Source organism: Amycolatopsis sp. NPDC114504 (assembly GCF_055633595.1).
This window is the reverse complement of the sequence record NZ_JBVKDU010000001.1, coordinates 1,686,030-1,742,267: the sequence shown is the minus strand read 5'-3', so window position 1 is coordinate 1,742,267 and position 56,238 is coordinate 1,686,030. Positions and strand designations below refer to the sequence as shown.

Sequence of the window (56,238 nt, the reverse complement as noted above, 5' to 3'; positions counted from 1 at the left end):
TCGCTGTCGTCCCTGGTTTCGCTGCTCCTGCGTCCCGCGCCCGAACGCGACCAGCTCGTCGGCGAGATCCCCGAGCCGGAACTCATGCCCGCCGACATCACCGACAAGTTCGGCGACGACGTCTGGCGCCGGGCCGACGAGCTGCTCGACCTGCCCGAGGTGCCGCGGCGCCTGTCCGGCCTGCTCGACGAGGCCCGCCGCAGCCGCCAGCCCGGGCTCGCCGCCCTGGTCGCGCTGCGCGCGGTGCACGCCTACAGTCCCGGGGTCGGCGCGGCCCGGCGCCAGGGCGACCGGCAGGTCCTGCTGGCCGTCGACGACGGCACCCTGCTCGACGACCCGGACTTCGGCGGCGCCGACCTGCTCCTGTCCACCGCCGCCGTCGAGCGCGCCGACGAAGAAGAGAACGAGGAGGTCGCCTGACATGGCGCTGTCCCACAGCAGCGTGGACGCCGAAGCCGCGGCGCGGCTGGTCGCCTTCGGCATGCGGCCGAAGCAGCTTCCCGCGCGTGACGTCGTCTACGGCGACCTCGTGCGCCGCTACGGCGAGGACAACGCGTTCAAGGCGCTCACCCACGCCGTCGCGGCCGGGCTCGGCCTGATGGTCCTGGAGGTCAACCAGCAGGCCGGCGCGGTGCTGGCGGCCACCGACGAGTCCGTCTTCGAGATCAAGATGGACTCCTACGCCCGCCAGGCCAAGATCCGCGAGCGCCGCGAGACGGAGAAGGTGCTGCACGGCCTGATCCACCTCGCCACCGCCGCGCTCGGCTACCCGCGCCCGGACGACCTCGCCAACGACACCTACATCGGCCGCGTCAGCGTCGAGCAGGTCGACGCGATGGTCCGCGAAGCCGCCCGCATGCTCGACGAACGCGCCGCGGCGGCCGAGGCCAACAACGACCCGCTGGCCGACGCGCCCGAGCTCGAACAGGCCTGGCGCGCCTACACCCGCCGTCCCGCGGCCGCGGCCACCAAGGACGGCCGCCTCGCCGCCGACACCACCCGCGGCATGGTGTCGCGCGCCCTGCGGTTCCTGGCCGAGCAGGGCTTCCTGGTCCCGGTGAGCGACGAACAGGGCGGCACCTACCGGACCACCCCGCGCTACCAGATCCAGGTCCGCGAACTCGCCGCCGACGCCGCCTTCGACGACCTCCTGTCCCTGGACGTCGTGGCCGTCGCGAACGCCGGGGGCACGCTGCGCGCGGCGTCCTCCGACACGCTCTAGAGGGGAATCGATGTACGAGCTTTCGCGGGTCCGCCTGCACTCGGTGGGCCCGTCGGGTGCCCGCTACCAGGACGTCGTCCTCGACTTCAGCGGCGTCGGCGCCAAGATCACCGCGCCGCAGCAGGACGCGCTGTTCAGCGCCGGCATCCACGCGACCGGCCCGGCCGAGCTGCGCCGCCCCTCACCGGCCAGCGTGCTGTTCCTCGAGAACGGCGGCGGCAAGTCCGTCCTCATCAAGCTGATCTTCTCGGTCATGCTGCCCGGCCGCCGCCAGGTCGTCGGCACCACCAGCACCAAGGTGCTCGAGAAGTTCGTCGCCGCCAAGGACGTCTCGCACGTCGTGCTGGAGTGGCTGCACGTCGAGAGCGGTCACCGGATCATCACCGGCAAGGTCTCCGAATGGCGCGGGCACGTCGTGTCCGCCGACTCCGAGAACCTCGCCGACTCCTGGTACTGCTTCCGCCCGACCGCCGCGCTGGGGCTCGACTCCCTGCCGATGACCCAGGACGGCCGGCTGCTCACCATGTCCGGCTTCCACGACAAGCTCGCCGGCGCCCAGCTGGCCGAGCCCGAGCTGGAACTGTCCTGGACGCGCCGCCACCACGAGTGGACCGGCCGGCTCGACAGCCTCGGTCTCGACACCGAGCTGTTCCGCTACCAGCGCGCGATGAACGCCGGCGAAGGCGAAGCGGCGGACGCGTTCGCCTTCGGCACCGACGACGCGTTCGTCGACTTCCTGCTGCGCGCGGTGATCTCCGAGGACGAGCCGAAGGACCTCGCCGAGGTCGTCTCGACGTACTCGCACAACCTGGCGCAGCGCGGGGATCTGTTGTCGGAGCGCGATTTCGTCGCCGGTGCCCTGGACCTGCTGGGTCCGCTGGCCGCCGAAGAAGGCGTGGCCGCGGAGTCGCGGAAGATCGCCGAGTCCGCCAAGGCCGACATGGCGTCGCTCGCCGGCCGGGTGGTCGCGCGCAACGAACTCGAGAACGCGAGGCTGTCCGGGCTCGAGGAGCACGTCACCGAGGTCAAGTCCGCGGAGAAGCTCGCCGAGGGCGACCACCGGCGGCTCGCCGCGGGCGTCACGGAGCTGCGCCGGCTCGTCGCCGTGCTGCGCCTGGACGAGGCCCAGGAAGCCCGCAAGCGCGTCGACGCCGAACTCGCTTCGGCGAAAACCGAGGCGGAGGCCTGGCGTGAGACCGCGCGGGTCCTCGACCAGCTGAACTCGGCGCGCAAGGCGAAGGACCTGCGTGAGCTCGTCGGCAGCCGGGAAGAGAAGGCGCGTCCGGCCCTGCAGGCGCGCAACGACGCGGCGTCCGCACTGGCTCGCGGGTTGCACTCGCTGGCGCAGGACGCCCAGCGCCAGGCCGACAAGGCCGAGGCGCACGCGGGCGCGTTGCGCGCCGAGGCGGAGAAGGCCCAGACCGAACGCGACGAGGCCGCCAACCTCGCGGCCGGGCGGCGGGCCGAAGCGCGCGGGCTGACCACGCGGATCACCGAGCTGCGCGAAGAGGTCCAGAACGCCGTCCGCGCCGGGCTGCTGCCTTCGGGCGCCGACGTCGCCGAGGCCGCACGAGCCGCCCGGAGCGCCGCCGAATCGACGTCCGCCGAGCTGACCCGGCGCGAGCAGGAGCTGGATCGCGTCGCCGCGGACCTCCAAGCGGCGCAACGGGCCGTCAACGAGGCGCACCAGCTGGCGGGCACCACCCAGGACCGCTTCGAACGCGCCACCGAGGACCTCGACCGCGCCCACCGCCGCACCGACGCGCTCGCCGCCGAGGGCCGCCTGGTCGAGCTGCTCGGCGCCGACGACGTCGCGCTGGAGAGCGATCTGCCGGTGCTGCTGGAGCGGCTGCGCGAGGCGAGCGCGTCCGTCGAGAAGGAGCAGACCGCGCTGCGGATGGAGGAGTCCGCCGACGAGCGGGCCCTCGCCGCTCTCGGTTCCGGTGGCCTGCTGCCGCCGCCGGAGGACGTCCAGGCCGCCCTGGACGCGCTGGAAGAAGCCGGGATCACCGCGTGGTCCGGCTGGCGCTATCTGTCCAAACTGGACGCTGCCCGGCGGGCCGAAGTGCTGGAAAGCCTGCCGCAGCTGGTGTCCGGCGTGCTCCTCAACGACGCCGCGCACGCGGACCGGGCCCGGGAGGTCCTGACGACGCGGCGGCTGCTGCCGAGCGCGATCATCGCCGTCGGCACCACCGAAGCCCTGCTGGCCGAGGTGCCCGCCGCGCCCGGCGTAGAGTTCCTCGTGCCGCCGAACCCCGCGATGTACGACGAAGAAGCCGCCGACGCCGAGCGGGAAGCCGTGGCGCGGCGGCACACCGAGCGGCAACGGCGCCTGGAAGCCCTCTCCGCCAAGCTGTCCGCGGACGGCGCCTTGACGTGGAAGCTCACCACCTGGCGCGAGGACTACCCGCCCGGCGCCGTCGCGACCCTGGCCGAGCAGGCCCAGGCGGCCCGGACCGCCCGCGAGACCGCGCGCACCGCGCTGGAGCAGGCCGACGCGGAGTTCGCGCGGCTGAGCGAAAAAGCCGCGTCGCTGCGGGAGCGCGTCCCGGAGCTGCGGGCCGCCGCGGCCGAGGCCGAGGAGAAGGCACGACGGCTCGGGGAGCTGGGCACCCGGAGCGCGCGGATCGCCGAATGGACCGAAGACGTCGAGCGCGCCACCGAGGTCGCCGAGCGCGCCGACCTGCAGGCCGCCGACGCCGCGGGCAAGGCCGCGCGGCTGCGCGAGCAGGCGGGGGAGGAGCAGCGCACCGCCGACGGCCACCGCCGCACCGCGACGACCGCCCGCGCCGAGCTGGCCGAGGTCCCCGGCGCGGCCGAAGCGGCCCACGGCCCGGTGCCGGCCGAGCCGGTCGACGCCCTGCGCCGGACCTACCTGTCGGCGTCCGAGTCGTACGCGAAGGTCGAGGTCGGCAGCGACCTGCGGGCCGAGCTGGAGCAGGCCGAGTCGGCCGAAGCCGCCGCGGGGTCGGCCGTCGAGTCCCTCGACGAGGCCGTCCGCGTCCGCGCCGCCGAGCTACTGGAGACGCCGGACGGCTCCGACGCCTCGGCCCGCGCGGCCGCGCTGGCCCGTGCCCGCCGCGTCGTCGACGGGCTGGAGGACGAGCGGACCGAGGCCATCGGGCTCGTCTCGACGCGGCGAGCCGAGCTGGACGTGCTGCCGCTGCAGAACGGTGCCACCGGCGAGAAGCCGCGCGACATCGAGCACGGCCTGGAGCTGATCGACGCGGCCGGCCTGGAGGTGTCCGTGGCCGCGCGGAAGTGGGAAGAGCTGCAGGAACGCCGGGCGGCGGCCGAAGCGACGCTGGAGTCGGCCCGCAGTTCCGCGTCGGGCTTCTCCCTGCTCGCGGAGTCGATGGCCCACCTGGTCACCGACACGGACGCGGCGGCTTATGACGGCGACGTCGAGACCGCCCGTGCCCAGCACGGCCGCCTCAACGCCACCTTCGCCGAGGCCCAGGAAGCCGCCGACGTGGGGGACCGGCGCGTGCGCGCGGCCGCCGACCAGCTCGCGCAGTACGCGACGGAGAAGCGGTTCGAGAAGCTGAGCACGCCGGTGCGCCAGCAGGTCATCTCGGTCAAGCGCGACCAGTTGCCCGCGCACGCCGCCGAATGGGCGGAGGCGCTGCGGCCGCGGCTGCGGTCGCTCACCGACGACCTCGCGCAGATCGACCGGCACCGCGGCGGCATCATCACGCGCCTGCAGGGCATGGTCGACGGCGCGCTCCGGACGTTGCGCTCGGCCCAGCGCGTGTCGCGGCTGCCCGACGGCCTCGGCGACTGGTCCGGGCAGGAGTTCCTCCGCATCCGCTTCACCGAGCTGGAGGACAACGCGCTCGTCGAGAAGCTCGGCGAGGTCGTCGACGAGGCCGCCGTCGGCAAGACCGCCGACGGCCGCGACGTCAAGCGCGACGGGCTTTCCCTGGTGCTGCGCGGAGTCCGGGCCGCGGCGCCCAAGGGGTTCCGCGTCGACATGCTCAAGCCGGACTCGGTGCTGCGGACCGAACGCCAGCGCGTCTCGGAGATCCGGGACGTGTTCTCCGGCGGTCAGCAGCTGACCGCGGCGATCATCCTCTACTGCACCCTCGCGGCGTTGCGGGCCAACAACCGCGGCAAGGCCCGCAACCGGCACTCGGGCGTGCTGTTCCTGGACAACCCGATCGGCCGCGCGTCCGCCGGGTACCTGCTGGAGCTGCAGCGGGCGGTGGCCGAGGCGCTGGGCGTGCAGCTCATCTACACGACGGGCCTGTTCGACGCGGGCGCGCTGTCGGAGTTCCCGCTGATCGTGCGGCTGCGCAACGACGCCGACCTGCGGGCCGGCCGCAAGTACCTGTCGGTGGACTCGACGATCCGCAACTCCCTCGACGACCTGGGCGACCCGGACGGCGTCGCGCGGCTGTCGGCGACGCGGATGTTCAGCAAGCCGGCCGAGGACGATTCCGCTGAGGACGAACAAACGGCGTGACGGGAACAACTCCCGCGGTTCCGTGGTTGCCCGGCGCATGACGAACCTGGGGGCGCTGGGCGCCACGGTGGGCACGACCGGGCCGGAGACCGTCACGGTCGCCGCCGAGCTGGAGGAGCTGGGGTACGCCACGCTGTGGCTGCCGGGCGGGCAGGGCAGCAACCTGCCGCTGATCGCCGACGTGATCCACGGGACCGCGAAGATCCCGGTGGCGAGCGGCATCCTGCCGGTCGACCGGGTACCCGCCGCCGACGTCGCCCGTGCGTACGCGGACCTGCCGGCCGGGCGGTTCGTCGTCGGCCTCGGCGGCGCGCACGGCCCGCGTCCGCTGGCCACGCTGAACGACTACCTCGACGAGCTGGACGACACCGTCCCCGCGGCCGACCGCATCCTTTCGGCGCTGGGCCCGAAGATGCTGGAACTCTCGCGGGACCGCGCGTCCGGGGCGTACCCGTTCCTCGTGACGACGGACTACGTCGCTTCGGCACGCGAGATCCTCGGCGCCGGCAAGCAGCTCGTGGTGCTGCTGAGCGTCGTCCCGGGTACCGACGTCGCCGCGACCCGCGACCGCGCCCGCGAGGGTTCGCTGCGGTTCCTGGCCGGGATGCCGGGCTACGCGAACAACTTCCGCCGGATGGGCTTCACCGACGCCGACATCACGGAGCTCTCCGACCGGCTCGTCGACGGGCTCACCGTGCGCGGCGACCTCGACGCGGTCGTGGCCCGGCTGCGCGAGTACCGGGCGGCGGGCGCGGACCAGGTCGTCGTCCCGGCCGGTGACCTGCCCCGCGAGTGGTGGCCGGCGCTGGCGGAGGCCCTGCGGTGACCACGGCGCGGGCGCGCGGGCTCACGCACGGCGTCCCGGCGGAGGTGTCCCTGCAGGACGCCCTCGCCGCGGTCGCCGATCCCGTGCGCCGCAGCATCCTGCGTGAGCTCGCCGAGGTGCCGGAGTGGACGAAGGCGTGCGGCACGTTCGACCTGCCGGTGGCGAAGGCGACGCTCAGCCACCACTTCGGGGTGCTGCGCGCGGCGGGCCTGATCGAGCAGCGCGACGCGGGCCCGCGGCGGCTGAACCGCTTGCGGCGCCCGGAGTTCGACGCGGCCTTCCCGGGGTTGCTGGACCTGGTGTTCAGTCACCCCGGCCGGTGAAGGCCAGCGTGGTGCCGAGGCCGATCATGACCAGGCCGCCGGTACCGCCGACCATTTCGAGGCGCTTCGGCGAGCGGGCGAACCACGCCCGGGCGGTGCCCGCCACCAGCGCCCACGCGGTGTCGGTGGCCAGCGCGATCGCCGGCAGGCACAGGCCCAGCAGCAGCATCTGGACCGGCACGGACCCGGCTGCCGGGTCGACGAACTGGGGGAGCAGCGCGGCGAGGAACACGATCGACTTCGGGTTCGCGAAGCCGACGACGAACCCGTCGCGCAGCACGGTCAGGACGCGACCGGGCGTGGTCGGCACCTTCGCGGCCATGGCGTCGGACAGCTTCCGCCGGTGCCGGAACGCCTGGATGCCCAGGTACACGAGGTAGATCGCGCCGGCGATCTTGATCGCGGTGAACACCGCGGCCGACGTCGTCACGAGCGCGCCGAGGCCGAACGCGACCGCGACGACCTGCGTGTAGACGCCCACGGAGTTGCCCGCGACGGTGAGCAGCGCGTCGCGGCGGCCGACTGTGAGCGCGCGGCTGATGGTGAAGAGCACGCTCGGGCCGGGGACGACGACCATGAGGAACGTCAGAGCGGCGAAGGCCGCGAAGTGGGCACCGGAGACCATGCCGCGAGCGTAAACGGGCCCCGGCCTGGCGACCAGGCGTTTTTGTCGGTGCCCGGTGGTATCAAAGCCGGGTGCCTCTCGACATCAGCACCCAGCAGCGCCGGGCCCGCCTCGCGGTCCGGCACCACCTGGCCGCGCCCGCGGCCACGGTTTCCGACGTCGTGGCGGGGGTGGTCGCCCTGCACGCCACCGACCCGGCGACGGTCCACCTTTCGGCGTGCGCGCGGCTCGCGTCACCGGGGATCGCCGCCGTGGAACGGGCGTTGTACGAAGACCGCACCCTGCTACGGCTGCTCGGGATGCGCCGCACGGTATTCGTCACCGGACTGGACACCGCGGCGCTCGTGCAGGCCGGCTGTTCCGCGGACATCGAGGTCAAGCAGCGGAAGCTGCTGGAGCAGCACCTGGGGCGGCAGGGCCACCCGGAGAACGTGCCGGAGCCGGGGAAGTGGCTGGCGGACGTCGAAGCGTCGGTCGAGGCGGCGCTGCGGGCCCGCGGCTCGGCGACGGCGCAACAGCTCAGCGAGGACGAGCCGCGGTTGCGGCAGCAGCTGCTGATGGCGGCGGGGAAGCCGTACGAGGCGATCGGGAACGTCACCAGCCGGGTGTTGTTCCTGCTGGCGGCCGGCGGCCGGATCGCGCGCGGTCGGCCGCGGGGGAGCTGGATCAGCACCCAGTACGTCTGGCACCCCCTGGACGAGTGGGTGCCGGGGCTGCCGGTCTGGGACGCGGAGGCGGCGCGGGTGGAACTGGCGCGGCGCTGGCTGCGCGCGTACGGCCCGGCGCCGGTCACGGACCTGCGCTGGTGGACGGGCTGGACCGCGGGCCAGACGAAGAAGGCGCTGGCGGTCCTGGACCCGGTGGAGGTCGACCTCGACGGCGTCGCGGGCGTGGCGTTGCCGGACGACCTCGAGCCGGTGCCGGAGCCGCCGCCGTGGGTGGCGTTCCTGCCGGCGCTCGACCCGACCCCGATGGGCTGGCAGGACCGCGACTGGTTCCTCGGCCCGCACCGGCCGGCGCTGTTCGACCGCAGCGGCAACATCGGCCCGACGGTCTGGCTGGACGGTCGCGTCGTGGGCGGCTGGGCGCAGCGCGCGTCGGGCGAGATCGCGTTCCGGCTGCTGGAGGACGTGGGGAGCGAGGCTTCGGGCCTGGTCGAGGCGGCGGCGGACCGCTGCGCCGGGTGGTACGGCGAGGTCCGGGCGGTGCCGCGGTTCCGGACGCCGCTGGAGCGGGAGCTGACCGGGTGAAGCGGCGAGAGCTGGATCGGTCGAGTCATCGACCTCACGCCCGTCCCGGAGCCGGGCCGGGCCCGCTCCGGATTCGCCATTTCCCGTCTTTCGGCGAGTCGCCATCTGAACCGGTCAAGGCTCCTGTGGTCCATGCTCCGGCCCGAGTCCTCGCACCCCGTGCGGCCAGCCGGAACCGGTTCCACTCGCCGGACCGCCGACCCGGACTGGTCCGCCGTGGTCCGCCCCGGAAACCCCAGCTCGCCCACCCCGGCTTCTTAATCGATTCTTGACCCGTTCGCCAAGTGGTGGAAGTCTCGTCAGGGCAGTCAGGGACGCGCATGCCCGCACGCTAGGGTTGCCGCGAGCCCGCAAGTCACGGCCGGGACTCCCGGCCGATCCTCAGAGGAGTGGCAGCAGTGACCGTTCGCGTAGGTGTCAACGGCTTCGGCCGCATCGGCCGCAACTTCTTCCGCGCCGTGCAGGCCAGCGGCCACGACATCGAGGTCGTCGCCTTCAACGACCTCGGCGACGTCGCCACCATGGCCCACCTGCTGAAGTACGACTCCATCCTGGGCCGGTTCCCGGGTGAGGTCAGCGTCAGCGACGAGGGCATCGTCGTGGACGGCAAGACCATCAAGGCCCTCGCCGAGCGCGACCCGGCCAACCTGCCCTGGGGCGACCTGGGCGTGGACGTCGTCCTCGAGTCGACCGGCTTCTTCACCAACGCCGACGCCGCCAAGGCGCACATCGCCGGCGGGGCGAAGAAGGTCATCATCTCCGCGCCCGCCAAGGGCGAGGACCTGACCGTCGTCCTCGGCGTCAACGACGACAAGTACGACGGCTCGCAGGTCATCATCTCGAACGCCTCCTGCACCACCAACTGCCTCGGCCCGCTGGCCAAGGTCCTCCACGACGCCTTCGGCATCGAGCAGGGCCTGATGACCACGGTCCACGCCTACACGCAGGACCAGAACCTGCAGGACGCCCCGCACAAGGACCTGCGCCGCGCCCGGGCCGCCGCCGTGAACGTCGTCCCGACCTCGACCGGCGCCGCCAAGGCCATCGGCCTCGTCCTGCCGGAGCTGCAGGGCAAGCTGGACGGCTACGCGCTGCGGGTCCCGATCCCGACCGGCTCGGCCACCGACCTCACCGTGACGCTCTCCAAGGCCGCCACGGTCGAGGAGATCAACGCCGCCTACAAGGCCGCCGCCGACGGCCCGCTGGCCGGCATCCTGCGCTACAGCGACGACCCGATCGTCTCCTCGGACATCGTCACCGACCCGGCGTCCTGCATCTACGACGCGCCGCTGACCAAGGTCATCGGCAACCAGGTCAAGGTCGTCGGCTGGTACGACAACGAGTGGGGCTACTCCAACCGCCTCGCCGACCTGGCCAAGCTCATCGGTTCGAAGCTCTCCTGACCCGATGAGCGTCAAGAACCTCGACGACCTGCTGGGCGAGGGCGTTCAGGGCCGGTACGTACTCGTGCGTTCCGACCTGAACGTCCCGCTCGACGGGGACCGCATCACCGACGACGGCCGGGTCCGCGCCGCGCTGCCGACGATCAAGAAGCTCGCCGGCGCGGGCGCGAAGGTCGTCGTCACCGCGCACCTCGGCCGCCCCAAGGGCGAGCCGGACCCGAAGTACAGCCTCGCGCCCGTCGCCAAGCGGCTTTCCGAGCTGCTCGGCGCCGAGGTCGCGCTGGCCGGTGACCTGGTCGGCGAGTCCGCGAAGGCACTGACCGCCGGCCTCGCCGACGGCGGTGTCGTCCTGCTGGAGAACGTGCGTTTCGACGCGCGCGAGACCAGCAAGGACGCCGTGGACCGCTCCGAGCTGGCCGCCGAGCTGGGCGCGCTCGTCCCGGGCGGCGCGTTCGTCTCCGACGGCTTCGGCGTCGTCCACCGCAAGCAGGCCTCGGTCTACGAAGTGGCTTCGGTGCTCCCGGCGTACGCGGGCGGCCTGGTGCTGGCCGAGCTGGACGTGCTGAAGAAGCTGACCGACGACGTGCAGCGGCCCTACGTGGTCGTGCTCGGCGGCGCGAAGGTGTCCGACAAGCTCGGCGTCATCGCGAACCTGCTGACCAAGGTCGACCGGCTGCTCGTCGGCGGCGGCATGGCGTACACCTTCCTCAAGGCCCAGGGCCACGAGGTCGGCCAGTCGCTGCTGCAGGCCGACCAGCTCGACCAGGTGAAGGGCTTCCTCGCCGAGGCGGAGAAGCGCGGCGTCGAACTGGTCCTGCCGGTCGACGTCCTGGCCGCCACCGAGTTCGCGGCCGACGCCGAGCACGAGGTCGTCGACGCCACCGCCATCCCGGCCGACCGCCAGGGTCTCGACATCGGCCCGCGCTCGCGCGAGCTGTTCGCGAGCAAGCTGGCCGACGCCAAGACCGTGTTCTGGAACGGCCCGATGGGCGTGTTCGAGTTCGAGGCGTTCTCCGGTGGCACCCGTGCCGTCGCCGAAGCCCTGGTCAAGAGCGACGCGTTCACCGTCGTCGGCGGCGGCGACTCCGCGGCGGCCGTTCGTCAGCTCGGCCTGCCCGAAGACGGCTTCTCGCACATCTCCACCGGCGGCGGTGCCTCGCTGGAGTACCTCGAAGGCAAGGAACTGCCGGGCGTCGTGGCCCTGGAGGAGAAGAACTAGTGGCACGCAAGCCGTTCATCGCCGGCAACTGGAAGATGAACCTGAACCACCTCGAGGCGATCGCGCTCGTCCAGAAGATCGCCTTCGCGCTGCCGGAGAAGTACTACGCGAAGGTCGACGTGGCGGTGCTGCCGCCGTTCACCGACATCCGCAGCGTGCAGACTCTGGTCGACGGCGACAAGCTGTCGCTCACCTACGGCGCGCAAGACCTCTCGCCGCACGACTCCGGCGCCTACACCGGGGACATCTCGGGCCTGATGCTGGCGAAGCTGGGCTGCAAGTTCGTCGCCGTCGGGCACTCGGAGCGGCGCGAGTACCACGCCGAGACCGACGAGCTGGTCAACAAGAAGGTCAAGGCCGCGCTCAAGCACGGCATCACGCCGATCCTCTGCATCGGGGAGAAGCTCGAGGTCCGCGAGGCCGGCGAGCACATCCACCACACCACGACGCAGCTGATCGACGGCCTGAAGGGCCTCAAGGCCGAGCAGGTCAAGGACGTGGTGGTCGCGTACGAGCCGGTCTGGGCGATCGGCACCGGCAAGGTCGCCTCCTCGGCCGACGCCGAAGAGGTCTGCAAGGCCATCCGGGCCACCCTCCTGGAGAAGTACGGCGACGACGTCGCTTCGTCCGTCCGGGTGCTCTACGGGGGATCGGTGAAGTCGGGCAACATCAGCGAGCTGGTGGGCTGCGAGAACATCGACGGTGCCCTGGTCGGCGGAGCGAGCCTCGACGGCGAGGAGTTCACGAAACTCTGTGCACTCGCCGCAGGCGGGCCGCTGCCCTGATCGAGGCCACGACCGGGTAACCTGTGTATCCGGTCCGTCACACAGCAGTGGACGAGTCCAGGGGTACGGTGGAGGTCGGAAACGACCATGCCGTACCCCTGCATTCTCCTAGAGCCCAGAGGATGACATGAAGCTGTTCCTGCAAATCCTGTTGATCGTCACCAGCGTCTTCCTGGTGGTCGCGGTGCTGCTGCACCGGGGCCGGGGCGGTGGCCTGTCGTCGCTGTTCGGCGGCGGGATGCAGTCCAGCCTGGCCGGGTCGAGCGTGGCCGAGAAGAACCTCGACCGGATCACCCTGCTCCTGGGCGCGGTGTGGCTGATCAGCATCGTGGGCCTGGGTCTGCTGCTCAAGGTGTGAGGCGTCCGGCGCCTCGCCGTCGATCGCGACCGGGTCACGACGGCAGGGCGCAGCGATTCGGCGTGCCTATTGGGGGGCGCGCCGCCGATTCCTAGGTGTGAGGATTCATGGTTGGCGGTAACGCGATTCGAGGCACCCGGGTGGGTGCCGGTCCTACGGGCGAATCCGAGCGAGGTGAATCGGCGCCGCGGCGCCGGGTCGGCTACTGGTGCGCCAACGGCCACGAAGCCCGGCCGTCGTTCGCGCTCGACGCGGAGATCCCCGACGAGTGGGACTGCCCCCGCTGCGGACTCCCGGGCGGGCAGGACGAGAAGAACCCGCCGGCCGCACCGCGGACCGAGCCCTACAAGACCCACCTGGCGTACGTGAAGGAGCGACGCAGCGACGCCGACGGCGAGGCCATCCTGGCCGAAGCCCTCGAGCGCCTGCGCCAGCGCCGGGAGATCATCTAGGCGAAGTAGGCCAAAAGCCACCCCGGGAGCCCTCGGGGTGGCTTTTCGCGCGCCCGGGCGGCGGCCGCCCCCGATTTCCACGCTACCGGCGGGCACCGACAATTCAGCGCCAAGAAAGCCGCGAACGGCTGTTTCCAGACCGCTACGGCCCGGAAACCGCCGTTCGCGGCTCCTACAAATCCGAAATCGTCAGCCCCCGCCGGTAAAATGGATACCGGGGGCCGGAAGGCCGCCCTCAGCGATCCAGCGGGTACCGGGCCCGCACCCGGAACCCGCCGTCCTCCATGCCGGACGTCTCGAAGCTCCCGCCCAGCAGGCGAGCACGCTCCGCCAGCCCCGTCAGCCCGTGCCCGCCCGAGGGCAGCACCTCGCCCGCCCGGCGGGCGCGCTCGTTGCGGACCTCGATCTTGAGTGCTCCGTGCTCACCCTGGATGCGGATCGTCGCCGTCGCGCCCGGGGCGTGTTTGTGGACGTTCGTCAGGCACTCCTGGACCGTGCGGTACGCCGCCGCCGACACCTGGTTCGGCAGGGCCTCCGGCAGGTGCTCCACCGACAGGTGCACCGGGACCTCCGACGTCCGGATCAGCCGGTCGAGGTCGTTGATGCCGGGGCGGGGGCCGTCGTCGTCCGCGCCCGCTCGCAGCACGCTCAGCAACGACCGCAGCTCCTCCAGCGTTCGCTTCGACAGCGTGCGGATGACCTGCGCGGTCTCCTGCGCGTGGTTGTCGGCCGTCTGGGCCTGCAGCGCTCCGGCCTGCATCGCGATCAGCGTGATCTGGTGCGAGACGACGTCGTGCATCTCGCGCGCCAGCCTCGCGCGCTCCTCGGCGCGGACGGCGTCGGCGTGGAAGCGGCGCTCGCGGTCGCGGCTCGTGGCCAGCTCGGCGAGCTTGTTCGAAACCTCGGCCCGCGCTCCGATGAGCAGGCCGATCGCGATCGGCATGCCCGCGACGAGCACGCCGTAGATGCCGTCGAGGATGTGCTCGCGCCAGCTGAGCTCGGCGAAGTCCTCCAGCGGCCACTGCACGAACCGGCAGCACCACACCAGCGCCGCGCCGACCCACACCTGCCAGTGCAGCTGGCGGCGGGTGGCGAGCATGCCGAGCGTGATCATCGACGCGAGCTGCGCCCAGCCGGCCAGGAAGCCGGGGACCGCGACGAGCACGGCGAGGAACGGGAACTTCCGGCGGAACACCACCGCGAGGCACGCGGCGCCGGACAGCCAGATCGAGTAGGGCTGGGCCTTCTCGGGGATCACCAGCCAGACGTCGAGCACGGCCAGGATGACCGCGGCCGCCTCGATGGCGAACGTGACCACGGCGGGCCGGGGCACCGAGCCGAACAGGCTCAGTCCGCGCTTGCGCACCCGCTCGGCGGCCGATGGCCCCGAGCCGGCGATCGAGATGCCTGGAATCGAGAGTCCCTCTGTACTCATCGCTGGCGACCCCATTCGTCTTGTGGACTTGATGGTGAGAGGCGCTCAGGGCCCGATCGGGACGCGCAGCAACGGACAAATGTGCGGATGCTAACGAGGTCGCGTAGAAAGACGGTAAGTTTCACCCGTTGCCGGAGTTCCGGCGTCCGAATTCCGCAGTCGGCTGCTCCGTCCGGGCGAAAGCCGCGGAGGGGCGCTACCGAGAGTGGGAGACCTGCTCCCCATTGTGTACCGGGACGACCACATCGTGGGAATCATGTTACCCACGTGTGGCCGCCCGGCGGTAGGCCGTCACGCCGCCATCGACCTGAGGTCGTCGCTGAGCAGGTCGTGCAGGCCGGTGGCGCACGCCTTCGCCGTCTCGATCGACCGCGGCAGCATCCCGGCCTCGTACGTCCGGACGGCTTCGTCGACGCTCGCCGCGGTCGCCAGCGCGGTGGCGAGCTCGGTGCCGTCCAGCAGGGCCAGGTTCGCGCCGACGCCCAGCGGTGGCATCAGGTGCGCGGCGTCGCCGAGCAGCGTGAGCCCGGGCGTGTGGGTCCAGGCGTGCGGCACCGGGAGGACGTGCAGCGGGCGGTGCGTGAACCCGCCGTCGACGTCGTGCAGGAACCGGAGCAGGCTCGGGTGCCAGCCGGCGAAGCGCTCCATCAGGTGCGCGCGCACCGCCGAGGTGTCAGCGAAGTCGAGGTCGGCCGCCCAGTCCTCGGGCGCGTAGAACATCGCGTAGCAGCGGATGTGGCCGTTGCTGTTGCGCTGGGCGACGAGCGCCTTCCCGTCGACCTTCGTCATCATCGTGCCCTGGCCGGTCAGCGCGGCCAGTGCCGGGTGACGGCGGTCGGCGTCGTCGAGGCCGAGCTCGACGAACGTCACGCCGCTGTACTCGGGCCGGACGCGGGTGAGGGTCCGGCGGACGCGCGACCACGCGCCGTCCGCGCCGACGACCAGGTCGAAGTCCGCCGAGCTGCCGTCGCCGAACGTCAGGCGGCCGGGGGCGACCTCGGTGATCGGGCGTCCCCAGCGGACGGTGCCGGGGGAGAGCGACTCGAGGAGGAGCCCGCGGAGCTGACCGCGGTCGATCTCGGGACGGAAGTCGTCGCCCTCTTCGGGGACCTCGTCCATGACGACTTCGGCGCTCAGCGGGTCGAGCGCGCGCATCTGCTGGCCTTCGGGACGGGCGAGCCGGCGGAACCCGTCGTGCAGGCCGGCGGTGCGGAGGGCGACCTGGCCGGTGTCGCCGTGCAGGTCGAGCGTGCCGCCCTGGGCCCGGGCGCCGGCCGAGGCCTCCTGTTCGAAGACGGTGACGTCGAGGCCGTGGAGCTGGAGGACGCGGGCGCAGGCGAGTCCGCCCAGGCCGGCGCCGACGATGGCGATGGAGTTCATGACTTCCCCCTGGAAGTTCGGTGCCCCCGGTTCGTCCGGCGGCCTGAAGCCAGAAAAGCACAGTGACTCAAAAAGTGCAACGACTAAACTTTTGAAGTGAGTCCACCATCACGTAGGCTGCGGGCATGACCGAAGTGATCGGGCGCCGCGAGCGCAAGAAGGCGCAGACCCGCCAGGCGCTGGCCGACGCCGCGCTGGAGCTGTTCCTCGAACGCGGCTACGACGAGGTCGGGGTGAAGGACGTCGCGGACGCCGCCGACGTCTCGGTGACGACACTGTTCAAGTACTTCCCCAGCAAGGAAGCGCTGCTGTTCGACCAGGACGACGACATCGAGGCGGCCCTGGTCGAAGCGGTGCGCGGCCGGCCACCGGGCCACACGATCGTGGACGCCCTGCGCGAGCACATGCTGCGCGACAGCGCCGACGGCGGCCCGAGCCCCGAATTCTTCCGGCTGATCGAGAGCACCCCGGTGCTGCGCGACTACGGCCGCCGCATGTGGATGCGCCACGAGACGGCGCTGGCCCAAGCGATCGCCGAGGAGATGAACGCACCCGAGGGCGACGTCTCGTGCGCGTCCCTGGCGCGGTTCGCCCTGGCGTCGCGAGAGCTGATCGTGGGCGCGGAGAACCCGAGAACGGCCGCGGAGGAGATCTTCGGCAACCTGGGCCGCGGCTGGCGGGTGAAGTAGCCCGAAAACGACGGAGGCCCCCTGCCGGAGCAGGGGGCCTCCAAAAAAACCGGCTCAAGCCGTGGGCGGCTGGTACACCTTTGTCAGCTTCCCAGCGGCGGCACGGTCCAGCAGCCACAGCGTCCGCCGGTGCCCGCGGGCTCCGGCCACCGGCAGCTGGACCTCGCCGGCGCCGGACAACGCCAGCGCCACCGCGTCCGCCTTCGCCTCGCCGGCGGTCATCAGCCAGATGTCGCGAGCCTGGCGGATCGCCGGCAGCGTCAGCGAAATCCGCGTCGGCGGGGGCTTGGGGCAGTTGCGCACCGCCACCACCGAACGCTCGGTCTCGTACACCGCCGGCGACTCCGGGAACACCGACGCGGTGTGCCCTTCGCCGCCGAGACCCAGCAGCATGATGTCGAACGACGGCACGTCGCCGTGGTCCTCCGGCCCCGCGTTCGACGCCAGCACGTCCGCGTACGCCGCGGCCGCCGCGTCCACGTCGTCGCCGAACTCGCCGTCCGACGGCGCCATCGCGTAGATCCGCTTCGGGTCCAGCGGCACGTGGTCCAGCAGCGCCTCGCGGGCCTGCTTCTCGTTCCGCTCGTCCGAGTCCGCCGGGACGAACCGCTCGTCGCCCCAGTAGATGTCCAAGCGGGACCAGTCGATCGCGTCCCGGGCCGACGACGCCCGCAGCTCCGACAGCACCGCGATCCCGGTGCCGCCGCCGGTGAGCACCAGCGACGCCGAGCCCTTGGCCGCCTGGACGTCCACCAGCCGCGTGACCAGCCGGGCGGCCGCCGCGGCCGCCAGCAGGTCCTGGTTCGCGTAGACGACGACCTCGGTCTTGCTCATTTCTTGGCCTTCGCCGAAGCCGTCGCCTTCGAAGGTGCCGAAGCGGCCGCCGCGGCCGGAGACGTGACGTCGGCCTTCGCCGGCGCGCCCGTCTTGCCGTTGGTGCCGGACGTGATCTTGCCCAGGCCGTGCAGCGCCGCCTCGTAGACCTCGTCCGGGTCGAGCCGCCGCAGCTCCTCGATCAGGCAGTCCTGGGTGCTGCGCCGCTGCAGGGCGATCCGCCGGGTCGGCTGGCCCGGCTGGGTCAGCGTGCCGACGCGGCCGTCCGGCCGGTGCAGCTCCACCGCGCCCGAACGCCGGTCCAGCGTCACCGAGATGATCCCGGCCGCACCCGAGCTCTTGACCCGCTTGACCGGCACCTTCAGGTACTCGGCCAGCCACGCGGCCAGCAGCTCGGTCGACGGCGAGTCGGCCTCGCCGGTCACCGTCGCGCCGCTGATCTTCTCGTACGGCGGCAGGTCCAGCGCGGAGACGAGCTGGGCTCGCCAGTGCGTCAGCCGCGTCCAGGCCAGATCGGTGTCGCCGGCCGTGTAGGCCTTGGCCCGCGTGGTCAGCGCCTTGACCGGGCTCTTCTCCGCGGCCGAGTCGGTGATCCGGCGCTGGGCCAGCTCACCGAGCGGGTCCTTGTCCGGGTCCTTCGGGCCGGCGCTGGGCCACCAGGTGACGATCGGCGCGTCCGGCAGCAGCAACGGCACGACCGCGCTCTGGCCCTGCGCGGCCAGCGGGCCGTACAGGCGCAGCACGATGACCTCGCTCGCGCCGGCGTCGCCGCCGACCCGGATCTGGCCGTCGATGCGCGGAGCCGCCGTGCGGGCGCCCTTGGCGACCACGATCACCCGCGACGGGTGCTCACGGCTCGCGCCGTTGGCCGCCTCGATCGCCTCCTCGAGCTTGGAGTCGTCGTCGGCGACGATCACCAGCGTCAGGACCCGGCCGAGCGCGACTTGGCCGCCCTGTTCGCGGATCTCCACCAGCTTCTTGTTCAACGCCGAAGTCGTGGTGGACGGCAGGTCGATGATCACGGGCGCCTCCATTTGCGGCCGGTGCGCTCCAGCATTTCGTCGGCGGACGGCGGGCCCCAGGTGCCCGGCGGGTACTGCTCCGGCGACCCTTCCTTGGCCCAGTTCTCCAGGATCGGGTCGAGGATCTTCCAGGAGAGCTCGACCTCTTCGTTCACCGGGAACAGCGACGGCTCGCCGAGCAGGACGTCGAGGATCAGGCGTTCGTAGGCCTCGGGGGAGGACTCGGTGAACGCGTGCCCGTAGCCGAAGTCCATCGTGACGTCGCGGACCTCCATCGTGGTCCCCGGCACCTTCGAGCCGAACCGCAGCGTGATGCCCTCGTCCGGCTGCACGCGGATGACCAGGGCGTTCTGCCCCAGCTCCTCGGTCGACGTCGAGTCGAACGGCAGGTGCGGCGCCCGCTTGAACACGACGGCGATCTCGGTGACGCGGCGGCCGAGCCGCTTGCCGGTGCGCAGGTAGAACGGCACCCCGGCCCATCGGCGGCTCTGCACCTCGAGCGTCACGGCCGCGTAGGTTTCGGTCTTCGAGTCCTTCGCGAAGCCCTCTTCCTGCAGCAGGCCGGGCACCTTCGTGCCGCCCTGCCAGCCGCCCGCGTACTGGCCGCGCGCGGTCGTCTTGTCCAGCGGCTCCAGGGGTTTGGTGCCCGAGAGCACTTTGATCTTCTCCGCGCGCAGGGCCCGCGGGTCGAACGACAGCGGCTCCTCCATCGCGGTGAAGGCAAGCAGCTGCAGCAGGTGGTTCTGGATGACGTCGCGGGCCGCGCCGATGCCGTCGTAGTAGCCCGCGCGACCGCCGAGGCCGATGTCCTCGGCCATGGTGATCTGCACGTGGTCGACGTAGTTGGCGTTCCAGATCGGCTCGAACAGCTGGTTCGCGAAGCGCAGCGCCAGGATGTTCTGGACCGTCTCCTTGCCGAGGTAGTGGTCGATGCGGAACACCGACTCCTCGGGGAAGACGTCGTTGACGATCGCGTTCAGCTCTTCGGCGCTCTTGAGGTCGTGGCCGAACGGCTTCTCGATGACCACGCGGCGCCAGGTGTTCTCGTCCGCGTTGGCCAGCCCGGAACGGGCCAGCTGCTTGGTCACCACCGGGAACGCGCCGGGCGGGATCGACAGGTAGAACGCGGTGTTGCCGCCGGTGCCGCGTTCCTTGTCGAGGTCCTTGACCGTCTGCGCGAGCCGGTCGAAGGCGTCGTCGTCGTCGAAGGTGCCCTGCACGAACCGGATGCCTTCGGCGAGCCGGTTCCACACCGACTCCTTGAACGGCGTCCGTGCGTGCGCCTTGACCGAGTCGTGCACGAGCTCGCCGAAGTCCTGGTGCTCCCAGTCGCGCCGGGCGAACCCGACGAGCGAGAAGCCGGCGGGCAGCAGCCCGCGGTTGGCCAGGTCGTAGATGGCGGGCATCAGCTTCTTGCGGGCCAGGTCGCCGGTGACCCCGAAGATCACCAGGCTGGACGGCCCGGCGATGCGCGGGAGCCGCTTGTCCCGCGGATCGCGAAGGGGATTGGTCCAGGTCATGCGCCGACCTCCTGTACCGCGCGGACGACGGCCGCGAGGCCCGCGGCCCGGTCGGTCAGGTGCAGGCGCAGCACCGGGCGGCCGTGCTCGGCGAGCACCTGCCCGTCGCCCAGTGCCTGCGCGTGCTGCAGCTGGCCGAGAGTGTAGGGCCGGTCCGGCACGTCGAGGTCCTGCTCGACGGCGCCGGTGAGCTGCAGGAACACGCCGTTCTGGTGCCCGCCCTTGTGGTACTGGCCGGTGGAGTGCAGGAACCGCGGGCCCCAGCCGAACGTCGTCTGCAGGCCGGTGCGCTTGGCGATCTCGCCGCGCAGCAGCGCCGTCGACGCGTCTTCGAGGCGGTCGAGGTAAGCCTGAACCGCGATGTAGCCCGCGTCCGGCGCCGAAGCGAAGAACGCGCGGAGCACGTCGGTCAGGCTGCCGTCGGTGGACACCCCGTCGCTGCCGAAGATCTCGACCGGTCCGTCCACATTGGACGCCGTCTCGCCGCCCTTCAGCTTCTCCGGGTCGTCCAGCAGCGCACGCGCCGCCTTCTTCGCGGCTTCGACGTCGGGCTGGTCGAACGGGTTGATCCCGAGCAGCCGGCCGGCGAGCGCCGTCGCGAACTCCCAGAGCAGCATCTGCGCGCCGAGCGAGCCGGTGACGGCGATCTTCGCCGCCCCCTTCGGGCTGCCGATGGCGACCGGGGTGGCGTCGGACTTCGCGTCGGCGAAGCCGGGCGCCTCGGTGCCTTCGACGGCGACCGGCAGCAACCCGGTGCCCTGCTTGCCGGTGGACTCCGCGATCAGCTGCTCGGCCCAGTCGGGGAAGCCCTTGATGCCGGAGCCGGAGTCGGCCAGCACGAGCTTCTCCGCGCCCGCTTCGTGCGCGGCGGCCCACGCGGCGGCCAGCTTGACCGCCGGGTTGGCCGCGTCGTCGGCGCCGAGCTCTTCGGCCACCGAAGCGGCCTGGTCGAGCAGCCGGGCGACGTCCGCGCCGGCGAGGCCGGCCGGGACGAGCCCGAACGCGGTCAGCGCCGAGTAGCGGCCGCCGACGTGCGGGTCGGCGAGGAAGGTCTTGCGGTAACCCTCCTTTTCGGACAGTTCCTGGAACGGCGAGCCCGGGTCGGTGACGACCACGATCCGCCGGGCCGCGTCGATCCCCGCGTCGGTGAACGCCTTCGCGAAGATCCGCCGGTGGCTGTCGGTCTCGACGGTGCCGCCCGACTTCGACGACACCACGATCACCGTGCGCTCGAGGTCACCGGCCAGCGCGTCGGCGACCTGGCCGGGATCGGTGGTGTCGAGCACGGTCAGCGCGACGCCGTCGGTGGCGGTGATCACCTCCGGCGCCAGCGACGAGCCGCCCATGCCGGCCAGCACCACGCGGTCGACGCCCTCGGACCGCAGTTCGGTCCGCAGCGCCTCGATCTCGCCGATCAGCGGCCGGGACGACTTGTGCAGCGTCGTCCACGACAGCCGGATCGACGCCTCGGATTCGGCGTCCGGCCCCCACAGCGTGGCGTCCTTGGCCGCCAGCTTCGACGCGGCCTGGTCGGCGACCAGCCGCTCGGCCAGCGGCGCGGCGCGCTCCGCCAGTTCGGCGTCCACGATCTCGACGCCGGTCTTTTCGCCTGTCGTCATTCGTGCTTCAGCCCTTCGCCTTTTCGAGCTGGCCGTTCACGGTCTCGAGCAGTTCCGTCCAGGACTTCTCGAACTTCTCGACGCCCTCGTTCTCCAGGACGACGAACACGTCCGGGATGTCGATGCCCACGGCGGAGAGCTTGTCGAAGACCTCCTGCGCCTCGGCGCCGCGACCGGAGACCTGGTCACCGGTGATCTCGGCGTGCTCGGCGACCGCGTCCATGGTCTTCTCCGGCATCGTGTTGACGGTGTCCTTCACCACGAGCTGGTCGACGTAGAGCGTGGGGGAGTAGTCCGGGTTCTTGACGCCGGTGGAGGCCCAGAGGGGGCGCTGCGCGTTCGCACCGTCGGCCGCGAGGGCCTTCCAGCGGTCCGTGGCCGACAGCTCCTCGAAGGCCGCGTAGGCGAGCCGGGCGTTGGCGACGGCCGCCTTGCCGCGCAGGGCCAGCGCCTCGTCCGAGCCGATGGCCTCCAGGCGCTTGTCGATCTCGGTGTCCACACGGGACACGAAGAACGACGCCACCGAGTGGATGCCGCGCAGGTCGTGGCCGTTGGCCTTCGCCTGCTCCAGACCGGCGAAGTAGGCCTCGATGACCTTCTTGTAGCGCTCGACGGAGAAGATCAGCGTGACGTTGACGCTGATGCCCTCGGCGAGCGTGCGGGTGATCGCCGGCAGGCCCTCTTCGGTGGCCGGGATCTTGATCAGCGTGTTCGGCCGGTCGACGGTCTTCCACAGGTCCTGGGCCTCGGCCACCGTCTTGTCGGTGTCCTTGGCCAGGCGCGGGTCGACCTCGATCGACACGCGGCCGTCGACGCCGTTCGTGGCGGTGTAGACGTCGCGGAACAGGTCCGCGGCGTTGCGCACGTCGGTCGTGGTCAGGTCGCGGATGGTCGCCTCGACGTCGGCGCCCTGGGCGGCGAGCTCCTTCGTCCGCTCGTCGTAGGCGTCACCCTTGGACATCGCGTTGGCGAAGATCGTCGGGTTGGTCGTCACGCCGACGACGTGCTTGTCGCGGATCAGGCTCGCGAGGTTGCCGGTGGTCAGGCGTTCGCGCGAGAGGTCGTCCAGCCAGATCGAAACACCGGCCGCGGACAGCTGCGCGAGCTTGTCGTTGCTCATCTATGTCCCTCTCAGTTCTTGGTGTTGGCGATCGAGCGGCGGGCCGCGTCGACGACTGCCTCCGTGGTGAAACCGAACTCACGGAACAGTGTGGCGGCATCGGCGGAGGCGCCGAAGTGCTCGATCGAAACGTTCACCCCGGCGTCACCGGTGAAGCGGTGCCACGACTGGGCGATGCCCGCCTCGACGGACACGCGCGCCTTCACACCGGCCGGGATGACGGATTCGCGGTAGGCCGCGTCCTGCGCGTCGAACCACTCGACGCACGGCATCGAGACGACGCGCGCCTTGACGCCGTCGGCCTCGAGGACCTTCTTCGCCTCGACGGCGAGCTGGACCTCGGAGCCGGTGCCGATCAGCACGACGTCCGGGGTGCCGTCCGAATCAGCGAGCACGTACCCGCCCTTGGCGACACCCTCGGCGCTGGTGCCCTCGAGCACCGGCACGTTCTGGCGGGTGAGCGCCAGGCCGGACGGGTGGTGGATGTCCTCCAGCACGGCCTTCCACGCGTACGCGGTCTCGTTGGCGTCCGCCGGGCGGACGACGTTGAGGCCCGGGATCGCGCGCAGCGCGGAGAGCTGCTCGATCGGCTGGTGCGTCGGCCCGTCCTCGCCGAGGCCGATCGAGTCGTGCGTCCACACGTAGGTGACCGGCGCCTTCATCAGCGCGGCCAGCCGGACCGGCGGGCGCATGTAGTCGGAGAAGATCAGGAACGTCGCGCCGTACGGGCGGGTGCCGCCGTGCAGCGCGATCCCGTTGAGGATCGAGCCCATGGCGTGCTCGCGGATGCCGAAGTGCAGCGTCCGGCCGTACGGGCTGGTCTTCCACATGTCCGTGGAAGCCTTCTCCGGGCCGAACGAGTCGGCGCCCTTCATCGTGGTGTTGTTGCTCTCCGCGAGGTCCGCGGACCCGCCCCACAGCTCCGGCAGGGGCTCGGCGAGCGCGTTGAGCACCTCACCGGAGGCCTTGCGGGTGGCGACGCCCTTGGCGTCCGGCTCCCACTTCGGGAGGTTGTCGGCGAAGCCCTCGGGCAGCGTGCGGGTGGACATCCGGTCCGCGAGCTTCTTGCGCTCCGGGTTGGCCTTGCCCCACGCCTCGAACTTCTCGGCCCACTCGGCGTGCGCGGCCTTGCCGCGGTCGAGCGCCTGGCGGGTGTGCTTGATCACGTCGTCCTCGACCTGGAACGACTGCTCCGGGTCGAAGCCGAGGATCTTCTTGACCGCGGCGACCTCTTCGGCGCCCAGCGCGGCGCCGTGCGCCTTGCCGGTGCCCATCTTCTTCGGGGCCGGGTAGCCGATCACGGTCTTCACCGCGATGAACGACGGGCGGCCGGTCTCGGCCTTCGCGTTCTTGATGGCCTCCTCGATCGCGACGACGTCCTCGCCACCCTCGACGACCTGGGTGTGCCACCCGTAGGCCTCGTAGCGCGCGACCGTGTCCTCCGAAAGGGCGATGTTCGTGTCGTCCTCGATGGAGATCTTGTTGTCGTCCCAGAAGACGATCAGGTTCCCCAGCTCCTGGCGGCCGGCGATCGACGACGCCTCGGCCGTGACGCCCTCTTCGATGTCGCCGTCGGACGCGATCGCGTAGATGTAGTGGTCGAAGATGCTCTCGCCGGGCGCGGTGTCCGGGTCCAGCAGGCCGCGCTCGCGGCGGGCGGCCATCGCCATGCCCACGGCGTTCGCCAGGCCCTGCCCGAGCGGGCCGGTGGTGGTCTCGACGCCGTCGGTGTGGCGGTACTCCGGGTGCCCCGGGGTCTTCGAGCCCCACTTGCGCAGCTGCTTGAGGTCCTCGAGCTCGAGGCCGTAGCCGGCGAGGTACAGCTGGATGTAGAGCGTCAGGCTCGAGTGCCCGGCCGACAGCACGAAGCGGTCGCGGCCCGGCCAGTTCTGGTCGTTCGGGTCGTGCCGCAGCGTGCGCTGGAACAGCGTGTAGGCGAGCGGGGCCAGGCTCATCGCGGTACCGGGGTGGCCGCTGCCACAGTTCTCGACCGCGTCCGCGGCGAGCACCCGGACGGTGTCCACGGCGCGGGTGTCGGTGTCGGTCCAGTCGGCGGGGACGTTACGCCGGAGGAGTGGGTTGTTCTCGCTGGTAGGGGCGGTTTCGGACACTGAACTCCAACTCCCGGTCATGATGGTTGCGGCTGGTCTTCCTCGTTCCGGTTACCCGTGCGCACGGACATCTATCTCAATCGATCCCGAAGGGACGATATTCCTGCTCGCGGCCGTGCGCAGGGGCAATCGCGGCCCGACCCGGCCAGCCTAGTGCTTGGACCCGTTCCAGACCCGCGATCACCCACGGGATTCACCACGTCTAACATCGTTCGAGGGTTCAGACCGGCGGTTTTCAGCGGCACCACACGCCTCCGGTCCTCGGGCCCGCCCCGAACCTGACACAGGGAGTGAAATGTCGTTGGTGAACGCTGCGCACGGACGCAGTGACGACACCAGCGCCGTGCACCCGACCGGTGAGCGACCGCACGGTGACCGGCGAAGCGTGCGCCAGGTCGTCGGCGCCTACGCCGCACTCGCGAAGCCGCGGGTGATCGAGCTCCTCCTGGTGACCACCATCCCGGCGATGTTCCTCGCCGGCCGTCAGATCCCCTCGCCGTGGCTGGTACTGGCCACGCTGGTCGGCGGGACGATGGCCGCGGGCAGCGCGAACGCGCTCAACTGCGTGATCGACGCGGACATCGACAAGGTGATGAACCGCACGAAGCGCCGTCCGCTGGTGAAGGACTCGGTGCCGCGGCGCGGCGCGCTGATCTTCGGCTTGGTCATGGGCGTCGCCTCGGCCGTGGTGCTCTACTTCACGGTCAACATGCTGTCGGCGATCCTCGCCGTCGCGACGATCCTCTTCTACATCTTCGTCTACACGCTGGGGCTGAAGCGGCGCACGTCGCAGAACGTGGTCTGGGGCGGCGCGGCGGGCTGCATGCCGGTCGTCATCGGCTGGGCGGCCGTCACCGGCACCGTGCAGTGGCCGGCGTTCGTGATGTTCGGCGTCATCTTCTTCTGGACACCGCCGCACACGTGGGCGCTGGGCATGAAGTACCGCGACGACTACGAGCGCGCGGGCGTCCCGATGCTCCCGGTCGTGGCGACGGCCGAGCACGTCGCCAAGCAGATCGTCATCTACTCGTGGGTGATGGTGGCCTGGACGCTGCTGCTGCTCCCGGTGACGTCGTGGCTGTACGGCTCGTTCGCGATCCTCGCGGGCGGCTGGTTCCTCTTCTACGCGCACAGCCTGCAGGCAGCGGTGCGGCGTGGTGAAGAGACGAAGCCGATGTCGCTGTTCCACCGGTCGAACACGTACCTGATGATCGTGTTCGTGGCGCTGGCGGTCGACTCGGCCATCGGCCTGCCCACCCTCGGCCTGCCGTTCTGAGCCCGGCGGAGTTCTTCGCCGACGTCATCGAGTCGGGCACCGTCCTCGGGGCCGACCACACGTGGTCACCCGAGCGGGTGGCTTCGCTGCTGGGCGACGACTACGGCGACAACCCTTCGAAGCACACGCTGGGGCGCGACCACGGCCTGGCCGAGTTCTTCTGGCAGCGGCCCGGTCCTGGGCACCCGTGGGTGGGGACCCACTTCTCGGTCCAGGCCCACCGGCTCCGGTACCGCGACCCCGAGATGATCAACCGCCTGGTCCGCGATCGCTACGGCCCGTTCGCCGGCCCGGTGCCGTTCGCCGAAGTCAGCGCGCTGCTCGCCGAGCGCGGCGTGCGGCTGGACGAGGTGCCGTACCCGTCGGACCCGGACGAGCTGCGCACGTACCGGCAGCCGGACGCGGAGATCCTGGTCTCCGTGGTCGCGGGCTCGTACTACGGGCAGGCCGGCGACCTCTACAGCGTCTCGAGCTCGAGCAAGCCGTGATGCCGCGCCTCGGCAAGGACCGGGTCGTGGCCGTGCTGGCGGCGGTCGTGGTCCTCGGCCTCCTGGCGTTCCTCGGCCGCGGGAAGGTGTCGCTCGACACGAACTCGCTGCTGGGCACCGCCTGCGCGATTCCGTCGCGGATCACAGCGGTTCCCGGCCCGGCCCCGGACGGCGGTGTAGTGCGGGTCGCCGAACAGGGACCGGACGCGGCTGTGCTGGAGAACACGAGCACCCTGGCCGCTTACCGGATCCCGGTGACGTCGGGCTCCCGGACGGGGGAAGTGCCGCTGCTGCTGCCGGGGGAGCGGATCGGCATCGCCCTGGACCGGCCCGAGCCGGGCCCGGCGACGTGGCTGCCCCCGGAGTCCCTCGGCGGCTTCACCCCGGTGACGGCGACGGTGGTCCCGGGCGGAGTCCGCTACCACTCGGCGAACTGCCGGGCGTTGACCAGCCAAGGCGCGGCGGTCCTCCACCGCGACCCGGCCGGCCGGCTCACCGGAGCGGAGTCACTGCCGGCGGCGAGCGTGTCGTGCGCGGTGGGGGAGAAGGTGCTGCCGGTCGTCGTCGCCGGCAGCGAGGTCTACCCGTACTGCGCCCTGTCGACCTTCTGAAACTCTCGGTGCACCCGCGAACACTGTGAGAGACTTCCACGGTCGGGCTGACTCGGGGAGGGTGCCATGCCTGATCACGGAGTCGACCTCGCGGTCGATCTCTACCGGATGCTCGTGGTCGCCAAGGACGATTTGCCCGCGGTTTCCGCGGTGTACGGGGACGTCGTCGCGAAGTACGGCCAGGCCCGGTCCGGGCTGGACGGCGCGATGACGCGACCCGACCATTTCGGCGGAGGTGCGCTGGGGCCGGTGCACGCGGCCTGGACCGAACTGCACACCGCGGCGACGAAGTTCATGACGGACACCCAGGCCCACCTGAACGACACCGCCGCCGCGCTGGCCAAGGCCGTCGAGATGTACGCGGCGAACGATCGCACCGCCGCCGACCAGCTGCACAAGCTGATCGCGGAACGCGGCGAACCCACACCGGGGCGGTGACGCATGAGCTTCGACGAGCTGATGGCCCACGCGAGCGAAATCAAGTTCCTGGCGACCAAACGAGCCTTGGACGAGCACGAGGCCGAGCCGGAGTACGCCCGGCAAGGTGTCGACGGCTATTACCAGCAAGTGGTCGAACCCCTGTTCAAACCGTTCTCCCGCCTTCCCGATCCGGCCGGTTACCAGCCGATGATCGACGACCTGTCCGCCGCGATGCACGACCTGTCCGGCGGGCACATCGACCAGGACCCGATCGACAAGAACCCCTACCTGGCCAACCCCACGCTGGAGAAGATCCACACGGCGAGCGACTACCTCCAGGACTGGTCGGGGCAGGCCGCGATGCAGTTCAAGCAGAAGTTCCTCGACCCGTTCCCGGCGATTTCGGCCAACCAGTTCATCCTCACGGCGATCCTCAAAGCGGCGCTGGAGGCTCATCAGGCGGTGTGGTCGAAGACCCGGGACGACATCGACAAGATCGCGCACGCCACGATGGACGCGTTCGACAACAAGTGCTGTGACAAGAACACGTGGAACGTGACCTTCACCGTGTTGTCTTCGATCGGGGCCACGGCCGCCGCCGTCCTGACCGTCGCGACCGAGGGTGCGGCGGCCCCGCTCGCGTTGCAGGTGATCGGCGCGGCCGCACAGGTCGGGGCGGTGCTGCCGCCCGACAACGTCCCGGACCCACCCAAGGGCGGCGGAGAGACGGCGCTGCAGATCATCAACTCGATGAAGACCGCGATCGATCAGCTGACGCAGGTGGTCGCGGGCCAAGAGGCGCAGATCGCGAAACACATCGCGGCTGTCACGACACTGTTCGGCGGCAATCCGTCGTATTTCGTCTCCGCCCGTCCGGCCCTCGCCTCCGTTCCGGAGAGCGAGATCACCGGCAGCACCGGTGTCGGCGAATCGAACTGAGGACCGTGACCATGGGAAGACTCGCCGACCGGCTCGACGGCATCCGGGTGCGTGTCCAAGCGCCCGGTACCGACATCCAGGCCGAACTGCGCAACCGGACGGACGTCACGATCACCTTCGGCGAAAGCGTCTACGACTTCGCCGACGAACGGGGACTGGAGCGCTCCCTGGCGGCTCTGGCGCGCCTGGTCTACGCGGGCTGGCTGCGGCAGTACCGGGCGGCGATCGAGGAATCCGCGCTCGACATCACCCCACGCGACGGCCGGGACCACGAGTTCCTCGACGAACGGTCGAAGATCGAGGCCGGTGGGAGGTCGAGCGACGGCCGGATCTCCTTCACCTGCGTGGGTATGCAAGAGGTGTCGGTGGAGATCGTGCCCGGCACGGTTCGGGAGCTGGCCGAAGAACAGTTCGCGGCGCGCGCCGAGGAGGCCGTCACCGTCCTGATCCAGGAGTACCTGGCAAAGGTCAGTGCTCTCAGGAAGCGGTTCTACGGATGAGCAAGCGCGGTGCGTTGGCGGTGCTCGGCGCCGTCGTTCTCCTCGGCGCCATCGTCTTCGTGGCGGGCGGAAAGCTGCCCTGGACCGGCGGGTCCGCCTCGGACGACAGCTGTGACATCCCCGACCGTGTCCCCGCGGGCGCGCCGGCGTCCGCGCCGGGCGGAGTCAAGGTCGTCGACCAGGGATTCAGCCAGAGCCCAGCCGGGATGGTCAGCCTGGGCGCCGTCCTGGAGAACACCAGTACCGAGGTCGCCCACCGGATTCCCGTGCGGTTCCGGCTGTTCGACGCCGCGCGCCACGAGTTGCCCGAGGGCAAGGCCGGCGAGCTGAGCATCGAGATCCCCCTCCTCCTGCCGGGTCAGCGGATCGGCGCGGGGACCGGCGCCTACCGGTCGAACACGAGGGTGGCCGCCGCCGAAGCGGGCGTGGGACCCAGCGCCTGGGTGCCGCGCGCCGCGGTGGGCGGTCTTGCCCCGGTCGGCGCGACCTACCTCCGCACCTTGCGGTTCTATCCGGACAACCCGGTCAGCGTCGACATCCACTATCGGGAGAAGTCCGGGAACTGCCGGAACCTGACGAGCCGCGACACCACCGTGATCTTCCGCGATCGCACCGGCCGGATCGTCGGGGGCGACAACGGTCCCGCCGACCTGCCGATCGTGTTCCGGGACGTGCACGGCAACGACCTCGGTGGCGAGCGGCAGTTTCCGGCAAGCCCGCCGTGTTCCACGGGGGAACGGGAGAGCTGGGTCGTTCCGTACGTCGGTGCGCCCGCCACCGCCGACGACTCGCGCACCGAGGTCTACCCCTACTGCGATCTCTCGAGCGGGTGAGTCCCGGGCCGGAATGATCGCGCCGCCGGGGTCGTTAGACTTGACCGGCTCTTTTCCTTGAGGCGAAAGCAGGATCCTCTTGTCCGTGTCCTCGGACGGCTTCACCGCCGAGCTCGCCCGCGAGCAGGCCTACGTCACCACCCTCTACGCGAAGCTCGACGCCGAACGCGTCGAGGCCCAGCGGCGCCTCGACGAGACCCTCCGCCAGACCGGCGGCACCCCGCAGGCCCGCACCGAACGCGACGTCGCCACCACCCTCTACACCGAGCGGCTCGCCCAGCTCGGCTCCGTCGAGCAGGGGCTGGCCTTCGGGCGGCTCGACTTCGTCCCCGGCAACGCCGAGGAGACCACCTACATCGGCCGGCTCGGGCTGTTCGACGAAGACGACGACTACCGGCCGCTGCTCGTCGACTGGCGGGCGCCCGTCGCCCGGCCCTTCTACCTCGCCACCGCCGCGTCGCCCGACGGGGTGCGGCGGCGCCGGCACCTGCGGTCGCTGACCCGCAAGGTCACCGGCTTCGACGACGAGATCCTCGACCTCACCGCCGCCGACCAGGGACAGGACCTCGGGCTGGCCGGCGAGGCCGCGCTGCTGGCCGCCCTCGAACAGCGGCGCACCGGTGAGATGAGCGACATCGTCGCCACCATCCAGGCCGAGCAGGACCGCATCATCCGTGCCCCGCTGGGCGGCGTCATGGTCGTCCAGGGCGGCCCCGGCACCGGCAAGACCGCCGTCGCGCTGCACCGCGCGGCCTACCTGCTCTACACGCACCGCCAGCAGCTCACCACGCGCGGCGTGCTCGTCGTCGGGCCGAACAGCACGTTCCTGCGCTACATCGGCCAGGTGCTGCCGTCGCTCGGCGAGACCGGCGTGCTGCTCGCCACCGTCGGGCAGCTCTACCCGGGCCTGGACGCCGACGGCGTCGAGGCGCGCGAGACGACCGAGGTCAAGGGCCGGCTGGTCATGGCCGAGGTGCTCGCCAACGCCGTGCGCGACCGCCAGCGCGTGCCCGAACCGGTCATGGAGATCGAGTACGAGCACGACGTGCTGCGGCTGGACCGCAAGACCTGCACCGACGCCCGCACCCGCGCCCGCCGCTCGCGGCGTCCGCACAACCCGGCGCGGCGCCTGTTCGTCTCCGACGTCCTCGACGCACTGACCCGCCAGGCCGCCCGGAAGCTGGGGGACGACCTCCTCGACGGGCAGGACCTCCAGGACATCCGCGCCGAGCTGGCCGCGGACGAAAACATCGCCGCGGCGCTGAACTCCCTCTGGCCGGTTTTGACGCCCGAAAGCGTGCTCGACGACCTGTTCGCCGACCGCGAACGCCTCGCCGGCGCCGTCCGGAAGCTGCTTTCACCCGAAGACCGCGCCCTCTTGGAGAGCGGCCGCGACACGAAGTGGACGCCGGCCGACGTGCCGCTGCTCGACGAGCTGGCCGAGCTGATCGGCGTCGACGACACCGAGGCCCGCGTCGAGCGCAAACGCCGTGAGCGCGAGGACCGCGCGTACGCCGAGGGCGTGCTCGACATCCTCGAGCAGGACGAGGAGATCATCGACGAGGAGATGCTGCGCGTCTCCGACGTCCTCGACGCCGAGCTGTTCGCCGAGCGCCAGGTGGAGCGCAGCGAGCTGACCGCCGCCCAGCGCGCCGCGCAGGACCGGACGTGGACGTTCGGGCACGTGATCGTCGACGAGGCCCAGGAGCTCTCGGCGATGGACTGGCGGCTGCTCATGCGCCGCTCGCCGAACCGCTCGATGACGCTGGTCGGCGACGTCGCGCAGACCGGCGCGGCCGGCGGCGCGCGGTCGTGGGGCGAGGCGCTGTCGCCGTACGTCGCGGACCGGTGGCGGCTCGAGCAGCTGACCGTGAACTACCGCACGCCCGCGGAGATCATGGCGGTCGCGGCCCGCGTGCTCGCCGAGGTCGACCCGGCGCTGTCGGCGCCGTCTTCGGTGCGGGAGACCGGGGTGGCGCCGTGGTCGGCGCGGCCTTCGTCCTTGGCCTCGGAGCTGCCCGGGCTGGTCGAGCGTGAACTGTCCGAAGTGGACGGTGGCACGGTCGCGGTCCTGGTGCCCGCGGCCCGGTTCGACGAGGTGTCGTCGTGGCTTTCGGAGCACGACGAGCGGCTGAGCGTGCTGACGGTCGAGCGGGCGAAGGGCCTGGAGTTCGACTCGGTGGTGCTGGTCGCGCCCGACGAGGTCGTCGCGGGCTCGCCGCGGGGGCTCAACGACCTGTACGTGGCCCTGACGCGCGCTACGCGGCGGCTCGGCGTGGTCGCCACGGGTGACGACGTCCCGGCACTCTCCGTGCTTGGCTAGGGTGCCCGGCATGCAGAAGATCGGGAAGATCGTGGTCGTCGCCGCGGCGGCGCTGTCGCTGGCCGCGTGCGGCCAGGACGCCAAGACCCAGACGGCGGCCCCGGCGGGCCCGTCCGTCCCGTCGTCGGACGCCGCGCAGGCGACCCAGAGCAAGGGCCGCGAGTGCACGGCGGACGACATCAAGACGACGGGGAAGTTCGGCGAGAAGCCGGAGATCACCATCCCGGACGACTGCGACCCGCCGAAGAAGCTGATCACCAAGGACCTGTCCGAGGGCACCGGCACCGGCGCGAAGGCCGGCCAGCAGCTCCAGATGAACTACCACCTGGTGACGTGGTCGGACAAGCAGGTGCTGGACAGCTCGTTCGGCCAGAAGCCGTTCGACCTGACCCTGGGCGCGGGCGAGGTCATCCCGGGCTGGGACAAGGGCCTGGAGGGCATCAAGCAGGGCGGCCGTCGCCTGCTGATCATCCCGCCGGACCTCGCGTACGGCGAGGGCGGCCGCGGCATCAAGCCGAACGAGACGCTGGTCTTCGTCACCGACGCGGTGACGGTGCCGGGCAACCAGGGCTGAGTCTCCTGGACACCCACCGCGGCCGCGTCCGCGAATGGCACGTCGAAGACGGCTGGGGGGTCGGGGTGCACTACTCGATGGTCGAGGCCCCGCCGCACGCCTTCCGGCAGCTGACCGTGGGCGCCGACGTCGAGTTCACCGCCGAGCGCGCCGAGCAGGACGGCTTCCACTGGCGCGCGGTGTGGGTCAGGGAATGAGCAGCAGCTTGCCGGTGGTCCGTCGGCCCTGAAGGTCCTCGTGGGCCTTGCGGGCGTCGGCCAAGGGGTACCTGCCGCCGATGCGGACGGTGAGGTCGCCCGCGAGGACCGCGTCGAACAGCTCCTTCGACCGCCAGTCGATCTCCTCGCGGCTGCGCGTGTAGTGCGCCGACGTCGGGCGGGTCAGGTACAGCGAGCCGCCGGAGTTGAGGCGCTGCGGGTCGATCGGCGGGACCGGGCCGCTGGACGCGCCGAACAGCGCCAGCAGGCCGCGGACCTTGAGGCTGGCCAGGCTGCCGTCGAACGTGTCCTTGCCGACGCCGTCGTACACGACGTCGACGCCGTCGCCGCCGGTCAGCTCGCGGGTGATCTTGGCGAAGTCGTCGCGGTCGTAGCGGATCACCTCGTCGGCGCCGGCCTCGCGGGCGAGCTTCTCCTTCTCCTCGGTCGACACCGTGCCGATGACGCGGGCGCCGCGCGCCTTCGCCAGCTGCACCAGCAGCAGGCCGACGCCGCCCGCGGCCGCGTGCACCAGCACGTCGTGGCCCGCCTTGACCTCGAACGTCGAGGCGACCAGGTAGTGCGCGGTCATACCCTGCAGCATGGTCGCGGCGGCCGTCTCGAGAGAGACACCTTCGGGTACCTTCACGGCGATCTCCGCCGGCACGATCTTGCGCGCGGCGTAGCTGCCGAGGGAGCCCTGCCAGGCGACGCGGTCACCGGCCTCGAACCCGGTGCCGGGCGCGGCCTCGACGACCGTGCCCGCGCCTTCGAGGCCGAGCACGAACGGCAGGTCGATCGGGTAGATGCCCTGGCGCTGGTAGGTGTCGATGTAGTTGACGCCGGCCGCGGCGACGTCGACCAGCAGTTCGCCGGCCTCCGGGGCGCGGACGTCCACTTCGGCCGCTTCGAGCACTTCCGGGCCGCCGGTCTTCGTCACCTGCACTGCGGTGGGCATGCGTCCTCCTGGGGTCGGGTTCCTCCCAGGCACAACTATGGCCGACGCCACGCTGTTCCGCGTTCCGGCGGCCGGTTGGGTACGGTTCGGGACGTGGAAGAGACTGTTTCGCCCACCAGCGCGCAGCTGGGCGCGGCCCGCAAGTTCGTGAAGGCGCACGGCAAGCCGTCCCGCGCGGTGGTGGAGAACATCGGCCGCGCGGGCGCCCGCGTGGTGCTGATCGGAGCCGACGGCGCGCTCGGTGACGTCGTGGTCCCCAGCGTCGAGACGGGCTCGGCCCTGATCGAGGCGGTCGAGGACCTCTCCCCGGCAACGTGGGACGCGGAGACGGTGAAGGCCACGAAGATCGGCCCGGAGCACCGCCGCAAGATGGCGGGCCGGTGAAGCGCACAGCAATCCTGGTCGGCTGCGCAGAGCTCCCCTCGGGCGACGGCGACGACGACGCGGTGGTGCCGGCCCTGGAGTCACTGGGATTCTCGGTGTCGTGGGCGGCATGGGACTCTCCGGCCGATTTCTCCTCGGCGGACGCGGTGATCCTCCGCGCGACGTGGGATTATCCTTCGCGGCGTCCGGAGTTCCTCGCGTGGTGCGAGTCGGTCCCATCGCTGTACAACCCGGCGGCGGTGGTCCGGTGGAACACGGACAAGTCGTACCTCGCGGAGCTGCTCGACGCGGGTGTCGCGGTGGTCCCGACAACGCTGGTTTCTCCGGGCGACACGGCTCGTTTTCCATCGTCGGACTTCGTGGTGAAGCCCTCGGTGGGCGCGGGTTCCCGTGGGGCGGCCCGGTTCGCGGCCGGAGCGGACGCTTCGGCGCACGTGGCTTCTTTGCACGCCGACGGCCACACGGCGCTGATCCAGCCGTATCAGTCCAGTGTGGACACTTCTGGTGAGTTGGCTTTGGTTTACCTGGGCGGGTTCTACTCGCACGCGTTCACCAAGGGTGCGATGCTGGGGTCCGAAATGGATTCGTCGGGGCTGTACCTTGCCGAGTCGTTGGCCGCGGCCTCGCCGCCTGCTGATGCGGTGGCTTTGGCGGAGGACGTGCTGGACACGGCGTCGGCTTTGCTGGGGATCTTGCGTGCCGAGTTGTTGTACGCGCGGGTGGATGTGGTGCGGGGTTCGGATGGGAAGCCGTTGTTGCTGGAGCTGGAGCTGACGGAGCCGTCGTTGGGGTTCCGCCAGACGGATCCGTCGGCGGCGCTGCGGTTCGCCTCGGCGGTGCGGCAGCAGCTGGCGTAGTCACCGGGACGCCCGCTGCGCGGCCGCCAGCGCCAAGGCGACGATCGCGCCGATCGTGGTCACGGCCAGCGAGCCGGTGATCACATAAAGCCCGCCGATGCCGGTCAACCCGGCTTTGATCAATTTGCGTAGGCCCCGGGAATCGTCCTGGTGATCCGAAGTTCGAACGTGCTTTCCATTGCTCACTGTACTACCCCTCTCTATGGTGTACTAGTGCACTTCGGTTCAGCGTGGCTGGTGGGAGCGGGGAACGGAAATGATCTTTGGTGATGCGGAGATATTTCTGCTTGTCGGACTTTCTCGCGCGTTTTCGATCTTTGTGGGCGATCTTTCCGAAGCGGAGGGGGCGCGGTGGCAGCGCAGCTGAATCGGGAACGCATCGAGGAATCGCCCGAGAAGGCTGCGCTGGGATCGCTGGCCAGGCGCCGGGATGGAGACCCGCTCGGTGCTCTCCGGCGCGCGGCCGAATCTTCGTCGGGCGGTTCCGGCACCTCGCTCGGCTGCCTCCTCGGCCCGACTGCGTCGGTGCCGGCGGCGACGCCGGAACTGCGCGCGTGGGCGATCTGGGGACTCATCGTCGACGAGATCGGGAAGCTGGGCTCAGTGGTGGAACCGCGCGAGCACTTCGTCCTGCTGGCCGCGTTCCGGCTTCCGCCGGTGCCGGACGGCAGCGCGAACTGGGCAGTGAAACTCGGTGATCGATTCGGTCAGCTGGCCGAGGTTCGCGGTCTCTTCGGCGAACGGAAACCGCTGTCGAACACACCGATGAACAAAGCCTGGGCGGGCGCGCTCGGAATGCTCGGCGCTGCCGTGGCGTGCAAGCTGAAGCACCTCAAGGGCGAAGATTGGCTGCCCTACGTGGACATCGGGCGCTTGGCCATGACCGGAACGCCTCGTGATGAGGGGGACGCCGAGGAATTCCGCGCTCCGTCGGAAGGCGCACAGCCGGCGTTCGTCGAGCGGATGACCGTCACCGTGGTCATGCATCGGCGAACGGCGGCGCGGCGCCTCACCGAGCGGGACGTCGTCGCTCGTAAGGACGGCCTCGACGGCTACGACGTCTATGCGGAGACGGGCTGGACCGGGAACCTCGTCGAACTTCCCGTCAAGGCGCTGTGGAACTGCCGGCTCGCCGCCACACCCGGCGAGCGCCCCGGCGATCCGGTTCTGGTCAGGCTGCGCTTCCGGCGGAAGCTGCGGCGCGGCGAGTCCTACAGCTTCGTATCCGAAGCGGTGGACGGGAACCTCGACGAAGAGCGCAGGTGGATCAGCGTCAAGGTGGATCACCACGGTGTGGCGCGAGGCGGCCTGACCATCCGCGTGAACTTCGACGAAGAGTGCCTACCCGAAGTCTGCTGGTGGTACGCGGAGCAGTTGGAGGTCGAAAGGCTGAGACGTCCGCCGGCGAGCGATCCGCGCCTGCTCGAAGTCGGTGACGGGTTCGTCCAGCACACCTTCGAGGGGTGCTGCCATCCGCGTGAAGAGTACGGGATCGCTTTCCGGTGGCCGGAAACGCGAAAATGAAGCCACATCGCGCCGATGTGGCGTCATTCCCTTCCCTGGAGAGAGTCGACCGGCGTACTTGCCGGGTCAGTTACCGGTGTTGCCGCCGCCTTCGCCGCCACCGGCGTGCTGGTGGTGCTGCACGCGCTCTCTCCCTCTATGTACTTGCCGGACGCAGACTACGGTCTGCGAGAACAGTTTACCGTGCGTAAATAGCGGGGTGGAACTCAGACCCGCTTCGCCGCAATGCGCTCGGCCCGCGGCCACCTGACATCAGTTGCCCAGCCGAGCTGCTCAAAAGTCCGGATCACCCGCGCCGAAACGTCGACCTGCCCCCGCAACACCCCGTGCCGCGCACAAGTCGGATCCGCGTGATGCGAGTTGTGCCAACTCTCGCCCATCGACAGGATCGCCAGCGGCCAGAAGTTCGCCGCCTTGTCGCGCGATGCGAACGGCCTTTCCCCGATCAGGTGGCAGATCGAGTTCACCGACCACGACACGTGGTGCAGGAACGCGATCCGCACCAGCCCGGCCCAGAAGAACGCCGTCACGACGCCCCACCACGACCACGACAGCAGCCCACCCAGCGCGGCCGGCAGGGCCAGGCTCAGGGTGATCCACAGCCAGAAGTACCGGTTGACCACCCGCAGATCGTCGTCCGCCACCAGGTCCGGGGCGAAGCGGTCCGCGTTGGTCACCTCGCGGGAAAACATCCAGCCCATGTGCGCGTGCCAGAAGCCGCGCAGCAGGGCCGATGGTGATGTGCCGAACAGCCACGGCGAGTGCGGGTCGCCCTCGCGGTCGGCGAACGCGTGGTGCCTGCGGTGGCTCGCCACCCAGAAGATCACCGAACCCTGCACCGCCATGCTGCCCGCGATCGCCAGCACCACCCGCAGGGGACGCGACGCCTTGAACGCGCCGTGCGTGAAGTAGCGGTGGAAGCCGACCGTCACGCCGAGGGTCGCGAACACGTAGAACACCGCCGCGAGGATCAGGTCGATCCAGCTCATGCCCCAGCCCCACACCAGCGGGACCGCGACGAGGAGTGCCGCGAACGGCACCAGCAGGAACGTCTTCAGCACGAGCATCTCGCCGGTCCCCCGGCGGTGGGAGATGATCGGCTTGGGCGCGGAGCGCGTCGTCATGCGCAGACCCTATGCGGTGCGAGTTAAGGCGGTGTGACCGGCGGTTGCTCAGGCGGTGGCGAGTTCCTTAGGGGCCGCCGTCAGCGAGACGACCGGGCCGCGGTCGCGGCTGCCGATCCACAGGGACGCCGTCGCGATGATCACCGCCATCGCGCCGAGGACGTGGAACGACACCATCGCCTCCGGCACGCCCAGCGCGTACTGCAGCGAGCCGAGCCCGCCCTGCGCCAGCGCGATCACCCAGACCCAGATGTAGCGCTGCCACAGCCCCTTCGGCGCGCCGATGCGCATCAGCTGGAGGCCGAACACCGCGAGCAGCAGCATGTAGAGCACCAGCAGTCCGCCGTGGACCTGGGCGAGCGTCTCGACCGGGACGGCCAGGCGGTGCGTGTTGATGTCGCCGCTGTGCGGGCCGGCGCCGGTGACCGTCGTGCCCGCCGCGAGCACCAGCCACATCACCACGGCCAGCGCGACCAGGATCGACCGGTTGGGGACCAGCGAGCGCGCGGGCTCGTCGCCTTCGCGGAACGCGCGCAGCAGCAGGACCGCGAGCCAGACGAGGGGAGTGGTGGCGAGGAAGTGGATCGCGACGGTCCACCACTCGAGCTTGGCGAGCACGGTCATCCCGCCGACGACGGCCTGCAGCACGACGCCGCCGGGCATCGTCCAGGCCAGCTTGACCAGGCGGGTGCGGCTCGGGTGGTCGATCTGCACGCGCCACGCCGTGATGACGGCGACCGCGGCGACGGCGATGACGACGCCGGTCAGCATCCGGTTGCTGAACTCGATCCACTGGTTGAGCGCGTGGATGCCGGGGTGGTCGACCGGGACCAGGCTGCCGGCGACGCACTGCGGCCAGGTCGGGCAGCCGAGGCCGGAGCCGGTGACGCGCACGATGGAGCCGGTGACGCCGATCAGCGCCTGCGCGAGGACCGCGGCGATCCCGACGGCCCGCTGCACGGCGGCGGAGGGGTACGGCAGGCGGGCGACGAGGCTGGTGAACGGCACCCATCGATGGTAGAGCGCGCGGAAATACGGCTTTCGGCAGGTCCCGGCGCCCAGAGTGACCGGAAGTGCGCAAGGGACCTAGGTCACTCGGTTTTCTTCGCCTTCTTCTGGAAGAGGCCCATCGACTGCGCGATGACCGCCCCGAAGCCCAGCACGGCCAGGGGAACCGTCCGGATCCAGAACGCTCCCGCGTCCACCTTCACCAGGAGGATGATTGCGCCGATCGCCACCACGAGCAGGAGCAGCATGATCAAGAAGACGCGGGTTTTCGAAACCATGTGAAGCAGCCCCCTGGGGTCCGGATGCGAATCCGGATGACCTTTTCAGGACGGCGCGCGGTCCGTGAGGTCACTTCTACCCGTGCTGATCGGACTCAGGTGAGCTTGGTCGTCCGCGAAGCCAGTGCTCCCGCGAGTACCGCCCACACCGCCAGCACCGCCATCGGCCCCGGCGCGAAAGCCCCGTCCACCAGCGCCGCGCGCATCCCCTCCGCCAAAGCACCCGACGGCAGCAGCTCCACCACGCGAGCCAGCCCCGACGGCAACGCAGACGGCGCCAGCAGGATCCCGCCCGCCAGCAACAACACGAACCACACGATGTTCGCCAACGCCAGCACGGCCTCGGCCCGCAAAGCCCCGCCCAAAAGCACGCCCAGCGCCCCGAACGCCAGCGTCCCCAACACCAGCAGCACCACCGCCGAAGCGAGTCCGGCCGGAGAAGGTGACCACCCCAGGAACGCCGCCACCACGCCGATGATCACCGACTGCAGCACGACCACCACCAGCGCGGCCATCAAACGACCGGCCACCAGCAGCCACCGCGGCAACGCCGTCGCCGACAGGCGCTTCAGTACCCCGTAACGCCTATCAAACCCCAGGGCGATCGCCTGGCCGGTGAATGCCGAGGACATCACCGCCAGCGCCAGGATGCGGGGCGTGATCCAGTCCACTTTGGACGTCGAGCCGAGCTGGGAGGCCGGCAGGATGTCCAGCAGTGACAACCCGATCAGCAACGCCAGCGGGATGAGCAGCGTCAACAGCACCTGCTCGCCGTGGCGCAACGTCAGGCTCGCCTCGACCCGCGCGTGCGTGCGCAGCATCCGGCCCAGCGACCCCCGTCCGGGTGCCGGGACGAATACACCGGGCTCGAACACGCTCATGCCCGCAGCTCCCGCCCGGTCAGCTCCAGGAAGACTTCCTCGAGCGTCCGCTTGCCGACCTGCAGCTCCTCCGGCAGCACGCCCTGCTGCGCGCACCACGCCGTGACCGTCGACACGACCTGTGGGTCGACCGACCCCACCACGACGTACGTGCCCGGTGCCGACTCGCGCACCGCGTACCCCTCCGGGAGCGCCGCCGTCAGCAACGCCGTGTCCAACCGCGTGCGGGCCTTGAACCGGAGGCCCGCGTTGCCGCTTTCGTCGATCGTCAAGGACTGGGGCGCTCCGGAGACGACCACCTTGCCGTGGTCCACGATCACCACCGTGTCGGCCAGCGCTTCGGCCTCCTCCATCAGGTGCGTGGTCAGCAGCACCGAGACGCCGTCGCGGCGCAACGCGCCCAGGAGGTCCCACACCAGGCGCCGGGCCTGGGGATCCATGCCCGCGGTCGGCTCGTCGAGGAACACCAGCTCCGGGCGCCCGACCAGCGCGCACGCCAGGGAAAGCCGCTGCTGCTGGCCGCCGGACAGGCGCTTGAACGGCGTCCGCCGGACCGTCGTCAGCCCGAGGATGTCCAGCAGCCAGGCCGGGTCCAGCGGGGAGGCCGCGCAGGAGGCGACCAGGCCGAGCATCTCGTCGGCGCGGACGCCGGGGTAGGCGCCGCCGCCCTGGGGCATGATGCCGACGCGGGGGCGCAGCGCGGCCGATTCACGGACCGGATCGAGTCCCAAAACCCGGACAGAACCCGCGTCAGGCTTGATGAAGCCTTCGCAGACCTCGACGGTGGTGGTCTTGCCGGCCCCGTTCGGGCCGAGCAGGGCGAGCAGGCTGCCGCGCTCCATCCGCAGGTCGAGACCGTCGACCGCGCGGGTGGAGCCGTAGCTTTTGACCAGCCCGGTGATCTCGACGGCGGGGGCACTCACATCGGGTCACGATACGGCGTCGGCCCGCGCGGGCACCCGCGGGGACGGCCTGGAGAGCAGGACGGGCGCGAGCCGCCGCACGATCAGCATCCCGCCGCCGCACACCACGATCGCCGCGACGTAGGCGAACGGGAGCACGTACGGGCGGCCGTCGAACGTGCTGCCGGTCGGCGGCAGCAGGAACGGCAGGGCGGCGGACACGACCGCCGCGGCCACCCGGAACCGGGACGTCCCGGCCGCGGCCGCCAGCGGGATCACCGCCCAGAGCAGGTACCAGGGCTGCAGGTTGATCTGCAGGATCATCACCGCGCCGAGGGAGACGCCGAGGCCGATGATCGGCCGGTAGCGCCACTTGAAGCTGTCCCACAGGAACTTGACCGTGATGGCGACCGCGACCAGGTAGCCGAGCGCGCCGAGGATCGGCACCAGCCCGTTGGTGTGGTTGCCCAGCCCGAGGGCGATGCCGAGGACCCCGGAGAGGTTGGCCAGCTCGGCGGTGGGGGAGATCCACGACCGGACGAGACCCGGCGTGTTGAACGTCGCACCCACCCAGCCGAACCCGAGCCCGCTGCCGAAGCACACGGCGGTCAGCACCACGCCGAACCACGCCGCCATCGGCGCCCCGGCCAGGAACAGGTCCTTCAGCCGGCCGTGCCAGCGGCGCGCGACCATCACCGCGAAGAACGGCAGCGCGAACACCGCGGGGACCTTCACCGCGACGCCGAGCGTGATGATCGCCACGCCGAGCCCGATGTAGAGCAGCTCGCCGCGGGCCAGCGGTGGTGGCGTGTCGCCCTTCACCCGGATCGGCAGCTTGCGGATACCGACCTCCAGCCCGGCCAGCATCAGGCCGATGGCGAGCGCGTCGTTGTGGGCGCCGGCGACGAAGTGGAAGATCAGCAGCGGGTTCAGGGCGCCGAGCCACAGCGCGGTCGCGGGCTGGACGCCGAAGCGGCGGGCCAGCCGGGGCAGCGCCCAGACGATGAGGACCACGCCGGCCAGGGCGAGCACGCGCTGCAGGAGGACGCCCATGGCGATGCTGTTGCCGGACAGCGGCGCGAGCCAGCCGCCGAGGCGCAGCACCAGCGGCCCGTACGGGGCCGGCGTCTCGCGCCACATGTTCGACACGCCCGCGGTGAACGGGTCGGCGACGCCGAGGGCCTGCGCCGGGCCGAGGACGTAGGGGTCCATGCCGCGGTGCACGATCTCGCTCTGCGCGAGGTAGCTGTAGACGTCGCGGGAGAACAGCGGCGGGATGACCAGCAGCGGCAGCACCCACAGCGCGATCGTGCGCGCGAGCTGGCCCTGCGAGGCGAGCCGGGCGCGGTCGGGCCGGGCGAACTTCCCGAGCATCAGCCAGCTGAGCACGAGGATGCCCATCCCGGAGATCGCGATGGCCAGCGACACCGTCGGGATCCGGGTGAACAGCCGCAGCACCGGGATCTCCTGCACCGGGTTGATCACCGGGGCGGCGCCGGCGCCGAGGGAGCCGAGGGCGAGGAAGAGCGACCCGATCGTGCCGAAGCGGCGCACGACGTTGAGCCCGCGCTGCTCGTCGGCTTCGAGGGGGAGGGGTTCGAGGGGCCGGACGGGTGAGAGCGTCACGGGGTGGGCGTCCTCGGTCGCGAGCACCGTCGCCTGCTGGTCCTGTTCACCCACTGCCACGGGTGCAGGGTATCGGGGCCGCCGTCGAGTGAGTCGGGTCACTGCCGGACACCCCGCCTTTGCGGGTCATCCGGAAATAAGACACACTTGTGTTGTGAAAAAGACGGAGGCGGGTGACGAGGCGGGCGGCGACCTGGCGCGCGCCGGGCTCCCCGTCGTCCCGTCGCAGGTCAGCGCCGAGGGCAAGACCCGGCACGAGGTCGCCCGGGTACTCCTGGAACAGGGTCCCATGACCGCCGTCGTGGTCGCCGAGCAGCTCGGGATCAGCCCCACGGCCGTCCGTCGGCACCTGGACGCGCTTCTCGCGGACGGCGAAGCCGAGACCCGGGACGCGTCGCGGCGCGGACCCCGGGGCCGGGGCCGTCCGGCCAAGCTCTTCCTGCTGACCGAGGCCGGCCGCGCCCGGTTCGGGCACGCCTACGACGACCTGGCCGTCTCCGCCATCCGCTTCCTCGCCGAGCACGCGGGTGAGGACGCCGTCCGCGCCTTCGCCGAGCAGCGCATCGAGAAGCTCGTCGGGCCGCACCGCTCCGCGATCACCGGATCGAGTGATCCGGCGGCGCGCGCGGAGGCCTTGGCGACCGCGCTGACCAGGGAGGGCTACGCTGCGTCGACCCGTCAGGTCGGTGCTCCGGCACCGGGCCAGAACGTCGGCGCGCAGCTCTGCCAGCACCACTGTCCGGTCGCCCACGTGGCCGCGGAGTTCCCGCAGCTCTGCGAGGCCGAGACGGAGGCATTCGCGCAGCTGCTGGGCACCCACGTCCAGCGGCTGGCGACCATCGCACGCGGTGACTCCGCGTGCACCACCCACGTACCCGCTTCGGCGGGTCCGCCGGCCCATCCCGAGCCGGTCAGAACGGTGCCCTCAGGGCGCACAGCACGGATCCCGAATGGAGGGAAACCCGCATGACTGCCGCTGCCGAGCAGCGCACTCCCACCACCGCGCCACTGAGCCAGGAAGAGACCATCGAGTCCCTTGGCAAGTACGCGTTCGGCTGGGCCGACTCCGACGAAGCGGGCGCCAGCGCCCGTCGCGGGCTGAACGAAGATGTCGTCACCGACATCTCCGGGAAGAAGTCCGAGCCGGAGTGGATGCGCGAAGCGCGACTGAAGGCGCTCAAGCTCTTCGAGAAGAAGCCCATGCCCAACTGGGGGGCCGACCTCTCCGGGATCGACTTCGACAACATCAAGTACTTCGTCCGCTCCAGCGAGAAGCAGGCTGCGAGCTGGGAAGACCTTCCCGAGGACATCAAGAACACGTACGACAAGCTCGGCATCCCCGAGGCGGAGAAGCAGCGCCTCGTCGCCGGTGTCGCGGCCCAGTACGAGTCCGAGGTCGTCTACCACTCGATCCGCGAGGACCTCGAGGCCCAGGGCGTGCTCTTCCTGGACACCGACACGGCGCTCAAGGAGCAGCCGGAGCTGTTCGAGGAGTACTTCGGCTCGGTCATCCCGGCCGGCGACAACAAGTTCTCCGCGCTGAACACGGCGGTCTGGTCCGGCGGCTCGTTCATCTACGTGCCGAAGGGCGTGCACGTGGACATCCCGCTGCAGGCCTACTTCCGGATCAACACCGAGAACATGGGCCAGTTCGAGCGCACCCTGATCATCGTCGACGAAGGTGCGTACGTGCACTACGTCGAGGGCTGCACGGCGCCGATCTACCAGTCCGACTCGCTGCACTCGGCGGTCGTGGAGATCATCGTCAAGAAGGGCGCCCGCTGCCGTTACACGACCATCCAGAACTGGTCGAACAACGTCTACAACCTGGTCACCAAGCGCGCCAAGTGCGAAGAGGGCGCGACCATGGAATGGATCGACGGCAACATCGGTTCCAAGGTGACCATGAAGTACCCGTCGGTCTTCCTCATGGGCGAGCACGCCAAGGGTGAGGTCCTCTCGGTCGCGTTCGCGGGCGAGGGCCAGCACCAGGACGCGGGCGCCAAGATGGAGCACCTCGCGCCGTACACCTCCTCGACGATCGTGTCGAAGTCGGTGGCGCGCGGCGGCGGCCGCACCTCGTACCGCGGCCTGGTCCGCGTGGCGAAGCGCGCGCACCACTCGCGCTCCAGCGTCGTCTGCGACGCCCTGCTGGTGGACACGATCTCGCGCTCGGACACGTACCCGTACGTGGACATCCGCAACGACGAGGTGTCCATGGGCCACGAGGCCACGGTGTCGAAGGTCAGCGAAGAGCAGCTGTTCTACCTGATGTCGCGCGGTCTCGACGAGGCCGAGGCGATGGCGATGATCGTGCGCGGGTTCGTCGAGCCCATCGCGCGTGAGCTGCCGATGGAGTACGCGCTCGAGCTGAACCGCCTGATCGAGCTCCAGATGGAAGGGTCCGTCGGCTAGTCATGTCGGTTACCGAGAACAACGTTTCCGAGGCTCTTCGCGAGGGGGCGGTCATTCCGGCCGCCTCCCGCGCGGAGCGCTTCACCTCCTACGACGTCGAGGCCTTCGAGGTCCCGGGCGGCCGTGAGGAGAACTGGCGCTTCACGCCGATGAAGCGGCTGCGCGGCCTGCACGACGGCAGCGCGCCCGCCACCGGCGAGATCACGCTGGAAGCCGACGCCGCCCCCGAACTGACCATCGAGACCGTCGGCCGCGACGACTCGCGCCTGGGCCAGGCCGGCGTGCCGAGCGACCGCATCGCCGCGCAGGCCTACTCCTCGTTCACCAAGGCCACCGTCGTGACGGTGCCCAAGGAGACGAAGGCGTCCAAGCCGTCGGTGCTGCGCATCCACGGTCCTGGTGTCGACAAGGTCGCCTACGGGCACCTGCAGGTCCGCGCCGAGGCGTTCGCCGAAGCCGTGGTCGTGCTCGACCACGTCGGCTCCGGCACCTACGCCGACAACGTCGAGTTCGTCATCGGCGACGGCGCCAAGGTCACCGTGGTCAGCGTCCAGGACTGGGCCGACGACGCGGTGCACGTCTCCGAGCAGCACCTGAAGCTGGGCCGCGACGCCGCGCTGCGGCACACCGTGATCACCCTGGGCGGTGACCTGGTCCGCGTCTCGCCGACGGCGACCTTCACCGACAAGGGCGGCGACGTCGACATGCTCGGCGTCTACTTCGCCGACGGCGGCCAGCACCAGGAGCACCGCCTCTTCGTCGACCACGCGGTGCCCAACTGCAAGTCGCGCGTGGGCTACAAGGGCGCGCTGCAGGGCGAGGGCGCGCACACGGTCTGGATCGGCGACGTGCTGATCCGCGCCGCGGCCGAGTCGACCGACACCTACGAGTTCAACCGCAACCTCGTGCTCACGCCCGGGGCCCGCGCGGACTCCGTGCCGAACCTCGAGATCGAGACCGGTGAGATCGAAGGCGCCGGCCACGCGAGCGCGACGGGAAGGTTCGACGACGAGCAGTTGTTCTACCTCCAGTCGCGCGGGATCGCCGAAGAAGCCGCTCGACGCTTGGTCGTGCGCGGGTTCTTCCACGAGATCCTGGTGAAGATCGACGTCCCCGAGGTGCGCGAGCGCCTCGAAGCCGCGATCGAGGCCGAGCTCGAAGCCGTTGGCGCCTGACGCCGTCCACCGCAGACTTTAGGAAACGAAGAATGGCTACCCTGGAAATCAAGGACCTGCACGCCTCGGTCGACACCGACGAAGGCGCCAAGGAGATCCTCAAGGGCGTGAACCTGACGATCAAGTCGGGCGAGACCCACGCGATCATGGGCCCGAACGGCTCCGGCAAGTCCACCCTGTCCTACGCGATCGCCGGCCACCCCAAGTACCAGGTGACCTCCGGCGAGGTGCTCCTCGACGGCGAGAACGTCCTCGAGATGAGCGTCGACGAGCGCGCCCGCGCCGGCCTGTTCCTGGCCATGCAGTACCCGGTCGAGGTCCCCGGCGTCTCCATGTCCAACTTCCTCCGCACCGCGGCCACCGCGGTCCGTGGCGAGGCCCCCAAGCTGCGCCACTGGGTCAAGGAGGTCAAGGAGGAGATGGGCAAGCTCGAGATCTCGCAGGAGTTCGCCGAGCGCTCGGTCAACGAGGGCTTCTCCGGCGGCGAGAAGAAGCGCCACGAGATCCTGCAGCTGGCGCTGCTCAAGCCGAAGTTCGCCATCCTCGACGAGACCGACTCCGGCCTCGACGTCGACGCCCTGCGCGTCGTGTCGGACGGCGTGAACGCGTACAAGGCTTCGAGCGAGGTCGGCGTCATGCTGATCACGCACTACACCCGGATCCTGCGGCACATCACGCCGGACTTCGTGCACGTCTTCGCCGGCGGCAAGATCGTCGAGTCGGGCGGCAAGGAGCTGGCGGACGAGCTGGAGGAGAACGGCTACGTCAAGTACGTCGGCAAGCCCGAGCCGGCCGCGCTCTGACGCTTTTCCCAGTACTACACCGAGAACGAGAGGAGTCGGCCCGATGACCACCACCTCGGCCAGCTCTGTGCCACTGGACGTGGCGGCCCTGAGGGCCGACTTCCCCATCTTGTCGCGCACCGTCCGCGACGGGAAACCCTTGGTGTACCTGGACTCCGGGGCGACGTCCCAACGTCCGCAGCAGGTGTTCGACGCGGAACGTGACTACGTCTTCACGTCGAACGCCGCCGTCCACCGCGGCGCGCACCAGCTGTCCGAAGAGGCCACCGACGCCTACGAGTCCGCACGCGCGAAGATCGCCGAGTTCGTCGGCGCCGACCCCGAAGAGCTGGTGTTCACCAAGAACGCCACCGAGGGCATCAACCTCGTCGCGTACTCGATGAGCAACGCCGCCACCGCCGGTCCCGAAGCCGCGCGCTTCGTCGTGGGCCCGGGTGACGAGATCGTCATCACCGAGATGGAGCACCACGCGAACCTCGTGCCGTGGCAGCAGCTGTGCCAGCGCACCGGGGCGACGCTGAAGTGGTTCAAGGTGACCTCCGACGGTCGTCTCGATCTGTCCGATGTGGACGAGCTCATCACCGAGCGCACCAAGGTCGTGGCGTTCGCGCACCAGTCGAACGTGCTCGGCACGGTCAACCCCGTGTCGCTGCTCGTCGAGAAGGCCAAGGCCGTCGGCGCGCTGACCGTGCTCGACGCCTGCCAGTCGGTGCCGCACTTCCCGGTCGACTTCCACGCTCTCGGCGTCGACTTCGCGGTGTTCTCCGGCCACAAGATGCTCGGCCCGTCCGGCATCGGTGTCCTCTACGGACGCACCGAGCTGCTGTCGGTCATGCCGCCGTTCCTCACCGGCGGGTCGATGATCGAGATGGTCCGCATGGAGGGCTCGACCTTCGCGCCGCCGCCGCAGCGGTTCGAGGCCGGCGTGCCGATGACGTCGCAGGCCATCGGCCTCGGCGCGGCCGTCGACTACCTCTCGGCCATCGGCATGGACCGCATCGCGGCCCACGAACACGAGCTGGCCGCGGCCGCGCTCGAAGGCGTCGGCGCGATCCCGGGTGTCCGGATCATCGGGCCGACCGACCTGAAGGACCGCGGCGCGACCGTGTCGTTCATGATCGACGGCGTGCACCCGCACGACGCCGGCCAGGTGCTCGACAGCCTCGGCATCGCCGTCCGCGTCGGCCACCACTGCGCGTGGCCGCTGCACCGCGCGTGCGGCGCCCAGGCGACCGTGCGCGCGTCGTTCTACCTTTACAACACGCTGTCCGAAGTGGACGCCCTGGTCGCGGGGGTCCGTGAGGCCCAGAAGTTCTTCGGGGTGGCCCAGTGAACCTGGAGAGCATGTACCAGGAGATCATCCTGGACCACTACAAGAACCCGCACGGGCGCGGCCTGCGCGACCCGTTCGACGCCGAGTCGTTCCAGGTCAACCCGACCTGCGGCGACGAGGTGACGCTGCGGGTCAAGGTGGACGACGGGAAGGTCGCCGACGTCTCCTACGACGGCCAGGGCTGCTCCATCAGCCAGGCCTCGACGTCGGTCTTGACGGATCTCGTCGTCGGCCACACCCTTGAGGAGGCGTTCACCACCATGGACGCCTTCGTGGAACTGATGCAGGGCAAGGGAAAGATCGAGCCGGACGAGGACGTGCTGGAGGACGGGATCGCCTTCGCGGGCGTTGCCAAGTACCCGGCCCGCGTCAAGTGCGCCCTCCTCGGCTGGATGGCTTTCAAGGACGCCGTCGCCCGGACCACCAGTGGAGCTGAGAAAGCATGACCGAAGACACCGCCACCGAGGCTCGCGAGGGCCGGACCGCCGCCGACCTCGACGCCGAGACCACGGCGACGCAGGACCTCGACCTCGCCAAGCTCGAGGACGTCGAGGAAGCCATGCGCGACGTCGTCGACCCGGAGCTCGGCATCAACGTCGTCGACCTGGGCCTGGTCTACGACATCCGCGTCGAGCAGGACAACACGGCGACCATCGACATGACGCTCACCTCGGCGGCCTGCCCGCTGACCGACGTCATCGAGGACCAGACGTCGGCCGCGCTGACGTCCGGCGGCCTGGTCAAGGACTTCCGGATCAACTGGGTCTGGATGCCGCCGTGGGGCCCGGAGAAGATCACCGAGGACGGCCGCGAGCAGCTGCGCGCCCTCGGCTTCACCGTCTGACGGTCTTTTCATCGAGCGGGTCACCCTCCGGGGTGGCCCGCTTTTTGTATAACGACTTATACCGCGCGTGCCACGCCAGCGCGTACAGGACGAGCGTGGTGAGGAAACCGCTGCCGGCGCCGGTGACCGCCAGGTAGGTCGCGTTGCCGGCCACCCCCGCGCGGGTCATCGCGTCGTGGTGGGCGAGGAACGGCAGCACTTCCGCCAGGACGCCGGCCAGGGCGCCCGCGGCCAGGACCGTGACCACGGGCTTGCGGTGGCGGGTGCCTTCCGGCGCCGGGCGGGTGGGCGCGGTGCGGTACCAGCGCACGAGCCACCAGACCAGGATCGCGGCCCCGGCGATCGTACTGACCAGCTGGATCAGGCGTCCGACGTCGACCCCGGTGACGAGCGGGGTCCGCAGGAACGCGAACCCGTCGTTCTCGTGGGTGAAGGCGTCCCAGCCGACGTGCGTGGCGGCGCCGAGGACCAGCGACAGCGCGATCCAGCCCGGCCGCTTCCAGCCGAAGTCGCGGGGGAGCCGTTCGGTCAGCGGCCGGGGCGCGAGTGCCAGGAGCGGCCGCTTCAGCACGACTTGGAACACGGCCAGCAGGACCAGGGCGATCAGGGGGTCGAGCCAGAGCACCGAGACGAGTTCGTGGGTCTTGGTGAGGCCGACGCCGGGCAGCCGCGGCACGAACCAGAAGACGTCCGGAGCCACCGAACCGGCGACGAGCGCGGACGGCACCAGCGGTCGTCTCACCAGCGGCAGCACGGCGGCGGGATGACTCAGCGTGAACGGCACCGGGCTAGTATCCCGGGGTGGTCCTGCGGTCGATCCTCCTGTTCCTGGCCGCGGCCGTCTGCGAGATCGGCGGCGCGTGGCTGATCTGGCAGGGCGTCCGCGAGCACCGCGGCTGGCTCTGGATCGGTGGTGGCCTGGTGGCGCTGGGCCTGTACGGCTTCGTGGCGACGCTCCAGCCCGACGCCCACTTCGGCCGCATCCTCGCGGCGTACGGCGGCGTGTTCGTGGCGGGCTCGCTGGCCTGGGGCGTGGTCGCGGACGGTTACCTCCCGGACCGCTATGACGTGCTCGGCGCGGTGCTGTGCCTGGGCGGGGTCGCGGTGATCATGTACGCACCCCGCTCCGGGTGATCCGTAACGTTCTCCCGCCGCGGTCGATACACCGGTGCACTCGTCATGGGGGGAACGTATGCGCCAGCTTGTCCTGCTTCCGGCCGTCCTGATAGCCGGGTCCATCTCCGTCCTCGCGGCTCCGGCGGCTTCGGCCGCGGACGGGTTCGTGCCGTCCGCCACCGTCGCCCGGGCTTCCTGGGGGTACGTCGAAGCCGCGACGCCGACCGTCTCGCACCCGGGTGGCACGGGCGCCGCCCCGGTCGGCACCACGCCGCGCGGCGCGACGGCCGCCCGGTCGTTCTTCGCCTTCGACGTCGCCCGGTTCAAGGGAACGCACGTCGTCTCGGCCGCCGTCGCGGCGAAGGAGACGCGTGCCGCGGACTGCGGCAAGCGCTCGCTCGAGCTGTGGCGCACCGCGCCCTTCACCTCGCGCTCGTCGTGGCTGAAGCCGCCCGCGGAGCTGGAACGTCTTGCCACCGCGGGGAAACCGGCATCGGGCTGTGTCGTCGCGGACGCCCGGTTCGACGTCACCGCCGCCCTCTCGGCGGCGGCCGCGCGGGGCGACTCGACGCTGACGCTCGAGCTGCGGGTCCCGGCCGTGCAGGAGTTCGACCCGCGCTACGCCCGGGACTTCGCCGGCGACGTCGCGCTGCAGGTCGGCTACAACGGCGCGCCCGCCGCGCCCACGGCACTCGAGAACAACGACACGGCCTGCACCCCCGAGGCGCCCGGCCGCTACCTCAACCCGAACTACCGCGACTTCACCCCGTCGGTCGTCATGAGCGGGCACTTCACCGACCCGGACGAGGGCGACGGACTGACCGCGCGTTACGAGCTGTGGCCGGTCGACCAGCCGTCGGCGCGGCGAGAGCTCGAAGCTCCGGTCTACGAAGGCGGATCGGGCTCGGTGCTGGTGAAGAGCGAGGAGCTCACCGAAGGCACCACGTACGGCTGGCGCGTCCGGGGTGACGACGGCACGGACGTCTCGCCGTGGAGCACCACCTGCTACTTCACCGTCGACCGCGTCGTGCCGAACGCGCCCACCGTCACCTCCGACGTCTACCGGACCGACGTGTCCGGCGCGCAGGGTGACGTCGGCGTGCCGGGGCACTTCACCTTCAGCACCAGCGGTTCCGACGACGTCGTCGGCTACGAGTACTCGATCGCGACCGGCGGCTGGACCGACCCGAAGACCGTCGCGCCGGAGCACCCGGGCGGCCCGGTGACGGTCACCTGGACCCCGACGGACTCGGGCTGGACCTACATCTACGCCTACGCGATCGACCGTGCGGGCAACCGCTCGCAGACGCTGTCGACGGGCTTCTACGTCCGCGAGTCGCGGCCCGACGTCTGGTCGGTGCGGTACCCGCAGGGCTGGACCACCCTCGACGGCGGCGTCGGGATCCCGGGTGTCTTCACGTTCTCGCCGATGCAGCTGGAAAACGTCGTCGAGTACCAGTACCGGCTCGACGACGGCCCGACCCTGACCGTGCCCGCGGGTGCCGACGGCAAGGGCGCCGCGACCATCACCCCGCCGAGCGGCGGGTTCCACGACGTGTTCGTGCGGAGCAAGGGCGCGTCGGGGCGCGTGTCGGCGGAGCGGGGTTACCGGTTCCAGGTCGACGACATGCCGACGGTCACCGGCGCGGACGGCGTGATCCCGCTCGGCGCGCCGCGGACCATGACCTTCGCGCCGCGCGCGGCCGGCGTCACGTCGTACGACTACGCGTTCATCCTCAACGGCGGTTCGCCGGGGGAGTACCGGTCGGTGCCCGCCGGTCCGGACGGCACGGCCACCATCACGTGGACGCCCGATCGCACCGACTACATCCTGCTGCGGATCCGCAGCCACAGCGGGCCGGCCGCGCAGACCCTCGAGCGGTCCGTGTACCTGACCGTCGACGGCGCCGCGCCGAAGGTGACGATCACCGGCGGCGCGCACCCGGGCGAGGCCGCCGAGGCGGTGTTCAGCAGCAAGGTGCCGGGCGTCGCGAAGTACGAGTACTCGATCGGATCCGAACTCCCGCGCACCATCGCGGCTCGCGCCGACGGCACCGCCGCGATCACCTGGGTCCCGGCCACCGGCGGCTGGCAGACCGTCCGGGCCCAGGCGGTCACGGCGAGCGGGATCACCACCGACCCGGGCTACGGCTCCGTCTTCGTCCACGACGAGCCGGAGATCACCTCGGCGGACTTCCCGCGGGACGGCACCACCGCCGGTCACCCCGGCCGGTTCGCCCTGGTGGCCCACCAGCCGGGTGCGGTCGACTTCGTCTACTACCTGGCGGGTCAGGAGGTGACCGTCCCGGTCGGCCCGGACGGCCGCGCGTCCTTCGACTGGACCCCGCCGGGCTACGACAGCTACCAGCTCTCCGTCCGGACCCGGGATGCCGCGGGGACGCTTTCGACGGAGTCGAGCTACTCGTTCTCGGTGTTCAGCCAAGCGATCATCGCCTCCGACGACTACCCCGAAGGGAAGTTCAGCGGGGGGCCGGGGGTGCCGGGGACGTTCCGGTTCTCGTCGGCGTCGGACACGGTGTCGAGCTACAGCTACACCTTCTCGGGCCACTCCGAGAACGAGAGCGGGACGGTCGCGGCGGGTCCGGACGGCCGGGCGACGCTGACGTGGACGCCGAAGCAGCCGGGCTACTACTCGCTGACCGTCTCCCACCGCTACCGCGACGGCGGGTACAACACCCAGCGCTCCTACTCGTTCTTCGTGAAGGAAGGTTCGTCGTCGTGACCGAGGTGTCCGCGCCGCCGGCCGCGTCCCGGCGCCGGGCGCTGCCGCTGGTCCTCGCGATGGCGGCCGTCATGCTGCTCGGCATCGGGGCCGGCGCCTACGGCGTGGGCACGATGCTGCTCGGCTACCGGTCGTACGTGACGCCGGGCGGGGCGATGAGTCCCACGCTGCAGTCCGGCGGCCGCGTCGTGGTCCGCGACCGGGACGGCGAGGAGGTGCACCGCGGGGACGTGATCCTGTTCGACCGGCTGGCTTTCGAGCGGGGCGACGAGCCGGGCGGGAGCGTCTTCCGGGTCGTCGGGGTGGCCGGCGACGCGGTCGCGTGCTGCACCGACGGCAAGCTGACCGTCAACGACAAGGCGATCGCGGAGACCTACCTCAGCACCGGCCCGGACGCGCAGGACCCGGTGGCGACGACCACCTTCTCCGTGCGGGTGCCGCCGGGCGCGGTCTTCGTCTCCGGGGACAACCGGGGCAACGCCGACGACTCCCGGTTCCGCGGCGTCGTCCAGCTGTCCGGGGTCAGCGGGTTCGTGGTCGCGACCGGCACCTCGGTCACGCCGAAGCCGCTGCCGGCCGTCACGGCGTTCACCGACGCGGGCCTGCCGGGCGCGCCCCTGGGCGACTCGACGCTGGGCACGCTGCGGTGGTGGATCGCCGGCGGCGTGGTGCTCTTCATCGCCGGGGTCATCGGGCTGTTCGTGACCGTCGTCCGGAGCGCCGGAAGACGACGAAGAGCAGCCGCAGTCCCACCAGTGCGCTGACCACCAGCAGGTTGTAGCCGAACACCTGGTGCAGGGTCAGGTCCGCGGCGATGCGCGGGCCGCCCGTGCCGGTCAGCAGGAGCACGGCCATGAGCCCGGTCGCCGCGCCGACGAAGGCCAGCAGGACCTCGTGCACCAGGCTCGTGACGACGTCGCGGTCGCGCTCGTCGGAGAACAGCCGGACGTTCACCGACAGCCGGCCCTCCTCCAGGGCCGCGCCGATGCGGTCGACGCGGCGGGGGATGCGGCGCAGCACCGGCAGCAGCGCCATGACCTCGGTGAGCGCGGTGTGGCGCAGTGAGTCCGGCCGCAGCCGGGCGCCGACCTGCTCGACGGCGAACGCGCGCGACTCGGCCACGACGTCGAACGCGGGATCCAGCGCGGCCAGGGTGCCCTCCACCGTCGCGAGCGCCCGGAACACCGCGGCGACCGGCGGCGGCACGCTCAGCCGGAAGTCCGCGACCACCCGGAACAGCCCGGTGAACAGGTCGAGCCCGGCGGCGCGGCCGGGCCCGAAGTGCCGGGCGACCAAGGCGCCGAGAGCACGTTCGAGGCGCTGCTCGTCGATGTCGTCCGTGCGGTCGACGATCTCCAGGAGGCCGTCGCGCAGGGCGGCCGGGTCGCCGCGGTCCAGAGCCAGGACCAGGTTCTGCAGGCCGCCGCGCAGTCCGGCGTCGAGCCGGCCGACCGAGCCGAAGTCCAGCAGCCCCAGGCGGCCGTCGGCGAGCACCATGAGGTTGCCCGGGTGCGGGTCGGCGTGGAAGACACCGCCGATCATCACCTGGTCGAGCAGGCAGCGCAGGAGTGACCGCGCGAGCCGTTTGCGGTCGGCCGCCGGTGCGGTCTCCAGCGGCTTGCCGTCCAACCGGGACATGACGAGGACGCGCTCCGTGGACAGTGCTTTGTGGACGGTGGGCAGGACGACGTCCGGGCACGAAGTCGCGGTCACGGCGGTGATGTTGCGGGCTTCGATGGTGAAGTCGAGCTCCTCGGTGAGCGCTTCGGCGAACCCGTCGGCGAGTTCGGCGACCCCGAGCGAGCGGGCCCAGTCCGCGCGTTCTTCCAGTGCCGCGGCGACGCGCCGGACGATGTCGATGTCGCGTTCGGCCTGCTCCCGCACGCCCGGGCGCTGGACCTTGACGACGACGTCCTCGCCACCGCGCAGCTTCGCCCGGTAGACCTGCGCGACCGACGCGGCGGCCAGGGGTTCCGGGTCGAACTCGGCGAAGACGTCGTCGGGCGAGCCGCCGAGCTCCTCGGTCAGCACGGCCCACACGGCGTCGGCTTTCGCGGGCGCGACCCGGTCCTGCAGCTTGCCGAGCTCGTCGACGAACACCGGGGGCAGCAGGTCCGCGCGCGTCGAAAGCAGCTGGCCGAGCTTCACGAACGTCACGCCGCCCTCTTCGAGCGCCTGGCGCAGCGAGCGGGCGAGCTTGGCGTGCCGCCCGGGCGCGAGATCGGGGTCGCGGCGGCCGGCGAGGTAGCGGCCGAGGCCGTGCTTGATGGCGATCCGGCTGATCCGGGAGTACCGGCGGGCGCGCCGGACCTTGGTGAGCAGCGAGCGCGGCCGGAACCCACCGGGGAAGGCCATCTCGGCGACCAGGAGGAAGATCAGCGTCGCGAGGAAAGCGCTGCCCGCCAACGGGATCAGCAAGCCGATGGCCGCGCCGCCGTGGTGCAGCAGGGAAACCGGGAACGCCTGGCCGATGCCACCCGCGACGAGCCAGCCGAACCCGGCGCCGCACAGCGCGGGGACGGCGCCGATCCGGACGCCGAGCACCCGCCGCGACGCGACCACCAGCGGCCACAGCACGAGCGCGTACAGGGGGAGGGTCAGCAGGCCCAGCAAGACGTCCATGCCGCCGAGCAGACCACGCGGGCCGGGCCGGACGGCTCCTGCGGCGGCGGGACGGGGCTCCCTCCCGCGAGGGAACTACTTTCGGCCGTGGCCCCGTTCGTCCGTGGACTTCTAACCTGACCGCGCGAACCACGGTGAAGTGTTCTCTAAACCGGACGAAGGAGACACGATGAACGGACGCGCGATCGGCCGGATCGTGGCGGTGGCCACGGCACTCGCGGCCCCGCTGGGCCTGGGGCTCGCGGTCGCCCCCGCCGCCTCGGCGGCCGCGGTCACGACGCTGTACTACAGCTCGTCGGGCGCGCCGGACTACCTCGCCCAGATCGACCAGGGCGCGGCCAACTGGAACGCCGCGGTCACCGACGTGAAGCTGGTCAAGCGCACTTCGGGCGCGACGATCAAGTTCCACGAGATCCACAGCGGCGGCTCATACACGAACACGAACGGCCACGGCCGCGGCGACATCTACCTGGACACGAGCCAGGTGGCGGAGGGCTTCGACCCGACCCGCATCGCGGCGCACGAGCTGGGCCACAACCTGGGCCTGCCGGACCACTACACGGGCCCGTGCACGGAGCTGATGTCCGGCCACGGCCCGGGGACGGCGTGCAAGAACGCGAAGCCGTCCGCGGCGGAGGCGGCGAAGGTGCAGTCCTTGTGGGTGAACGGCTTCGCTGCTTCGGAGGCTGCGTCCCGGAACGTCGCCTAGCCGCCCGGTGCCGGTCGTGGGGGGGGAAAAGGGGGGGAAAAACGTTTCCCCCCCCCCACCCCCGCTTCACTGCGAGGGGGGGGGGGGCGGCGGGGCCGCCTTCGAAAACCGACCCGT

At 71.0% G+C, this 56,238-nt stretch carries 54 protein-coding genes (1 of these 54 cut by a window edge); 36 read left to right on the top strand and 18 right to left on the bottom strand.

Annotated elements, in window-relative coordinates; all coding sequences use genetic code 11:
- The 5 genes in view from ACZ7PG_RS08070 to ACZ7PG_RS08050 are tightly spaced (at most 37 nt apart) and all read left to right on the top strand, a layout consistent with a single transcriptional unit that may run on beyond the window.
- A protein-coding gene (locus ACZ7PG_RS08070; protein ID WP_470239008.1) for a hypothetical protein crosses the window boundary here: on the top strand, positions 1–420 show its end. The gene continues 1,038 nt to the left of window position 1, outside the view; only the last 420 of its 1,458 coding nucleotides appear in the window; the start codon falls outside the window, past its left edge; it ends in the stop codon at positions 418–420.
- Between the two features lies 1 nt (position 421).
- Positions 422–1,222: a hypothetical protein gene (locus ACZ7PG_RS08065; RefSeq protein WP_470238363.1), complete on the top strand. Its 801-nt coding sequence runs from the start codon at positions 422–424 to the stop codon at positions 1,220–1,222.
- Between the two features lie 10 nt (positions 1,223–1,232).
- Positions 1,233–5,687 (top strand): coiled-coil domain-containing protein, encoded by a 4,455-nt coding sequence (locus ACZ7PG_RS08060; RefSeq protein WP_470238362.1) that lies wholly within the window; start codon positions 1,233–1,235, stop codon positions 5,685–5,687.
- A 37-nt stretch (positions 5,688–5,724) separates the two neighbouring features.
- Positions 5,725–6,513: a TIGR03620 family F420-dependent LLM class oxidoreductase gene (locus ACZ7PG_RS08055; RefSeq protein WP_470238361.1), complete on the top strand. Its 789-nt coding sequence runs from the start codon at positions 5,725–5,727 to the stop codon at positions 6,511–6,513.
- On the top strand, positions 6,510–6,836 hold the full coding sequence (locus ACZ7PG_RS08050; protein ID WP_470238360.1) for an ArsR/SmtB family transcription factor: 327 nt from the start codon (positions 6,510–6,512) through the stop codon (positions 6,834–6,836). Before ACZ7PG_RS08055 ends, ACZ7PG_RS08050 begins: the two co-directional genes overlap by 4 nt.
- Here the strand turns inward: ACZ7PG_RS08050 and ACZ7PG_RS08045 are convergent.
- On the bottom strand, positions 6,817–7,461 hold the full coding sequence (locus ACZ7PG_RS08045) for a LysE family translocator (RefSeq protein WP_470238359.1): 645 nt from the start codon (positions 7,459–7,461) through the stop codon (positions 6,817–6,819). The genes ACZ7PG_RS08050 and ACZ7PG_RS08045 overlap by 20 nt on opposite strands.
- A gap of 71 nt (positions 7,462–7,532) precedes the next feature.
- Between ACZ7PG_RS08045 and ACZ7PG_RS08040 the strand changes: the two genes are divergently transcribed.
- The 6 genes from ACZ7PG_RS08040 (at position 7,533) to ACZ7PG_RS08015 (ending at position 12,928) form a co-directional block, all read left to right on the top strand.
- Entirely contained in the window at positions 7,533–8,711 is a 1,179-nt protein-coding gene (locus tag ACZ7PG_RS08040) for a winged helix DNA-binding domain-containing protein (protein WP_470238358.1), read from the top strand.
- 398 nt (positions 8,712–9,109) lie between these two features.
- Positions 9,110–10,114: a type I glyceraldehyde-3-phosphate dehydrogenase gene (gap, locus tag ACZ7PG_RS08035; protein WP_155542488.1), complete on the top strand. Its 1,005-nt coding sequence runs from the start codon at positions 9,110–9,112 to the stop codon at positions 10,112–10,114.
- A 4-nt stretch (positions 10,115–10,118) separates the two neighbouring features.
- Positions 10,119–11,333, top strand: a complete 1,215-nt coding sequence (locus tag ACZ7PG_RS08030) for a phosphoglycerate kinase (protein WP_470238357.1) — start codon at positions 10,119–10,121, stop codon at positions 11,331–11,333.
- Positions 11,333–12,118: a triose-phosphate isomerase gene (tpiA, locus tag ACZ7PG_RS08025; RefSeq protein WP_470238356.1), complete on the top strand. Its 786-nt coding sequence runs from the start codon at positions 11,333–11,335 to the stop codon at positions 12,116–12,118. The genes ACZ7PG_RS08030 and tpiA overlap by 1 nt, the downstream gene beginning before the upstream one ends.
- Before the next feature lie 127 nt (positions 12,119–12,245).
- Entirely contained in the window at positions 12,246–12,476 is a 231-nt protein-coding gene (gene secG, locus ACZ7PG_RS08020) for a preprotein translocase subunit SecG (protein WP_086845181.1), read from the top strand.
- Between the two features lie 107 nt (positions 12,477–12,583).
- Complete coding sequence (locus ACZ7PG_RS08015) at positions 12,584–12,928, top strand: RNA polymerase-binding protein RbpA (RefSeq protein ID WP_086671261.1); 345 nt, start codon at positions 12,584–12,586, stop codon at positions 12,926–12,928.
- 235 nt (positions 12,929–13,163) lie between these two features.
- On the opposite strand, the gene ACZ7PG_RS08010 is transcribed toward ACZ7PG_RS08015, so the two are convergent.
- Together ACZ7PG_RS08010 and ACZ7PG_RS08005 are read right to left on the bottom strand one after the other, a co-directional pair.
- Complete coding sequence (locus ACZ7PG_RS08010) at positions 13,164–14,363, bottom strand: sensor histidine kinase (RefSeq protein ID WP_470238355.1); 1,200 nt, start codon at positions 14,361–14,363, stop codon at positions 13,164–13,166.
- Between the two features lie 291 nt (positions 14,364–14,654).
- Complete coding sequence (locus ACZ7PG_RS08005) at positions 14,655–15,743, bottom strand: FAD-dependent oxidoreductase (RefSeq protein WP_470238354.1); 1,089 nt, start codon at positions 15,741–15,743, stop codon at positions 14,655–14,657.
- 125 nt (positions 15,744–15,868) lie between these two features.
- Between ACZ7PG_RS08005 and ACZ7PG_RS08000 the strand changes: the two genes are divergently transcribed.
- The gene (locus ACZ7PG_RS08000) at positions 15,869–16,432 is read left to right on the top strand and encodes a TetR/AcrR family transcriptional regulator (RefSeq protein ID WP_470238353.1); all 564 of its coding nucleotides are present in this window, start codon (positions 15,869–15,871) and stop codon (positions 16,430–16,432) included.
- Positions 16,433–16,486: 54 nt separating this feature from the next.
- Here ACZ7PG_RS08000 and pgl read toward each other — a convergent pair whose 3' ends face one another.
- Genes pgl through tkt form a run of 6 tightly spaced genes read right to left on the bottom strand, consistent with a single transcriptional unit; the run spans position 16,487 to position 24,658 of the window.
- Entirely contained in the window at positions 16,487–17,266 is a 780-nt protein-coding gene (gene pgl, locus ACZ7PG_RS07995; RefSeq protein ID WP_470238352.1) for a 6-phosphogluconolactonase, read from the bottom strand.
- Positions 17,263–18,288: a glucose-6-phosphate dehydrogenase assembly protein OpcA gene (opcA, locus tag ACZ7PG_RS07990; protein ID WP_470238351.1), complete on the bottom strand. Its 1,026-nt coding sequence runs from the start codon at positions 18,286–18,288 to the stop codon at positions 17,263–17,265. The genes pgl and opcA overlap by 4 nt, the downstream gene beginning before the upstream one ends.
- Positions 18,285–19,808, bottom strand: a complete 1,524-nt coding sequence (gene zwf, locus ACZ7PG_RS07985) for a glucose-6-phosphate dehydrogenase (RefSeq protein WP_470238350.1) — start codon at positions 19,806–19,808, stop codon at positions 18,285–18,287. Before zwf ends, opcA begins: the two co-directional genes overlap by 4 nt.
- Positions 19,805–21,427 carry a glucose-6-phosphate isomerase gene (locus ACZ7PG_RS07980; protein ID WP_470238349.1) on the bottom strand — a complete coding sequence of 541 codons (1,623 nt, stop codon included), beginning with the start codon at positions 21,425–21,427 and terminating at the stop codon, positions 19,805–19,807. Before ACZ7PG_RS07980 ends, zwf begins: the two co-directional genes overlap by 4 nt.
- 7 nt (positions 21,428–21,434) lie before the next feature.
- Entirely contained in the window at positions 21,435–22,547 is a 1,113-nt protein-coding gene (gene tal, locus ACZ7PG_RS07975) for a transaldolase (protein WP_470238348.1), read from the bottom strand.
- Between the two features lie 11 nt (positions 22,548–22,558).
- Positions 22,559–24,658 carry a transketolase gene (gene tkt, locus ACZ7PG_RS07970; protein WP_470238347.1) on the bottom strand — a complete coding sequence of 700 codons (2,100 nt, stop codon included), beginning with the start codon at positions 24,656–24,658 and terminating at the stop codon, positions 22,559–22,561.
- A 295-nt stretch (positions 24,659–24,953) separates the two neighbouring features.
- Here tkt and ACZ7PG_RS07965 point away from each other — a divergent pair, with 295 nt between their 5' ends.
- The 10 genes from ACZ7PG_RS07965 (at position 24,954) to ACZ7PG_RS07920 (ending at position 32,819) form a co-directional block, all read left to right on the top strand.
- The gene (locus tag ACZ7PG_RS07965; protein ID WP_470238346.1) at positions 24,954–25,934 is read left to right on the top strand and encodes a heme o synthase; all 981 of its coding nucleotides are present in this window, start codon (positions 24,954–24,956) and stop codon (positions 25,932–25,934) included.
- 77 nt (positions 25,935–26,011) lie between these two features.
- Complete coding sequence (locus ACZ7PG_RS07960; RefSeq protein ID WP_470238345.1) at positions 26,012–26,422, top strand: hypothetical protein; 411 nt, start codon at positions 26,012–26,014, stop codon at positions 26,420–26,422.
- Complete coding sequence (locus tag ACZ7PG_RS07955; RefSeq protein ID WP_470238344.1) at positions 26,422–27,033, top strand: hypothetical protein; 612 nt, start codon at positions 26,422–26,424, stop codon at positions 27,031–27,033. Before ACZ7PG_RS07960 ends, ACZ7PG_RS07955 begins: the two co-directional genes overlap by 1 nt.
- A gap of 66 nt (positions 27,034–27,099) precedes the next feature.
- Entirely contained in the window at positions 27,100–27,471 is a 372-nt protein-coding gene (locus ACZ7PG_RS07950; RefSeq protein ID WP_470238343.1) for a type VII secretion target, read from the top strand.
- A gap of 3 nt (positions 27,472–27,474) precedes the next feature.
- Positions 27,475–28,392 (top strand): hypothetical protein, encoded by a 918-nt coding sequence (locus ACZ7PG_RS07945; protein ID WP_470238342.1) that lies wholly within the window; start codon positions 27,475–27,477, stop codon positions 28,390–28,392.
- Between the two features lie 11 nt (positions 28,393–28,403).
- Complete coding sequence (locus ACZ7PG_RS07940) at positions 28,404–28,892, top strand: hypothetical protein (protein ID WP_470238341.1); 489 nt, start codon at positions 28,404–28,406, stop codon at positions 28,890–28,892.
- Positions 28,889–29,725, top strand: coding sequence for a hypothetical protein (locus ACZ7PG_RS07935; RefSeq protein ID WP_470238340.1), 837 nt, complete (start codon positions 28,889–28,891; stop codon positions 29,723–29,725). The genes ACZ7PG_RS07940 and ACZ7PG_RS07935 overlap by 4 nt, the downstream gene beginning before the upstream one ends.
- A gap of 79 nt (positions 29,726–29,804) precedes the next feature.
- The gene (locus tag ACZ7PG_RS07930) at positions 29,805–32,048 is read left to right on the top strand and encodes a HelD family protein (protein WP_470238339.1); all 2,244 of its coding nucleotides are present in this window, start codon (positions 29,805–29,807) and stop codon (positions 32,046–32,048) included.
- A 10-nt stretch (positions 32,049–32,058) separates the two neighbouring features.
- Complete coding sequence (locus tag ACZ7PG_RS07925; RefSeq protein WP_470238338.1) at positions 32,059–32,622, top strand: FKBP-type peptidyl-prolyl cis-trans isomerase; 564 nt, start codon at positions 32,059–32,061, stop codon at positions 32,620–32,622.
- Between the two features lie 65 nt (positions 32,623–32,687).
- Positions 32,688–32,819 carry a hypothetical protein gene (locus ACZ7PG_RS07920; RefSeq protein WP_470238337.1) on the top strand — a complete coding sequence of 44 codons (132 nt, stop codon included), beginning with the start codon at positions 32,688–32,690 and terminating at the stop codon, positions 32,817–32,819.
- On the opposite strand, the gene ACZ7PG_RS07915 is transcribed toward ACZ7PG_RS07920, so the two are convergent.
- The gene (locus tag ACZ7PG_RS07915) at positions 32,809–33,777 is read right to left on the bottom strand and encodes a quinone oxidoreductase family protein (protein ID WP_470238336.1); all 969 of its coding nucleotides are present in this window, start codon (positions 33,775–33,777) and stop codon (positions 32,809–32,811) included. The two genes, ACZ7PG_RS07920 and ACZ7PG_RS07915, sit on opposite strands and share 11 nt — an antisense overlap.
- A gap of 93 nt (positions 33,778–33,870) precedes the next feature.
- Between ACZ7PG_RS07915 and ACZ7PG_RS07910 the strand changes: the two genes are divergently transcribed.
- The 3 genes from ACZ7PG_RS07910 (at position 33,871) to ACZ7PG_RS07900 (ending at position 36,542) form a co-directional block, all read left to right on the top strand.
- Complete coding sequence (locus ACZ7PG_RS07910; protein ID WP_470238335.1) at positions 33,871–34,161, top strand: hypothetical protein; 291 nt, start codon at positions 33,871–33,873, stop codon at positions 34,159–34,161.
- Entirely contained in the window at positions 34,158–35,018 is an 861-nt protein-coding gene (locus ACZ7PG_RS07905) for an ATP-grasp domain-containing protein (RefSeq protein WP_470238334.1), read from the top strand. The genes ACZ7PG_RS07910 and ACZ7PG_RS07905 overlap by 4 nt, the downstream gene beginning before the upstream one ends.
- A gap of 351 nt (positions 35,019–35,369) precedes the next feature.
- A complete protein-coding gene (locus tag ACZ7PG_RS07900) occupies positions 35,370–36,542 on the top strand; it encodes a hypothetical protein (protein ID WP_470238333.1) in 1,173 nt (390 codons plus the stop codon).
- Positions 36,543–36,748: 206 nt separating this feature from the next.
- Here ACZ7PG_RS07900 and ACZ7PG_RS07895 read toward each other — a convergent pair whose 3' ends face one another.
- The 6 genes from ACZ7PG_RS07895 to mptB form a co-directional block, all read right to left on the bottom strand.
- The gene (locus ACZ7PG_RS07895) at positions 36,749–37,666 is read right to left on the bottom strand and encodes an acyl-CoA desaturase (protein ID WP_470238332.1); all 918 of its coding nucleotides are present in this window, start codon (positions 37,664–37,666) and stop codon (positions 36,749–36,751) included.
- Between the two features lie 48 nt (positions 37,667–37,714).
- Positions 37,715–38,674, bottom strand: coding sequence for a COX15/CtaA family protein (locus ACZ7PG_RS07890; protein WP_470238331.1), 960 nt, complete (start codon positions 38,672–38,674; stop codon positions 37,715–37,717).
- Positions 38,675–38,757: 83 nt separating this feature from the next.
- Positions 38,758–38,952, bottom strand: a complete 195-nt coding sequence (locus ACZ7PG_RS07885; RefSeq protein WP_360471800.1) for a hypothetical protein — start codon at positions 38,950–38,952, stop codon at positions 38,758–38,760.
- Between the two features lie 95 nt (positions 38,953–39,047).
- On the bottom strand, positions 39,048–39,833 hold the full coding sequence (locus ACZ7PG_RS07880) for an ABC transporter permease (RefSeq protein ID WP_470238330.1): 786 nt from the start codon (positions 39,831–39,833) through the stop codon (positions 39,048–39,050).
- Positions 39,830–40,756: an ABC transporter ATP-binding protein gene (locus ACZ7PG_RS07875; protein WP_470238329.1), complete on the bottom strand. Its 927-nt coding sequence runs from the start codon at positions 40,754–40,756 to the stop codon at positions 39,830–39,832. Before ACZ7PG_RS07875 ends, ACZ7PG_RS07880 begins: the two co-directional genes overlap by 4 nt.
- 6 nt (positions 40,757–40,762) lie before the next feature.
- Positions 40,763–42,415 carry a polyprenol phosphomannose-dependent alpha 1,6 mannosyltransferase MptB gene (mptB, locus tag ACZ7PG_RS07870; protein ID WP_470239007.1) on the bottom strand — a complete coding sequence of 551 codons (1,653 nt, stop codon included), beginning with the start codon at positions 42,413–42,415 and terminating at the stop codon, positions 40,763–40,765.
- 100 nt (positions 42,416–42,515) lie between these two features.
- Here mptB and ACZ7PG_RS07865 point away from each other — a divergent pair, with 100 nt between their 5' ends.
- The 7 genes from ACZ7PG_RS07865 to ACZ7PG_RS07835 are packed head-to-tail and all read left to right on the top strand — an operon-like array spanning position 42,516 to position 48,931.
- Complete coding sequence (locus tag ACZ7PG_RS07865; protein WP_470238328.1) at positions 42,516–43,331, top strand: helix-turn-helix transcriptional regulator; 816 nt, start codon at positions 42,516–42,518, stop codon at positions 43,329–43,331.
- Complete coding sequence (gene sufB / locus ACZ7PG_RS07860; protein WP_470238327.1) at positions 43,328–44,776, top strand: Fe-S cluster assembly protein SufB; 1,449 nt, start codon at positions 43,328–43,330, stop codon at positions 44,774–44,776. The genes ACZ7PG_RS07865 and sufB overlap by 4 nt, the downstream gene beginning before the upstream one ends.
- Positions 44,777–44,778: 2 nt before the next feature.
- Complete coding sequence (gene sufD / locus ACZ7PG_RS07855) at positions 44,779–45,951, top strand: Fe-S cluster assembly protein SufD (protein ID WP_470238326.1); 1,173 nt, start codon at positions 44,779–44,781, stop codon at positions 45,949–45,951.
- A gap of 32 nt (positions 45,952–45,983) precedes the next feature.
- On the top strand, positions 45,984–46,754 hold the full coding sequence (sufC, locus tag ACZ7PG_RS07850; protein WP_363997928.1) for a Fe-S cluster assembly ATPase SufC: 771 nt from the start codon (positions 45,984–45,986) through the stop codon (positions 46,752–46,754).
- A gap of 43 nt (positions 46,755–46,797) precedes the next feature.
- Entirely contained in the window at positions 46,798–48,087 is a 1,290-nt protein-coding gene (locus ACZ7PG_RS07845) for a cysteine desulfurase (RefSeq protein ID WP_470238325.1), read from the top strand.
- A complete protein-coding gene (gene sufU / locus ACZ7PG_RS07840; protein ID WP_285483014.1) occupies positions 48,084–48,533 on the top strand; it encodes a Fe-S cluster assembly sulfur transfer protein SufU in 450 nt (149 codons plus the stop codon). Before ACZ7PG_RS07845 ends, sufU begins: the two co-directional genes overlap by 4 nt.
- Entirely contained in the window at positions 48,530–48,931 is a 402-nt protein-coding gene (locus tag ACZ7PG_RS07835; RefSeq protein ID WP_284747199.1) for a metal-sulfur cluster assembly factor, read from the top strand. Before sufU ends, ACZ7PG_RS07835 begins: the two co-directional genes overlap by 4 nt.
- Here the strand turns inward: ACZ7PG_RS07835 and ACZ7PG_RS07830 are convergent.
- Positions 48,921–49,715 (bottom strand): DUF4184 family protein, encoded by a 795-nt coding sequence (locus ACZ7PG_RS07830; protein WP_470238324.1) that lies wholly within the window; start codon positions 49,713–49,715, stop codon positions 48,921–48,923. The two genes, ACZ7PG_RS07835 and ACZ7PG_RS07830, sit on opposite strands and share 11 nt — an antisense overlap.
- Positions 49,716–49,732: 17 nt before the next feature.
- Between ACZ7PG_RS07830 and ACZ7PG_RS07825 the strand changes: the two genes are divergently transcribed.
- From ACZ7PG_RS07825 to lepB, 3 genes are read left to right on the top strand one after another with little or no spacing between them, the layout of a single operon-like run.
- Entirely contained in the window at positions 49,733–50,065 is a 333-nt protein-coding gene (locus ACZ7PG_RS07825) for a YnfA family protein (RefSeq protein WP_470238323.1), read from the top strand.
- A 58-nt stretch (positions 50,066–50,123) separates the two neighbouring features.
- Positions 50,124–52,790 carry an RHS repeat domain-containing protein gene (locus ACZ7PG_RS07820; RefSeq protein WP_470238322.1) on the top strand — a complete coding sequence of 889 codons (2,667 nt, stop codon included), beginning with the start codon at positions 50,124–50,126 and terminating at the stop codon, positions 52,788–52,790.
- Positions 52,787–53,554 (top strand): signal peptidase I, encoded by a 768-nt coding sequence (gene lepB, locus ACZ7PG_RS07815; protein ID WP_470238321.1) that lies wholly within the window; start codon positions 52,787–52,789, stop codon positions 53,552–53,554. The genes ACZ7PG_RS07820 and lepB overlap by 4 nt, the downstream gene beginning before the upstream one ends.
- Here lepB and ACZ7PG_RS07810 read toward each other — a convergent pair.
- Positions 53,478–55,412, bottom strand: a complete 1,935-nt coding sequence (locus ACZ7PG_RS07810; protein WP_470238320.1) for an ABC1 kinase family protein — start codon at positions 55,410–55,412, stop codon at positions 53,478–53,480. The genes lepB and ACZ7PG_RS07810 overlap by 77 nt on opposite strands.
- 169 nt (positions 55,413–55,581) lie before the next feature.
- Between ACZ7PG_RS07810 and ACZ7PG_RS07805 the strand changes: the two genes are divergently transcribed.
- Complete coding sequence (locus ACZ7PG_RS07805; RefSeq protein WP_470238319.1) at positions 55,582–56,121, top strand: snapalysin family zinc-dependent metalloprotease; 540 nt, start codon at positions 55,582–55,584, stop codon at positions 56,119–56,121.
- The last annotated feature ends 117 nt before the right edge of the window (positions 56,122–56,238 follow it).

What these genes read in the sequence shown, in the direction of transcription:
- ACZ7PG_RS07820 (WP_470238322.1), top strand. Translation starts at nt 50,124, where the DNA reads ATGCGCCAGCTTGTCCTGCTTCCGGCCGTCCTGATAGCCGGGTCCATC.
- ACZ7PG_RS07955 (WP_470238344.1), top strand. Translation starts at nt 26,422, where the DNA reads ATGCCGCGCCTCGGCAAGGACCGGGTCGTGGCCGTGCTGGCGGCGGTC.
- sufD (WP_470238326.1), top strand. Translation starts at nt 44,779, where the DNA reads ATGTCGGTTACCGAGAACAACGTTTCCGAGGCTCTTCGCGAGGGGGCG.
- ACZ7PG_RS07805 (WP_470238319.1), top strand. Translation starts at nt 55,582, where the DNA reads ATGAACGGACGCGCGATCGGCCGGATCGTGGCGGTGGCCACGGCACTC.
- ACZ7PG_RS08000 (WP_470238353.1), top strand. Translation starts at nt 15,869, where the DNA reads ATGACCGAAGTGATCGGGCGCCGCGAGCGCAAGAAGGCGCAGACCCGC.
- ACZ7PG_RS08060 (WP_470238362.1), top strand. Translation starts at nt 1,233, where the DNA reads ATGTACGAGCTTTCGCGGGTCCGCCTGCACTCGGTGGGCCCGTCGGGT.
- ACZ7PG_RS07835 (WP_284747199.1), top strand. Translation starts at nt 48,530, where the DNA reads ATGACCGAAGACACCGCCACCGAGGCTCGCGAGGGCCGGACCGCCGCC.
- ACZ7PG_RS08010 (WP_470238355.1), bottom strand. Translation starts at nt 14,363, where the DNA reads ATGAGTACAGAGGGACTCTCGATTCCAGGCATCTCGATCGCCGGCTCG.
- ACZ7PG_RS07950 (WP_470238343.1), top strand. Translation starts at nt 27,100, where the DNA reads ATGCCTGATCACGGAGTCGACCTCGCGGTCGATCTCTACCGGATGCTC.
- ACZ7PG_RS07810 (WP_470238320.1), bottom strand. Translation starts at nt 55,412, where the DNA reads ATGGACGTCTTGCTGGGCCTGCTGACCCTCCCCCTGTACGCGCTCGTG.
- ACZ7PG_RS07845 (WP_470238325.1), top strand. Translation starts at nt 46,798, where the DNA reads ATGACCACCACCTCGGCCAGCTCTGTGCCACTGGACGTGGCGGCCCTG.
- ACZ7PG_RS07895 (WP_470238332.1), bottom strand. Translation starts at nt 37,666, where the DNA reads ATGACGACGCGCTCCGCGCCCAAGCCGATCATCTCCCACCGCCGGGGG.
- ACZ7PG_RS07915 (WP_470238336.1), bottom strand. Translation starts at nt 33,777, where the DNA reads ATGCCCACCGCAGTGCAGGTGACGAAGACCGGCGGCCCGGAAGTGCTC.
- ACZ7PG_RS07935 (WP_470238340.1), top strand. Translation starts at nt 28,889, where the DNA reads ATGAGCAAGCGCGGTGCGTTGGCGGTGCTCGGCGCCGTCGTTCTCCTC.
- secG (WP_086845181.1), top strand. Translation starts at nt 12,246, where the DNA reads ATGAAGCTGTTCCTGCAAATCCTGTTGATCGTCACCAGCGTCTTCCTG.
- ACZ7PG_RS07945 (WP_470238342.1), top strand. Translation starts at nt 27,475, where the DNA reads ATGAGCTTCGACGAGCTGATGGCCCACGCGAGCGAAATCAAGTTCCTG.
- zwf (WP_470238350.1), bottom strand. Translation starts at nt 19,808, where the DNA reads ATGACCTGGACCAATCCCCTTCGCGATCCGCGGGACAAGCGGCTCCCG.
- pgl (WP_470238352.1), bottom strand. Translation starts at nt 17,266, where the DNA reads ATGAGCAAGACCGAGGTCGTCGTCTACGCGAACCAGGACCTGCTGGCG.
- sufC (WP_363997928.1), top strand. Translation starts at nt 45,984, where the DNA reads ATGGCTACCCTGGAAATCAAGGACCTGCACGCCTCGGTCGACACCGAC.
- ACZ7PG_RS08065 (WP_470238363.1), top strand. Translation starts at nt 422, where the DNA reads ATGGCGCTGTCCCACAGCAGCGTGGACGCCGAAGCCGCGGCGCGGCTG.
- ACZ7PG_RS07940 (WP_470238341.1), top strand. Translation starts at nt 28,404, where the DNA reads ATGGGAAGACTCGCCGACCGGCTCGACGGCATCCGGGTGCGTGTCCAA.
- ACZ7PG_RS07925 (WP_470238338.1), top strand. Translation starts at nt 32,059, where the DNA reads ATGCAGAAGATCGGGAAGATCGTGGTCGTCGCCGCGGCGGCGCTGTCG.
- ACZ7PG_RS08015 (WP_086671261.1), top strand. Translation starts at nt 12,584, where the DNA reads ATGGTTGGCGGTAACGCGATTCGAGGCACCCGGGTGGGTGCCGGTCCT.
- ACZ7PG_RS07980 (WP_470238349.1), bottom strand. Translation starts at nt 21,427, where the DNA reads ATGACGACAGGCGAAAAGACCGGCGTCGAGATCGTGGACGCCGAACTG.
- ACZ7PG_RS08055 (WP_470238361.1), top strand. Translation starts at nt 5,725, where the DNA reads ATGACGAACCTGGGGGCGCTGGGCGCCACGGTGGGCACGACCGGGCCG.
- tal (WP_470238348.1), bottom strand. Translation starts at nt 22,547, where the DNA reads ATGAGCAACGACAAGCTCGCGCAGCTGTCCGCGGCCGGTGTTTCGATC.
- ACZ7PG_RS07885 (WP_360471800.1), bottom strand. Translation starts at nt 38,952, where the DNA reads ATGGTTTCGAAAACCCGCGTCTTCTTGATCATGCTGCTCCTGCTCGTG.
- ACZ7PG_RS08045 (WP_470238359.1), bottom strand. Translation starts at nt 7,461, where the DNA reads ATGGTCTCCGGTGCCCACTTCGCGGCCTTCGCCGCTCTGACGTTCCTC.
- sufB (WP_470238327.1), top strand. Translation starts at nt 43,328, where the DNA reads ATGACTGCCGCTGCCGAGCAGCGCACTCCCACCACCGCGCCACTGAGC.
- ACZ7PG_RS08005 (WP_470238354.1), bottom strand. Translation starts at nt 15,743, where the DNA reads ATGAACTCCATCGCCATCGTCGGCGCCGGCCTGGGCGGACTCGCCTGC.
- ACZ7PG_RS07880 (WP_470238330.1), bottom strand. Translation starts at nt 39,833, where the DNA reads ATGAGCGTGTTCGAGCCCGGTGTATTCGTCCCGGCACCCGGACGGGGG.
- ACZ7PG_RS07965 (WP_470238346.1), top strand. Translation starts at nt 24,954, where the DNA reads ATGTCGTTGGTGAACGCTGCGCACGGACGCAGTGACGACACCAGCGCC.
- ACZ7PG_RS08030 (WP_470238357.1), top strand. Translation starts at nt 10,119, where the DNA reads ATGAGCGTCAAGAACCTCGACGACCTGCTGGGCGAGGGCGTTCAGGGC.